Genomic DNA, 54,156 nt, shown 5'->3' with positions numbered 1-54,156 from the left:
CGGACGTTCGCGCGCCGTTTCGCCGCCGATCTGGGGGTCAGTCCTGGTCAGTGGCTGCTCGCCCAGCGGGTGGACGCCGCCCGCGAACTGCTGGAGCGGACCCCCTTGCCCGTCGAGACGATCGCCGCCCGCGTCGGGCTGTCGTCGGCGGTGAACCTGCGGCGCCACTTCCACGCCCGCCTCGGCACCACCCCGGCCGCGTACCGACGGACCTTCGGCGGATAGGAGTGGCCCAGGAGCGTGGACACGCGTGCCAGAGTGGAGGGCATGGACTACGTCGCTCATTTTCATCGCGAGGTCCAGGCGTTCGAGGCCGCGTGCCGGCGGGTGGCGGGGCGGGAGGCGCCGCCGGTTCCGTCCTGTGCGGGGTGGACGATGTCCGACCTGGTGATGCACCTGTCGGGCGTGCACCGGGTGGTGACGGCGGTCATCGAGGAACGGCTCGCGCAGCCGCCGGATCCCAGCGGGCTGGCGCACCTGCTGCCCGCCGACACCGAGGGGTGGCCGCTGTCGGGGCGGACGCCGAGCCTCGGGGTGTTGCCGGTCGGCTTGGTCGACTGGTTCGCGGAGGGCGCCGCCGTACTGGAGGACGTGTTCGCCGGGACCGGCCCGGACGAGCGGGTGTGGACGTGGTCGGCGGATCAGACGGCCGGGTTCTGGTCGCGGATGCAGACGATCGAGGCGGCCATCCATCGGTGGGACGCGGAGAACGCCGTCGGCGAGCCGGGGGACATGGACGCCGAGATGGCCGCGGACGCCGTGACGCAGACGTTCGAGGTCATGGTTCCGGCTCGGCGGGCGTTGAAGAAGGCCCCGCCGGGGGCGGGGGAGACCTTCCGGTTCGTGTGCGACGAAGGGGCGTGGACGGTGCGCTTCGAGGGGGATGAGCTGCTTGATGAGGGTTCTCCCGACCTTGAGGTCGCGGGTACGGCCTCGCAGCTGATGCTGTTCCTGTGGCAGCGGATCCCCGCCGACCGGCTGGCCGTCTCCGGTGATCCCAAGCTGCTGGATCGCTACTTCGAGCTGGCGCCGCCCATCTGACCGCAGCAGATGTGGAGGTGTTGTGCAGATCTAGGGGATTCCCCCGAGGTTTCCCTGGGTTTGTGCGGGGAAGCCGCCAGATCGGTGATTAGCCACATAGGGTCGGAGGCATGGTGAAGCGTAGGTTTTCTCTCGCTGCCGCCGCGGCTGCTGCCGCGATGGTGGTGGCCGGGGTAGCAGGTTGTGGATCGACGGCGCAGCCCATCCAGGTCAACCTGGCCGCCTCGGAGGTGCTCACGCAGGCTGCGCAGAAGACCGAGCAGGTTTCCAGCTACACCGTTGACGCGGTGGTCAACGCGACGGACCCCAACGGGCAGAACGGGAAGCTCCAGGGCCGGATGCTCTACCAGGGCAAGCCGACGCTGGCGATCGATCTCACCGTGGACACGGCGGGATTCGGCGATCGCGAGCTGCCGGGCGGGGCCAGGGCGGTCCTGCAGGGCGACGTCGTCTACGTCAAGGTCGACGCCCTCAACAAGCTCGTCGGAGCCACCAAGCCGTGGATCAAGGTTTCGCTCAGCGAGGCCGACAGCCGCGGTGAGGTGCAGCAGTATCTGGCGCAGGTCCAGCAGTTCGACCTGGCGGCGGTCACGAAGATGGTCACCGCCTCGAAGGATGTCAAGCAGGTCGGCACCGAGAGTGTGAACGGCGTCGACACGACCCACTTCAGCGGTACGTTCCCGGTCGAGGCGGCGGTGCAGCTGCTGCCGGCCGACGAGCAGCAGCGGGCCAAGGAGAACATGGCCGAGCTGAAGGACGTCAAGTTCGACATCTGGGTCGACGGCCAGGGCCTTCCGGCGAAGCTCCAGCTCAACGGGGAGAAGCAGGGCGGCAAGCTCGACGCCACCCTGTTCTTCAAGGGCTTCAACGAGCCCGTCAACATCCAGACTCCGCCCGCGGACCAGGTCGGCGAGATGCCGTCGAACGTCCCGCAGCCGACCCCGTCGAACTCGTAGCGACAACCCACAAGAGAACATCGATTTGGAAACTCGGCGACCAGCCCGTAGTCTGGTCGTTGCCGAAGACCGCCGGTTGTCACCTTGGCCAGTCCTGGTGACCGAAGGATCCGCTTCTTGCGGACGGCCCGCGCAGGTGTGATACGAGTTTCCCCACACGATGAGTGTGTGTGAAGCCCCGTGCGCCCTGCGCCCGGGGCTGTTCTCATTTCTGGGCCTTCTCCGGCGGAACATCCTGGAAGGAGGCCCATGGCGAGGCCGGATAAGGCGAGCGCGGTCGCCGAGCTCAAGAACGAGTTCGTAGGAAGCAGCGCAGCCGTTCTGACCGAGTACCGCGGTCTCACCGTCGCTCAGCTCAAGGAGCTGCGCGTTGCACTCGGTGGGAATGCGAAGTTCGCCGTGGCGAAGAACACCCTCACCAAGATCGCTGCCAACGAGGCCGGTCTGACGGGCCTCGACGGCCTGCTCAGCGGCCCGACCGCGATCGCCTTCGTCAGCGGCGACGTCGTCGAGGCTGCCAAGGGTCTGCGTGACTTCGCCAAGGCCAATCCCCTCCTGGTGATCAAGGGCGGTGTCCTCGACGGCAAGACGCTGGACGCCACGGAGATCACCAAGCTCGCCGACCTGGAGTCGCGCGAGGTTCTCCTCGCGAAGCTGGCCGGCGCGATGAAGGCGAAGCAGTCCGCTGCTGCCGCCATGTTCGCCGCGCTGCCCACCAACATGGCTCAGCTGGCCGAAGCCCTGCGCGCCAAGCGCGCGGAGGCCGGCGAGTAGCTGGGGGTTGCCGCACTTAACCGCGGTCCCGATCCACCTTTAAAGCACATCCCATACGGAGGAAAACATGGCGAAGCTCAGCACCGACGAGCTGCTCGGCGCGTTCAAGGAGATGACCCTTCTCGAGCTCTCCGAGTTCGTGAAGGTCTTCGAGGAGACGTTCGACGTCAAGGCTGCCGCCCCGGTCGCCGTCGCCGCCGCTGCCGCCCCGGCCGCCGGTGGTGGCGAGGCCGCCGCTGAGGAGCAGGACGAGTTCGACGTCATCCTCGAGGCCGCCGGCGACAAGAAGATCCAGGTCATCAAGGAGATCCGCGCGCTGACCTCCCTCGGCCTCAAGGAGGCCAAGGACCTGGTCGACGGCGCTCCGAAGTCGGTCTTCGAGAGCAAGGTCAACAAGGAGCAGGCGGAGAAGGCCAAGGCTGCCCTCGAGGGCGCCGGCGCCAGCGTCACCGTGAAGTAACGTTCACGCTTCCGAAAGAGGCGGCCACACCCAGGTGCCGGGTGTGCCGCCTCTTTCGCTTTCCCGCCCAACCCACCCTTCCGTTACGGCTCCCGCCACCCCACCCGCCCCGCCGCAGTCAGCGGGCCCCCGTCGAGCGATGGCCGTGAGGGCACTCCGCTCTTGGGGCGTTGCCGCTGCTGCCGTGCCTGGCGGCGTACTGCCTGGTGGGGCGCGGCCACGCGGTGGATGGTTCGACCTGACCAGACCCCGATAACCGGCCAGTAACAAGTTATTAGAATCTGTTCCAATTCCACGGAACACGGCTAACGTGATGGGAACTTGAAAGTAAAGTGTGCGTCACGTTACCCCATGCTCGCGGAAGGTGACCGGTGGGCGTCGAAGTCGTGGTCGAGGGGCTGACCAAATCGTTCGGTCGGCAGGTCATCTGGCAGGACGTCTCGCTGACGCTGCCCGCGGGCGAGATCTCGGTGCTGCTCGGCCCGTCCGGCACCGGCAAGTCCGTCTTCCTCAAGACGCTCGTCGGCCTGCTGCGTCCCGACCGCGGCCACATCTGGATCGACGGCTACGACCTGGCCAACTGCAGCGAGGACAAGCTCTACGAGCTGCGCCGGCTGTTCGGGGTGCTCTTCCAGGACGGCGCGTTGTTCGGCTCGCTGAGCCTGTTCGACAACATCGCCTTCCCCTTGCGCGAGCACACCAAGAAGAGCGAGACCCAGATCCGCCAGATCGTCATGGAGAAGATGGAGCTCGTCGGCCTGCTCGGCGCGGAGTCCAAGCTGCCCGGTGAGATCTCCGGCGGCATGCGCAAGCGCGCGGGCCTGGCCAGGGCGCTGGTGCTCGATCCGGAGATCATCCTCGTCGACGAGCCGGACTCCGGGCTCGACCCGGTGCGCACCGCGTACCTCAACCAGCTCTTCGTCGATCTCAACACCGACTTCGAGGCCACGTTCCTCATCGTCACCCACGACATCAACACCGCCCGTACCGTGCCTGACGACATCGGGCTGCTGTTCCGCCGGGAGCTGGTGATGTTCGGCCCGCGCGAGATGCTGCTGTCGAGCGACGAGCCGGTCGTGCGCCAGTTCCTCAACGCGCGCCGCCACGGCCCGATCGGCATGTCGGAGGAGAAGGACGTCTCCGAGCTGGAGGCCGAGGCCCAGATGGGCCACGACCCCGGCGCGCTGCCGCCGATCCCGCCACAGCTCATGCCCACGGGCAACCGGGTGCGCCGCAGCCAGCAGCCGCCCGGTTCCTGGCTGGCAGCCCACGGGGTGATCCCGCCGCAGGGCTCGTTCATCGACGACCGCGGGCGCAACTGGCTGGAGGAGTACCCTCGGCTGGTCAGCGCCCATCTCAACGGCGTCAGGTAGCCCCCGCGCATGGACGGACCGGCCTTTTTCGCGGCCCAGGACAACTACTCTCCGCACTCGAAAGGAAGCGACACGTGATCAGGGCGAGCGGCGCGTTCGTGGCGCTTACGCTCGACACCCTGCGTGCCGTGCCCAAGCGGCCCCTCCACTGGCGGGAGTTCCTGCAGCAGGCCTGGTTCATCGTCGGCGTCAGCGCCCTGCCCACGGCACTGGTGTCCATCCCGTTCGGCGCCGTGCTCGCGCTCCAGGCGGGCAACCTGATCCGCCAGTTCGGCGCCCAGTCGTTCACCGGCGCCACCGCCGTGCTCGGCATCGTGCGCGAGGCCGGCCCGGTCGTGACCGCGCTCATGATCTCGGGCGCGGCGGGCAGCGCCATCTGCGCCGACCTGGGCGCGCGCAGGATCCGCGAGGAGATCGACGCGCTGGAGGTGCTCGGCATCGACCCGCTCCACCGCCTCGTGGTGCCCAGGGTGGCCGCGTGCGCGGTCGTCGCGCCCCTGCTCAACGGCCTGGTGACCACCGTCGGCCTGATCGCCAGCTACCTGTTCAACGTGATCGCCCAAGGCGGCTCGCCCGGCTCGTACCTGCAGTCGTTCAACGCCCTGGCGGAGTTGTCGGACCTGTGGATCTCCGAGGTCAAGGCGCTCGTCTTCGGCGCCACGGCCGGGATGATCGCCTGCTTCAAGGGGCTGACCGCGGCCGGCGGGCCCAAGGGCGTCGGCGACGCCGTCAACCAGACGGTGGTCTTCGCGGCCATGGTCCTGTTCGCCGAGAACTTCCTCATCAGCGCGGCGGTGTGGTGATGTCACTCGACAAGCAGGGCGAGTTCTACACCAAGGCCTTCCTCCAGCTGCCGCGCGCGCTCCGCTACCGCGCCGAGATCCTGCGGCTGCTGTCGGAGGTGAGCCTCGGCACCGGTGGCCTGGCCGTCATCGGCGGCACGATGGCGATCGTCGCGTTCATGACCTTCTTCGCCGGCACCGAGGTCGGCCTGCAGGGCTACACCGCACTCGACCAGATCGGCACCTCCGCCTTCGCCGGATTCCTCTCCAGCTACATCAACACCCGCGAGATCGCCCCCATCGTGGCCGCCATCGGCCTGTCGGCCACCGTCGGGGCGGGCTTCACCGCCCAGCTCGGCGCGATGCGGATCAGCGACGAGATCGACGCGCTGGAGGTCATGGCGATCCCCTCGGTGCCGTTCCTGGTGGGCACCCGGCTGATCGCCGGGTTCGCCGCCATGCTGCCTCTGTACGTCCTCGGCCTGCTCGCCTCCTACGTCGCCACCCGCCTGATCACCACCGTCCTCTACGGCCAGTCGACCGGCACCTACGACCACTACTTCGACCTCTTCCTCGTGCCCTACGACGTGCTCTGGTCGCTGGGCAAGGTGGTGCTGTTCGCCGTGCTGGTGATCCTCGTGCACTGCTACTACGGCTTCCACGCCTCCGGCGGCCCCGCGGGCGTCGGCGTCGCGGTCGGGCGGGCGGTGCGCGCGGTGCTGGTCGCGGTGAACGTGGCCAACGTCCTGCTCGGCCTGGCCATCTGGGGCACCACGACCACGGTACGGCTGGCCGGATGAAGTACGGCGCCGCCCTGCTGGCCCTGATCGCCGCCTTCACAGCGGTGACCGCCGCCGCGTACTTCAAGGTGTTCTCCGGCGCGACCGTCGTGACCCTGTCGGCCCCCAGAGCCGGTCTCCAGCTCGGCCCGCGCGCCGACGTCAAGGTACGCGGCGTCATCGTCGGCGAGGTCACCGCCCTGAAGGCCACCACCGGAGGCGCGGAGCTCACCCTCGCCCTCGACCACCCCGTCGACCGCGCCGCCACGGCCAGGCTCCTGCCGAAGACCGTCTTCGGCGAGAAGTACGTGGACCTCGTCCCGCCCGCGACCCCGACCTCCGAGCTGCGCGACGGCGACCGCCTGATCGCCCCGGCCGCCGCCGTCGAGGTGGCGCAGGTGCTCGACCGGCTGCTGCCGCTGCTGCGGAGCATCCACCCGGAACGGCTGGCCACCACCCTGACCGCGCTCGCCACCGCCCTGGAGGGCAGGGGCGCCAGGACCGGCGCCACCCTGGACAAGGCCGAGGACTACCTCACCCGGCTCACCCCCCACCTCCCGGCGATCCGCCGCGACCTCTCCGCCCTCGCCGACGTCACCGACCTGTACGGCCAGGCCGCCCCCGACCTCCTGCGCACCCTGGCCGGCTCCGCCGCGCTGAGCAGAACGCTCACCGGCCGAGAGGCCGAGATCGACCGGCTCGCCCGCGCGGTCACCAGGAGCGCGGGCAAGGCCGACACCTTGCTGACGGTCAACGAGACCGGCCTGGTGGGGCTCCAGCATGTGTCCCGGCCCGCCCTCGACCTCGCCGCCCGCTACGCGCCGACCGTGCCGTGCGTGTTCCAGGGGCTTGACCGCCTCCGGCCGCTGCTGGACGAGGCGTTCGGCGACGGGCGGGTGAAGGCGGTGCTGGAGCTGGTCAGGCCGGCGCCGCCGTACAGGGAAGGGGCCGACGCGCCCGCCTACCGCGACACCAGGGGCCCGCGCTGCTACGGCCTGCCCCGGCCGAGGGTGCCCTTCCCGGGGGTGCGGTTCGCCGACGGCACCGAGGACCTGGCGGGGCTGATGTTGCGATGACCACGCTCAAGGCGGCGATCAAGCTCGGGCTGTTCGGACTGGCCACGACCCTGTGCGTGGCCATGCTGGCGATCACGATCTCCGGCACGCAGTTCGCCGCGGCGAGCGTCTACCGCGCGGTGTTCACCGACGCCACCGGGTTGCGGCTGGGCGACGATGTGCGGGCGGCGGGCGTACGCGTGGGCCGCGTGCAGGAGATCGCGCTGACCGGGACGCGCGCCGAGGTCTCCTTCACCGTCCTCGAACGCACCCGGCTGCCCCGCGGCGTCATCGCCGCGATCCGCTGGCGAAACCTGGTGGGCGACCGCTACCTCGCGCTGTCCACCGGCCGCGGCGGACCCGGCGCGCTGCGGCCCGGCGAGCTGATCACCGACACCCGCCCGGCGCTCGACGTCACCGCGCTCTTCAACGGCTTCCGCCCGCTGCTCAAGGCCATCCGCCCGGAAGACGTCAACAAGCTGAGCTGGCAGATCGTCCAGGTGCTCCAGGGGGAGGGCGGCACCGTCGACAGCCTCCTCGGCCATGTCGCCTCGCTCACCGGCACGCTCGCCGACCGCGACGCCGTCATCGGCCGGGTGATCGACAACCTCACCGCGGTGCTCGCCGAGATCGCCGGCCGCGAGGACGCCTACAGCGAGCTCGTCGCCGACCTGCGGTCGCTGGTCAGCGGCCTGGCCGAGGACCGCAAGGCCATCGGCGACTCCCTCACCGCACTCGATCGGCTCGCCGGCGTCACCGCGGGCTTCACCGAGCGCGCCAGGCCCGACCTCAAGGCCGGAATCCGCCACGCCGACGGCTTCCTCGCCGCGCTCAACGAGGAGCGCGCGCTGATCGACAAGACCATCAAGGACGTGCCGATCCGGCTCAACCAGCTCACCCGGGCCGTCTCCTACGGTTCGTGGTTCAACTTCTACCTCTGCTCCCTGGAGGTCCGGGCGGGCGCGACCACCACGCCGAAGATCGTCAACGAGAGCCGCCGATGCCGCTGACCCCCTTCCGCCACCGCGACCCACTCCCGCTCGGCATCGCCGGCCTGGCCGCCGCCGCGGCGCTGGTGGCCGGTGTGCTGGCCGTACCCCAGCTGAAGACCGGCACCGTGTACACGGCCGCCTTCGCCGAGTCGGCGGGGCTGCGGCCGGGCGAGGACGTCGTCGTGGCCGGGGTGAAGGTCGGCGAGGTGAGCGAGGTCGAACTGGAGGGCGCGCACGTCCGCGTCGGCCTGCGCCTGGAGCGGGAGGTGCCGCTGGGCTCGTGGACCCGCGCGCACATCCGGCTGGCGACGCTGCTCGGCTCCCATCACGTCCAGCTCGAACCCCACGGCCCCGGCCGCCTCGACCGCGCCATCCCGGTCGAGCGGACCAGCGTGCCGTACGAGATCATGCCCGCCCTCGGCGACCTCGCCGGCAGCGCCGCCCGCATCGACGCGGGCGCGCTCAAGAGCGCGCTCGACACGCTCGCCCAGACCCTCGACGGCTCCTCGGAGGAGATCCGCGCCTCCGTGCGCGGCCTCGGCCGCCTCTCGCGGACCGTCGCCTCCCGCGACGACAAACTCCACGATCTGGTACGGCACGCCGAAACGGTCACCGACCTCGTGGCCGGCCGCAACCAGGAGCTCCGCGCCCTGATCAAGGACGGAGACCTCCTGCTGCGCGAGATCTCCGCCCGCCGCGCCGTCATCCACAGCCTGTTGACGAACACCCTGGAGCTGACCGCGGAGATCGACGGCCTGATCGCCGACAACCGGACCACGCTCAAGCCCGCTCTGCGGCAGTTGCGGGAGTTCGCCGGACTGCTGCGGCGCAACGAGGAGAGCCTCGACCGCTCCCTGCGGCTGCTGGCGCCCTTCACCCGGCAGTTCACCGACGCGGTCGGCAACGGCCGCTGGTTCGACGCGATCGTCCAGAACCTCGTGCCGCTGCCCGCTTCCGTCCAGATGCCCGACCGCACCCTCGGAGGGCTGGCTCCGTGAAGACACCCGTCGCGATCACGGCCCTGCTGCTGGCCGCCGGCTGCGGTTTCGAGGGCGTCCAGTCGCTCCCGCTGCCCGGCGGAGCCGACCTCGGGCCGAACCCGCGCGCGGTGACGATCGAGTTCGCCGATGCCCTCGACCTCGTCCCGCACTCGCTGTGCAAACTCAACGACGTCACCGTCGGCAAGGTCACCGCGATCGAACTGGCCGCCGGCTGGCGGGCCGAGGTCACCTGCACGGTCAGAGCCGACGCCGCGCTGCCCGCCGGGACCGGCGCCGCCATCTCCCAGACGAGCCTGCTCGGCGAGAAGTTCGTCAAGCTGGTCCCCTCCGGCACCGGCCGTCTGGGCGGACGCATCCCGCTGAGCCGCACCACCCGGACCGCCGAGGTCGAGCAGGTGCTCGCCGCCGCCTCGCTGCTGGTCAACGGCGGCGGCCTGGAACAACTGGCCACCATCAACACCGAACTCGGCGCCGTGCTCGACGGCCGCACCGGCACCGTCAGGAACCTGCTGCGCCGCCTGGACGCGTTCGCCGCCGCGCTCGACGGCTCCAAGGGCGACATCGTCCGCCTCATCGGCAACCTCGACCGGCTCACCGCCACCCTGGCCGCCCAGCGCCAGACCCTGCGCGCCGTCGCCACCGACATCGGCCCCGCGGTCAAGCAGCTGCGCCGCCAGCGCGCCGACCTCACCCGCATGCTCACCGCCCTGGCCCGCCTCGGCCGCACCGCCACCCGCGTCGTCACCCGCTCCCAGGACGACACCCTCGCCAACCTCGCCCACCTGCGCGCGCTGCTGGCCGAGCTCGACCGCGCCCGCCGCGAGATCGCCGCCAACCTGGGCACCGCGCTCACCTTCCCCTTCCCCGGCTCGGCCACCGGCCTGCTGCGCGGCGACTACGGCAACGTCGACGTCACCGTGGACCTCACCCCTTCCACCACCCTGGACAACCTCATCGGCGGGAGTCCGCGATGAGCCTGCGGATCAAGCTGGCCGCCTTCCTCGCCATCAGCCTCGCCGCCACCGCGTACACGCTGGTCCGCTACGCGCGGGTCGGCGCCGACCTGTTCGAGCCCGCCTACCGGGTCGGCGTCGAGCTGGCCGAGGCCGGCGGCCTGTTCGAACACGCCGAGGTCACCTACCGCGGCGTGCGGGTCGGCCGCGTCGAGTCGCTCTCCCTCACCGCCGACGGGGTGCGCGCCGTGCTCCGCCTGCGGCGCGAGCCGCCGGTGCCCGCCACGGGGCTGCTCGCCGTCGTCGCCAACCGCTCGGGTGTGGGCGAGCAGTATCTCGACCTCCAGCCTTCAGGTACGGCGCGGCCGTACCTGAAGGAAGGCGACACGATCGCCAGAGGGCGCACCGCGCTGCCGATCACCACCGCCCAGTTGCTCGGCGACGCCGAGCGGCTGCTGACGTCGGTGGACCCGCGCGACGCCGAGACCGTCGTGACCGAGATGGAACAGGCCTTCGGCGGCAACGCCGCGCACCTGCGGCGGCTGCTGACAGCGGGCGAGGAGCTGACGGCGGCGGCCGTGGAGGTCCTGCCCGAGACGGTCACGCTGATCGAGCGGGGGGAGACGGTGCTGCGCACGCAGCGGGCCGAGGGCGGCCACCTGAAGGCGTTCGCGCGCGACCTCGCCTCGCTGACCGGTTCGCTGCGCGAGGGTTCCGCGGACCTGGAGCGCACGATCGACGCCACAACGCCCGCGGCGCGCTCGGCGGAGAAGCTCGTGGACGGGCTCGAACCGCACCTGCGGCCGCTGCTGGGCAACCTCATCGTCGGCGGGCGCACCGTCTCGGCCCGGGTGGCGGCGCTGCGCCAGCTGCTCATCGGCTACCCGGCGGGCGTGGCCGGGGCCTTCACCGTGGTCGGCCGCGACGGGCTGCACTTCGGGCTCAACCTCAACCTCAACGTGCCGCCGCCGTGCACGCGCGGCTACGAGGACGTGCGCCGCCGCCATCCCCAGGACACCCGGGTGAAGGCGGTCGACCCGCGCGCGACCTGCACCGAGCCGGAAGGCTCGCCGACCGGTGTGCGCGGGGGCGCGGATGTGCCGCCGCCGGGCGTACCGCCGTCGATCCCCGGTCTGGAAGAGTGGCTCGCGGGTAATGATCCGGCGATCAGGAAGGAGCGGACATGACAGGCACCGCCTCTCGGTCCGCCGCTTGGCTGACGATCATCGTGCTCGGGGTGCTGGCGGTGGTGCTCGGCGGGTTCGCGCTGTGGGTCAGCGGCGAGCTCCGCGGCGAGCAGGCCACGGACGACGACCGGGCCGCCGCGCTCGACGCGGCGGGCACCCACGCGGTCAACCTGCTCTCGCTCAACTACAAGACCGTCGACGCCGACCTCGGGCGCATCCTGGCGACCTCGACCGGGGCCGCGCGGGCCGAGTACACCGCCAACGCCGCCCGGCTCAAGGAGACCACGATCACCAACAAGGTCGTCCAGCACGGCGTGCTGCGCGCCCGCGGGCTGGAGTCCATGACGGGCGGCGTCGCCAAGGTCCTGGTGGTGGCGGACGTCGAGATCCGCTGGGAGGGCTCCAAGAACGCCCCTCAGGAGCGCTTCTACCGCTGGTCGATGGATGTGACCAAGGTCGGCGGGGTCTGGCTGGTGTCGAAGGCGGTGCAGGTGCTGTGAAGGCCGTGGCGATCGGGGTGCTGGCGGCGCTCGTCCTGGGGCTGTCGGTGGCCCTGTGGGTGATGTGGACGGATCTGCGGCACCTGCGCGACGGGCGGTCCGCGGGCGTCGAGGCCATGGCCGCCGCCAAGGCCGTGGCGCCGGACCTGCTGTCGTACAACCACCGCACGATCGAGCAGGACCTGGCGCGGGCCGGCGAGCACACCACGGGCCAGCTGACCATCCATTACAAGGAGCTGGCCACCACCCTCGTGCCGACCGCCAAGGCCCAGAAGACCGTCCAGACGACCGCGGTCGCCGGGGCGGCCGTCGAGCGCGCGGAACCCGACCGGGTAGAGGTTCTCCTGTTCGTCAACACGGGTACGGTCAAGGAGCTGCCGGGCGAGGCCGAGCCCCAGCAACAGATCACCCAGAACCGCGCCAGGTTCGTCATGATCAGGACAGCGGGCCGGTGGCTGGTCGCCGACCTGTCGACGCTGCTGGGCACCGCCTGAGGCCCCGGGCGCGGCGCGTCCTTCAATTGTTATCAAAATTCAGGTTTAGCGAGTCCTTGCCCAGGGGTATCCCAGTCACTGCTACACCGGTTGTCGGCATGGGTTCGACCCTCGGTGTGACGGAGCGTTAGCCGTCCCCGTTCGCGGGTATCGTCTTGGGCCTGACGGTAGGCGCCCGATCACGCAGGGGAGAAATCCCAGCGTCGCGGCCTCGACCCGGCGGAAAGTCGGGGTTGTGGGCTTGACGTTTGCGTCCGAACGGGCGATGCTGCGACCAACGTGGAGCATGCAGCGAGAGCGAAGTGGACAGGCGTGTGCCGTTCGGCTACACTGCCCCTTTGCGCTGCCCTTTGACGACCCGCGATGCTTGCTCACGTTGCGAGGTTGTCTGGCGTGCGTGTAGTCAGTCCGCCGCGAGCCCTCGGAAGGACATCTGTTGGCAGCCTCGCGCAACGCCTCCGCCGTACCCGCTGGTCCCAATCGCGTTTCGTTTTCGCGTATCCAGGAGCCCCTCGAAGTTCCTGATCTTCTCGCCCTGCAAACCGAGTCCTTTGACTGGCTGCTGGGCAACGAGAAGTGGAAGGCCCGGGTTGAGGCGGCTCGTCAGGCCGGGCGCAAGGACGTCCCGACCCAGTCGGGCCTCGAAGAGATCTTCGAAGAGATCAGTCCCATTGAGGACTTCTCGGGGACCATGTCCTTGTCGTTCCGCGACCACCGGTTCGAGCCGCCCAAGTACTCAGTAGATGAGTGCAAAGACAAGGACATGACCTTCTCCGCCCCGATGTTCGTCACGGCGGAGTTCATCAATAACACCACTGGCGAGATCAAGAGCCAGACGGTGTTCATGGGCGATTTCCCGCTCATGACGCCGAAGGGCACTTTCATCATCAACGGCACCGAGCGTGTCGTCGTCTCCCAGCTGGTCCGGTCCCCGGGTGTCTACTTCGGCCGCAGTGTCGACAAGACCTCGGACAAGGACCTGTTCGACTGCCGTGTCATCCCCTCGCGGGGTGCCTGGCTGGAGTTCGAGATCGACAAGCGCGACAGCGTCGGTGTGCGCATCGACCGCAAGCGCAAGCAGGCCGTCACCGTGCTTCTCAAGGCACTGGGATGGACCACCGAACAGATCCTCGAGCGCTTCGGCCAGTACGAGTCGATGCGGGCCACCCTGGAGAAGGACCACACGGCCGGCCAGGATGACGCCCTGCTCGACATCTACCGCAAGCTCCGTCCGGGCGAGCCGCCGACCAAGGAGTCGGCGCAGACCCTGCTGGAGAACCTGTACTTCAACCCCAAGCGCTACGACCTCGCCAAGGTCGGCCGCTACAAGATCAACAAGAAGCTCGGGGTCGACAGCGACATCACGCAGGGCACCCTCACCGAGGACGACATCGTCTCCACGATCGAGTACATCGTCCGCCTACACGCGGGCGAGGAGTCGATGCCGAGCGCCCAGGGCGACCGGATCGTCGAGACCGACGACATCGACCACTTCGGCAACCGTCGTCTGCGCAGTGTCGGCGAGCTCATCCAGAACCAGGTCCGCCTGGGCCTGGCCCGCATGGAGCGCGTCGTCCGTGAGCGGATGACCACGCAGGACGTCGAGGCGATCACGCCGCAGACCCTGATCAACATCCGCCCGGTCGTCGCCTCGATCCGGGAGTTCTTCGGCACCTCGCAGCTGTCGCAGTTCATGGACCAGACCAACCCGCTGGCCGGCCTGACGCACAAGCGGCGTCTGTCCGCGCTGGGCCCCGGTGGTCTGTCCCGTGAGCGGGCCGGCTTCGAGGTCCGAGACGTGCACCCGTCCCACTACGGCCGGATGTGCCCGATCGAGACTCCCGAAGGCCCGAACATCGGCCTGATCGGCTCGCTGGCCTCCTACGGCCGGATCAACGCCTTCGGCTTCGTCGAGACGCCCTACCGCAAGGTCGTCGACGGCAAGGTGATCGAGCAGGTCGACTACCTGACCGCCGACGAGGAGGACCGCTTCGTCAAGGCGCAGGCCAACACGGTGCTCAACGCCGACGGCACCTTCGCCGAGTCGCGCGTCCTGGTCCGCACCAAGGGTGGCGAGACCGAACTCGCGCGTGCCGAGGAAGTCGACTACATCGACGTGTCGCCGCGCCAGATGGTGTCGGTCGCCACGGCGATGATCCCCTTCCTGGAGCACGACGACGCCAACCGCGCGCTCATGGGCTCCAACATGCAGAGGCAGTCGGTGCCGCTGCTGAAGAGCGAGGCGCCGCTGGTCGGAACCGGCATGGAGTACCGTGCCGCGACCGACGCCGGCGACGTCATCAGCGCCGAGAAGGCCGGTGTGGTGGAGGAGGTCTCCGCCGACTACGTCACCGTGATGAACGACGACGGCACCCGCACGACTTACCGTGTCGCCAAGTTCAAGCGTTCCAACCAGGGCACCTCGTTCAACCAGAAGCCCATCGTCGTCGAAGGCGACCGGGTCGAGGTCAACCAGGTGATCGCCGACGGCCCCTGCACCGACCAGGGCGAGATGGCCCTGGGCAAGAACCTGCTCGTGGCGTTCATGCCGTGGGAGGGCCACAACTACGAAGACGCGATCATCCTGTCGCAGCGGCTGGTGCAGGACGACGTCCTGTCCTCGATCCACATCGAGGAGCACGAGGTCGACGCCCGTGACACCAAGCTGGGCCCCGAGGAGATCACCCGGGACATCCCGAACGTCTCCGAAGAGGTCCTGGCCGACCTCGACGAGCGCGGCATCATCCGCATCGGCGCCGAGGTCGTACCCGGCGACATCCTCGTCGGCAAGGTCACGCCCAAGGGTGAGACCGAGCTGACCCCCGAGGAGCGGCTGCTGCGCGCGATCTTCGGTGAGAAGGCCCGCGAAGTGCGCGACACCTCGCTGAAGGTGCCGCACGGCGAGCAGGGCAAGGTCATCGGCGTCCGCGTGTTCTCCCGTGACGAGGGCGACGAGCTTCCCCCCGGTGTCAACGAGCTGGTCCGCGTGTACGTGGCCCAGAAGCGTAAGATCACCGACGGTGACAAGCTCGCCGGCCGCCACGGCAACAAGGGCGTCATCTCCAAGATCCTGCCCGTCGAGGACATGCCGTTCCTCGAGGACGGCACGCCGGTCGACATCATCCTCAACCCGCTGGGCGTGCCCGGCCGGATGAACATCGGGCAGGTGCTCGAAGCTCACCTCGGCTGGATCGCGGCCCGCGGCTGGGACATCTCGGGCCTGACCGAGCAGTGGGCGGAGCGCCTGCGCGAGAAGGGCTTCGAGCAGGTCGCGCCGCGTACCAACGTGGCCACGCCGGTCTTCGACGGCGCCCACGAGGAGGAGATCGTCGGTCTGCTCAGCAACACCCTGCCCAACCGCGACGGCGATCGCATGGTGCAGGAGAGCGGAAAGGCGCTGCTGTTCGACGGCCGCTCCGGCGAGCCGTTCCCCTACCCGATCGCGGTGGGTTACAGCTACATCCTGAAGCTGCTGCACCTGGTGGACGACAAGATCCACGCTCGGTCCACCGGCCCGTACTCCATGATCACCCAGCAGCCGCTCGGCGGTAAGGCCCAGTTCGGTGGCCAGCGCTTCGGTGAGATGGAGGTGTGGGCGCTGGAGGCCTACGGCGCGGCCTACGCCCTGCAGGAGCTCCTGACCATCAAGTCCGACGACGTCCTCGGCCGGGTCAAGGTCTACGAGGCCATCGTCAAGGGCGAGAACATCCCCGAGCCCGGCATCCCCGAATCCTTCAAGGTCCTCATCAAGGAAATGCAATCGCTGTGCCTGAACGTCGAGGTGCTCTCCAGCGACGGCATGTCCATCGAGATGCGCGACACCGACGAGGACGTCTTCAGGGCCGCCGAAGAGCTCGGTATCGATCTGTCCCGGCGTGAGCCGAGCAGCGTGGAAGAAGTCTGAGGGGGAGATCGCACATGCTAGACGTCAACTTCTTCGACGAGCTCCGGATCGGGCTGGCGACGGCCGACGACATCCGCCAGTGGTCACACGGCGAGGTCAAGAAGCCGGAGACGATCAACTACCGGACGCTCAAGCCGGAAAAGGACGGACTCTTCTGCGAGAAGATCTTCGGCCCGACCCGCGACTGGGAGTGCTACTGCGGTAAGTACAAGCGCGTCCGCTTCAAGGGCATCATCTGTGAGCGCTGCGGCGTCGAGGTCACTCGCGCCAAGGTGCGTCGTGAGCGGATGGGCCACATCGAGCTGGCCGCGCCCGTCACGCACATCTGGTACTTCAAGGGCGTTCCCTCGCGTCTCGGCTACCTGCTCGACCTGGCCCCGAAGGACCTCGAGAAGGTCATCTACTTCGCGGCCTACATGATCACGCAGGTCGACGCCGAGATGCGCGACCGTGACCTGCCCTCGCTCGAGGCGAAGATCTCGGTCGAGCGGCAGCACATCGAGCAGCGTCGTGACGCCGACATCGAGACCAGGCAGAAGAAGCTCGAAGGCGACCTGGCCGAGCTTGAGGCCGCCGGCGCCAAGGGCGACCAGCGCCGCAAGGTCCGTGAGGGCGCCGAGCGCGAGATGCGCCAGCTGCGCGACCGCGCACAGCGCGAGCTCGACCGCCTGGACGAGGTGTGGAGCCGGTTCAAGAACCTCAAGGTCCAGGACCTCGAGGGCGACGAACTGCTCTACCGCGAGATGCGCGACCGCTTCGGCCGCTACTTCAAGGGCGGCATGGGCGCGCAGGCGATCCAGGACCGTCTGACCAGCTTCGACCTCGACGCCGAGGCCGAGAACCTGCGCGAGACGATCCGCAGCGGCAAGGGCCAGAAGAAGGCCCGCGCACTCAAGCGGCTCAAGGTCGTCTCGGCGTTCCTCAACACCACCAACTCGCCCCGCGGGATGGTGCTCGACTGCATCCCGGTCATCCCGCCGGACCTGCGCCCGATGGTGCAGCTCGACGGTGGCCGGTTCGCGACCTCCGACCTCAACGACCTCTACCGTCGTGTGATCAACCGGAACAACCGCCTCAAGCGTCTCCTTGACCTCGGCGCCCCCGAGATCATCGTGAACAACGAGAAGCGGATGCTCCAGGAGGCCGTCGACTCGCTGTTCGACAACGGCCGCCGCGGCCGCCCGGTCACGGGCCCCGGCAACCGTCCGCTCAAGTCCCTCAGCGACATGCTGAAGGGCAAGCAGGGCCGCTTCCGCCAGAACCTGCTGGGCAAGCGCGTCGACTACTCCGGCCGCTCGGTCATCGTCGTCGGCCCGCAGCTGAAGCTGCACCAGTGCGGTCTGCCCAAGCAGATGGCGCTGGAGCTGTTCAAGCCGTTCGTGATGAAGAGGCTCGTGGACCTCAACCACGCGCAGAACATCAAGTCGGCCAAGCGGATGGTCGAGCGCGCCCGCCCGGTCGTGTGGGACGTACTCGAAGAGGTCATCACCGAGCACCCCGTGCTGCTCAACCGCGCTCCGACGCTGCACCGCCTGGGCATCCAGGCGTTCGAGCCGCAGCTGGTCGAGGGCAAGGCCATCCAGATCCACCCGCTCGTCTGCACCGCGTTCAACGCGGACTTCGACGGCGACCAGATGGCCGTGCACCTGCCGCTGTCGGCTGAGGCCCAGGCCGAGGCACGCATCCTGATGCTCTCGACCAACAACATCCTCAAGCCGGCCGACGGCAAGCCCGTGACGATGCCCACCCAGGACATGGTCATCGGCCTCTACTGGCTGACCACGCAGAAGGAGGGCGCCCTCGGCGAGGGCCGCGTCTTCGGCTCCGTGGCCGAGGCCCAGATGGCGTTCGACCGCCGCGAGCTGGACATCCAGGCGAAGATCCAGATCCGGCTCAAGGACGTCTTCCCCGCGCGCGACTGGGTCGCGCCGGAGGGCTGGGAGCAGGGCGACCCGATCCGCCTGGAGACGACGTTCGGCCGGTGCCTGTTCAACCAGACGCTGCCGCCGAACTACCCGTTCGTCAACTTCCAGGTCGGCAAGAAGCAGCTGTCCACGATCGTGAACGAGCTGGCCGAGACCTACCCCAAGGTCGAGGTCGCGGCTTCGCTCGACGCGCTCAAGGACGCAGGCTTCCGCTGGGCGACCCGCTCCGGTGTCACGATCTCGATCGATGACGTCGTCGCGCCGCCCAACAAGGCCGAGATCATGGAGAACTACGAGCGCCGGGCCGACAAGGTCCAGCGTGAGTACGAGCGCGGCCTGATCACCGACGAGGAGCGCCGCCAGGAGCTCATCGAGATCTGGACCCACGCCACCGCGGACGTCGAGACCGACATGGTCAACGCGTTCCCGGCGACGAACCCGGTCTGGATGATGCTCAACTCCGGCGCCCGCGGCAACAAGATGCAGGTGCGTCAGATCGCCGGTATCCGTGGCCTGGTGTCCAACACCAAGGGTGAGACGATCCCGCGTCCGATCAAGGCCTCGTTCCGCGAGGGCCTGTCGGTGCTGGAGTACTTCATCTCCACCCACGGACAGCGGAAGGGTCTGGCCGACACCGCCCTGCGTACCGCCGACTCGGGTTACCTGACCCGTCGTCTGGTGGACGTGGCGCAGGACGTCATCGTGCGCGAGATCGACTGCGGCACCGACCGCGCGGTCCCGCTGCACGTCGGCGACCGTGACGCGTCGGGCAACCTGGTCAAGGCCGACAACGCCGAGTCCAACGTGCACGGCCGCATCCTGGCCGAGGACGTCGAGGTCGACGGCAAGATCATCGCCCCGGCGGGTGTCGACATCAACGACATCCACGTGACCGACCTGGTCAACGCCGGGATCGAGACCGTGCGCACCCGCTCCGCGCTGGTGTGCGAGGCCAAGATCGGTGTCTGCGCGACCTGCTACGGCCGCTCGCTGGCCACCGGCAAGCTCGTGGACGTCGGCGAGGCGGTCGGCATCATCGCCGCCCAGTCGATCGGTGAGCCCGGTACCCAGCTGACGATGCGTACCTTCCACACCGGTGGTGTGGCCGGTGCGGACATCACCCACGGTCTGCCCCGTGTCCAGGAGCTCTTCGAGGCGCGCATCCCCAAGGGTGTCGCCCCGATCTCCGAGGCCGAGGGCCGCGCGCGGATCGACGAGACCGACAAGACCCGCAAGGTGGTCATCACCCCGGACGACGGTTCCGAGGAGATCGCCTACCCGGTGTCGATGCGGTCGCGTCTGCTCGTCTCCGAGGGCCAGCACGTCAAGGTCGGCCAGCAGCTGATCGCGGGTGCGGTCAACCCGAACGAGGTCCTGCGCATCATGGGCCCGCGCGAGGTGCAGCTGCACCTGGTCGCCGAGGTTCAGCAGGTGTACCGCTCGCAGGGTGTGTCGATCCACGACAAGCACATCGAGATCATCGTCCGCCAGATGCTCAAGCGCGTGAACGTGCTGGAGTCGGGCGACACCGACCTGCTCCCCGGCGAGCTGGTCGAGCGTCCCCGCTTCGAGAACATGAACCGCGAGACCGTGGCCGAGGGCGGCCAGCCCGCCGCCGGCCGTCCGGTCCTCATGGGCATCACGAAGGCGTCGCTGGCCACCGAGTCGTGGCTGTCGGCGGCCTCCTTCCAGGAGACGACCAGGGTCCTGACGGACGCGGCGATCCACGCCAAGTCCGACTCGCTCCTGGGCCTGAAGGAGAACGTCATCATCGGTAAGCTCATCCCGGCCGGTACGGGCATGCCCCAGTACCGCAACATCCGGGTGGAGCCGACCGAGGAGGCCAAGGCCGCGATGTACACGGTCGGCGGCTACGACGGCTCCGCGGCGGACTACACGTTCGGCACGGGGTCGGGCGAGGCTGTGCCGCTGGAGGAGTACGACTTCGGCCAGTACAACCGATGAGCCTGTCGCGCTGGACGGTTAGCTAGGAGAAGCGCCCGAGATCTACGGATCTCGGGCGCTTCCGCGTTCGCCCGGCCCTGTGGGGGTATCCGCGTGGTCTGGGTGCATCCGCCCGGTGTCCGGCTCCCGGGCGCGCAGGGCCTCGCTGGGAGCTCCTCACGCACTCGTGCGCGGGAAGGGTTGCCGGGGCTTGCCGTACCCGCGGAGAAGGTTGGTGTAACAAGGGCAGAACAGTGGCCCGGAGCGGGTAAACTTGGCGCGGAGTCTGCTACTGACCACGGCGCGAAACATATCGACGCGCAGCCGTTTTGACGTGCTGCGCGGGGCTAGGTAGTCTTGCCCTTCGTGCCCGTGTATTCATGGGCTCTCACGCGTGCGCTCGCAATGGCGCAGCGTGGCCTCCCCCTGGCGTTCTTCTGCGCGGGAGTGTGGCTCTGTAAGAGCGCGACACGCCCGACCGCGTGGGTCGAAGCAGGGGAGAAAACCGCAGGTCATGACACCGGCAGTACCTGCGAAATGCACAACCTGACGTATCACCGGCTTAGGCATGAACGGAGTGGCAGTGCCCACTATTCAGCAGTTGGTCCGCAAGGGCCGGCAGGACAAGGTCTCCAAGACCAAGACTCCTGCCCTAAAGGGGAGTCCGCAGCGACGCGGCGTCTGCCAGCGCGTCTACACCACGACCCCCAAGAAGCCGAACTCGGCACTGCGCAAGGTGGCCCGTGTCCGCCTCACCAACGGCATCGAGGTCACGGCCTACATCCCGGGTGTGGGTCACAACCTGCAGGAGCACTCCATCGTGCTCGTGCGTGGCGGTCGTGTGAAGGACCTGCCGGGTGTTCGCTACAAGATCATCCGTGGCTCGCTCGACACCCAGGGCGTCCGTAACCGCAAGCAGGCCCGCAGCCGCTACGGCGCGAAGAAGGAGAAGAGCTAACTATGCCTCGCAAGGGTTCTCCTGGCCGTCGTCAGCTCATGTCTGACCCGGTTTACAGCTCGCCGCTGGTTACGGCCCTGATCAACAAGGTGCTGCTGGACGGCAAGCGCTCCATCGCGCAGTCGATCGTCTACGGCGCCCTCGAGGGTTGCAAGGACAAGACCGGCAACGACCCGGTCATCACGCTCAAGCGTGCCCTCGACAACGTCAAGCCCACTCTTGAGGTCCGCAGCCGCCGTGTCGGTGGCGCGACCTACCAGGTCCCGGTCGAGGTGCGCGCCTCGCGCAGCACCACCCTGGCCCTGCGCTGGCTGGTGCAGTACTCCCGCGCCCGCCGTGAGAAGACCATGACCGAGCGCCTCATGAACGAGCTCCTCGACGCCAGCAACGGCCTGGGGGCGAGTGTCAAGAAGCGCGAGGACACCCACAAGATGGCCGAGTCCAACAAGGCCTTCGCCCACTACCGCTGGTAACAGCGGGTTCGACGAGACGACGAGGACGCGAGAGAAGTGGCCGCAACGACCGCTCTTGACCTGGCCAAGGTCCGCAACATTGGGATCATCGCCCATATCGATGCGGGCAAGACCACGACGACCGAGCGCATCCTGTTCTACACCGGTATCAACTACAAGATCGGTGAGGTCCACGATGGCGCTGCCACCATGGACTGGATGGAGCAGGAGCAGGAGCGCGGCATCACGATCACGTCCGCCGCGACGACTGCCGAGTGGGACGGTCACACGATCAACCTGATCGACACGCCGGGCCACGTCGACTTCACCATCGAGGTTGAGCGCAACCTGCGCGTCCTCGACGGCGCGGTCACCGTGTTCGACGGTGTCGCGGGTGTCGAGCCGCAGTCCGAGACGGTGTGGCGGCAGGCTGACCGCTACGGCGTTCCGCGCATCTGCTTCGTGAACAAGATGGACCGCGTCGGCGCGGAGTTCCACCGCTGCGTCGACATGATGGTCAGCCGGCTGGCGGCGACGCCGGCGGTTGTCCAGCTTCCGTGGGGCGTCGAGGCCGGCTTCAAGGGCGTCATCGACCTCATCCGGATGAAGGGCCTGCTCTGGAGCGAGGAGGCGGCCAAGGGCGAGATGTACGACGTCGTCGACATCCCGGCCGACCACGCCGAGATCGCTCGCGAGTGGCGCGACCGTCTGGTCGAGACCGTCGCCGAGAACGACGACGAGCTGATGGAGCTCTACCTCGACGCGGTCGAGCCCACCGAGGAGCAGCTGGTCGCCGCCATCCGGCGCGCGACCCTCGCCAGCGCCATCAACCCGGTCCTCACCGGCACCGCGTTCAAGAACAAGGGCGTGCAGCCCCTGCTCGACGCCATCGTCGCCTTCCTCCCCGCGCCGACCGACATCCCGGCCTTCAAGGGCCACGCGGTCGGCAACGAAGAGGAGATCATCGAACGGCACGCGGACCCCGACGAGCCCTTCTCGGCTCTGGCCTTCAAGATCATGAGCGACCCGCACCTGGGCAAGCTCACCTACCTCCGCATCTACTCGGGTTCGCTCGAGACCGGCTCGCAGGTGCTCAATCCTGTGAAGGGCCGTAAGGAGCGGATCGGCAAGATCTACCAGATGCACGCCAACAAGCGCGAAGAGCGCCCGGCGGCCTACGCTGGTCAGATCGTCGCCGTCATGGGTCTGAAGGACACCACGACCGGTCACACGCTCTGCGACGTGAACAAGCCCGTGGTTCTGGAGTCGATGACGTTCCCGGCCCCGGTCATCCAGGTCGCGATCGAGCCCAAGACCAAGGGCGACCAGGAGAAGCTGTCCACCGCCATTCAGCGTCTGGCCGAGGAGGACCCGTCCTTCCGCGTCCAGCGTGACGAGGAGACCGGTCAGACGATCATCTCCGGCATGGGCGAGCTCCACCTGGAGATCATCGTCGACCGCATGCGCCGCGAGTTCAAGGTCGAGGCCAACGTCGGTCGTCCGCAGGTCGCCTACCGCGAGACCATCCGCCGCAAGGTGGAGAAGGTCGACTACACCCACAAGAAGCAGACCGGTGGTTCCGGTCAGTTCGCGCGGGTCATCATCAACCTCGAGCCGCTCGGCGAAGGCAACGACGGGTACGAGTTCGAGAACAAGGTCTCGGGTGGCCGCGTCCCGAGGGAGTACATCCCCTCGGTCGACGCCGGTGCCCAGGAAGCCGCCGAGTTCGGCGTGCTGGCCGGTTACCCGATGGTCGGCGTGAAGGTGACGCTGACCGACGGTGCCGCGCACGACGTCGACTCCTCGGAAATGGCCTTCAAGATCGCTGGCTCGATGGCCTTCAAGGAGGCCGCGCGCAAGGCGGACGCTGTGCTTCTCGAGCCGATGATGGCCGTCGAGGTCACCACGCCCGAGGACTACATGGGTGACGTCATCGGTGACCTCAACGGCCGCCGCGGGCAGATCCAGTCGATGGACGAGCGCTCCGGCGCCCGCGTCATCACCGCCCTGGTTCCGCTGTCCGAGATGTTCGGCTACGTGGGTGACCTTCGTAGCAAGACGCAGGGCCGCGCGAGCTACAGCATGCAGTTCGACTCCTACGCGGAGGTGCCGCCCGGCATCGCCAAGGAGATCGTCGCGAAGGCCCGGGGCGAGTAGTACGAACCCCGGAGTCCCTGGTGGGGCGGCGCGAGCCGCCTCACCGCCCAGGGGCCGGGTAACTTCCCGGGCCCGAGTGTGAAGTAAGTCAGTCAGATTCTCTAAGGAGAGAACCAGTGGCTAAGGCCAAGTTCGAGCGGACTAAGCCGCACGTGAACATCGGCACCATTGGGCACATCGACCACGGCAAGACCACTCTGACCGCGGCGATCACCCAGGTGCTGCACAAGCGCTTCCCCGAGATCAACGAGGCGACCCCGTTCGACAAGATCGACAAGGCGCCCGAGGAGAAGGCTCGCGGCATCACGATCTCGATCGCGCACGTCGAGTACCAGACCGAGAAGCGCCACTATGCCCACGTGGACTGCCCCGGTCACGCCGACTACGTGAAGAACATGATCACCGGTGCTGCCCAGATGGACGGCGCGATTCTGGTGGTCGCGGCGACCGACGGTCCGATGCCCCAGACGAAGGAGCACGTCCTCCTGGCTCGCCAGGTCGGCGTTCCCTACATCGTCGTGGCGCTCAACAAGTCCGACATGGTGGACGACGAGGAGATCCTGGAGCTCGTCGAGCTCGAGGTTCGTGAGCTCCTGTCCGCTCAGGAGTTCCCCGGCGACGACCTCCCCGTGGTCCGCGTCTCCGCGCTCAAGGCGCTGGAGGGCGACACCAAGTGGGAGGACAGCATCATCGAGCTGATGACCGCTGTCGACGAGAACGTCCCCGAGCCGGTCCGTGAGACCGACAAGCCGTTCCTGATGCCGGTCGAGGACGTTTTCTCGATCACGGGTCGCGGCACCGTCGTCACCGGTCGTATCGAGCGCGGTATCGTCAAGGTCAACGAGACCGTCGACATCATCGGCATCAAGACCGACAAGACCACCACCACGGTCACCGGTGTCGAGATGTTCCGCAAGCTGCTCGACGAGGGCCAGGCCGGTGACAACGTCGGTCTGCTCCTGCGTGGCATCAAGCGCGAGGACGTCGAGCGCGGTCAGTGTGTCATCAAGCCGGGCACCACGACCCCGCACACCGACTTCGAGGCTCAGGTCTACATCCTGGGCAAGGACGAGGGCGGCCGCCACACGCCGTTCTTCAACAACTACCGCCCGCAGTTCTACTTCCGTACGACGGACGTGACCGGTGTGGTGAACCTCCCCGAGGGCACCGAGATGGTCATGCCGGGCGACAACACCGAAATGCGCGTTGAGCTGATCCAGCCCATCGCCATGGAGGACGGTCTGAAGTTCGCGATCCGTGAGGGTGGCCGCACCGTCGGCGCCGGTCGCGTGACGAAGATCCTCAAGTAGCACGATTCGCCGGGCGGCGGTCGGCCTCATCACAGGGCCGGCCGCCGATCCGCGAAAGCTCCAGCACGGCTCCACGCAAAGCCGTGATCTCGCAGTGGCTTCGGACGACCGCAGGTTGTGACCGAAGTAACTGCCGGATCACGGAAGAAAACGGCAGATCGTATACGTCTGCTACGTGGGGTTATCGGGCGGTTTCGCCCGTATGAACAGCGGCAACAGGCCGCACGATACTTTTTCAGACGACAGCGAAGGACACCGAGGCCACTATGGCGGGACAGAAGATCCGCATCCGGCTTAAGGCCTATGACCACGAGGTCATCGATAGCTCGGCCAAGAAGATCGTCGAGACGGTGACGCGGACTGGCGCGAAGGTCGCGGGCCCGGTGCCGCTGCCGACCGAGAAGAACGTGTACTGCGTCATCCGCTCGCCGCACAAGTACAAGGACAGCCGCGAGCACTTCGAGATGCGCACGCACAAGCGGCTGATTGACATCATCGACCCCACGCCCAAGACCGTCGACTCGCTCATGCGTCTCGACCTCCCCGCGGGCGTTGACATTTCGATCAAGCTCTGAGGGAACGCACTGACATGGCTAAGACGATCAAGGGCGTCCTGGGCAAGAAGCTCGGCATGACCCAGGTCTTCGACGCGGACAACCGGATGGTTCCGGTGACCGTGGTCGAGGCCGGTCCGTGCGTGGTGACCCGCGTCCGCAGCGCTGAGAAGGACGGCTACTCCGCCATCCAGCTCGGCTTCGGGCAGGTCGACCCCCGGAAGGTCAACAAGCCGCTCGGCGACTACCTGCGTAAGCACGACATCACCCCGCGCCGTTACTTTGCGGAGATCCGCACCGACGACGCGAGCGACTACACCCTGGGCCAGGAACTGCTGGCCGACACCTTCGAGGCCGGCCAGTACGTCGACGTGACTGGCAAGTCCAAGGGCAAGGGTTTCGCCGGTGTCATGAAGCGCCACGGCTTCAAGGGCCTGGGCGCCTCGCACGGTACGCAGCGCAAGCACCGCTCGCCGGGTTCCATCGGTGGCTGCGCCACCCCGGGCCGCGTATTCAAGGGTCTTCGCATGGCCGGCCGGATGGGTAACGTCCGCACCACCGTGCAGAGCCTCAAGGTTCACGCCGTGGACGCCGAGAAGGGTCTCATCCTGATCAAGGGTGCGATCCCCGGTGCCAACGGCAGCCTGGTCCTCGTCCGTACCGCTGCCAAGAAGGGGGCTGCCAAGTGAGTACCACTATTGACGTCCTCGACGCCAGCGGCGCGAAGACCGGCACGGTTGACCTCCCCGAGAACATCTTCGGGGCCAAGGTCAACGTTCCGCTGATCCACCAGGTGGTCGTGGCCCAGCTCGCCGCTCGCCGGCAGGGCACCCACAAGGCCAAGACCCGTGGTGAGGTCCGTGGCGGCGGCAAGAAGCCGTACCGCCAGAAGGGCACCGGCCGCGCCCGTCAGGGTTCGACCCGCGCGCCCCAGTTCGCCGGCGGTGGCGTCGTCCACGGTCCGGTTCCGCGCGACTACTCGCAGCGGACCCCGAAGAAGATGAAGGCCGCCGCCCTGCGTGGCGCCCTGTCCGACCGGGCGTCCGGCAACCGCGTTCACGTGGTCAGCACGCTGGTCACGGGGGAGACCCCGAAGACCAAGGCCGCCCTGGAGGCGCTGCGTAAGATCACCCAGGCTCCGCGCGTTCTCGTCGTCGTCGACGAGGCCGACGAGCTGACCTGGATGAGCCTGCGCAACGCTCCGGAGGTCCACCTGCTGGACGCCGGGCAGCTGAACACCTACGACGTGCTCGTCCACGACGACGTGGTCTTCACGCAGGAGGCCTACGACCAGGTCGTCGCGCGGCTTTCGGTCGAGTCGAGCAAGAAGGAAGACGCCTGATGGAGAAGATCGCCGACCCGCGCGACGTCATCATCAAGCCGGTCGTCTCCGAGAAGAGCTACGGCCTGATCGATGAGCACAACAAGTACACGTTCCTGGTCCGTAAGACCGCGAACAAGACTCAGGTGAAGATTGCCGTTGAGCAGATCTTCGGGGTCAAGGTCAGCAGCGTGAACACCATCAACCGGCAGGGCAAGCGCAAGCGCACCCGCACCGGTTTCGGCAAGCGTCCCGACACCAAGCGCGCGATTGTGAGCCTGGTCGAGGGCGATCGGATCGACATCTTCGGTCAGATCGGCTAGTGCTCGCCGTACATAGCTAGAAAAGGGCGAACCGCCGCACGTTCGTGCGGCGGGCTCTCCCATGTAACCGACAAAGGATGAACGAAAAAGATGGGCATCCGTAAGTACAAGCCGACGACCCCGGGTCGCCGCGGCTCGAGTGTCTCGGACTTCTCCGAGATCACCCGCAGCACGCCCGAGAAGTCGCTGCTTGCGCCCCTTCACAGCAAGGGCGGCCGCAACGTACACGGCCGGGTCACCGCTCGCCACCAAGGCGGCGGTCACAAGCGCGCCTACAGGATTATCGACTTCCGCAGGCATGACAAGGACGGCATTCCGGCCAAGGTCGCTCACATCGAGTACGACCCCAACCGGACCGCCAACATCGCTCTGCTGCACTACGCCGATGGTGAGAAGCGCTACATCATCGCTCCTACCGGCCTCAAGCAGGGCGACCGGATCGAGAACGGCCCTTCGGCCGACATCAAGCCGGGCAACTGCCTGCCGCTGCGCAACATCCCGACCGGTACCTTCATCCACGCGGTGGAGCTCCGTCCGGGCGGTGGCGCCAAGCTGGGTCGTTCCGCCGGTGCGCAGATCCAGCTGCTCGCCAAGGAGGGCCAGTACGCCACGCTGCGTATGCCTTCCGGCGAAATGCGCATGGTCGACGTGCGTTGCCGCGCGACTGTCGGTCAGGTGGGCAACGCCGAGCAGGCCAACATCAACTGGGGCAAGGCCGGACGTATGCGGTGGAAGGGCAAGCGCCCGACCGTCCGCGGTGTCGCGATGAACCCCGTCGACCACCCCCACGGTGGTGGTGAGGGTAAGACCTCCGGTGGTCGCCACCCGGTCAACCCCAAGGGCAAGCCCGAGGGCCGTACCCGTCAGGCGAACAAGGCCAGTGACAGGCTGATCATCCGCCGTCGGTCCAAGAGGAAGAAGCGGTAGGAGCAGCCACAATGCCACGTAGCCTTAAGAAGGGCCCCTTCGTGGACGACCACCTTCAGAAGAAGGTCGAAGTCCAGAACGAAAAGGGCTCCAAGAACGTCATCAAGACGTGGTCGCGCCGGTCGATGATCGTGCCCGACATGCTCGGTCACACGATCGCCGTGCACGACGGCCGCAAGCACGTCCCGGTGTTCGTCACCGAGTCGATGATCGGCCACAAGCTCGGCGAGTTCGCGCCTACGCGGACGTTCCGCAGCCACGTCAAGGAAGACCGCCGCAGCCGGCGATAAACAGCCTTCAGAAGTAAGAGGAGTAAGCGATGGAAGCCAGGGCTCAGGCGCGGTTCGTCCGTGTCACGCCCCTCAAGGCCCGCCGCGTGGTGGACCTTATTCGCGGGCTGCCCGCTTCGGAGGCGCAGGCCGTGCTGCAGTTCGCTCCCCAGGCGGCGAGCGAGCCGATCTACAAGGTGCTCTCGAGCGCGATGGCGAACGCGGAGCACAACTTCAAGCTCGACCCCGAGTCGCTCGTCGTGAGCCGTGCGTGGGTCGACGAGGGCCCGACGCTGAAGCGGTTCCGACCGCGTGCCCAGGGTCGCGCCTATCGGATCAACAAGCGGACGAGCCACATCACCGTGATCGTGGAGTCCCGCGAGCCGAAGGGAAGGACCCGATAGTGGGCCAGAAGGTTAACCCGCACGGGTTCCGCCTCGGCATCACGACCGACTTCAAGAGCCGGTGGTACGCCGACAAGCTGTACAAGTCGTACGTCGCCGAGGACGTGTCGATCCGCCGCATGCTGCAGAAGGGCATGGAGCGGGCCGGCATCTCCAAGGTCGAGATCGAGCGCACGACGGACCGCGTCCAGGTGGACATCCACACCGCGCGTCCCGGCATCGTCATCGGCCGCCGCGGCGCCGAGGCGGACCGCATCCGTGGCGACCTGGAGAAGCTGACCAAGAAGCAGGTTCAGCTCAACATCCTCGAGGTCAAGAACCCGGAGATCGACGCTCAGCTGGTGGCTCAGGCCGTCGCCGAGCAGCTGTCCAGCCGTGTCTCGTTCCGCCGCGCCATGCGCAAGGCGATGCAGTCGGCCATGAAGTCCGGCGCCAAGGGCATCCGTGTCCAGTGCTCCGGTCGTCTGGGCGGCGCCGAGATGTCCCGGTCGGAGTTCTACCGCGAGGGTCGCGTGCCGCTGCACACCCTTCGCGCGGACATCGACTACGGCTTCTACGAGGCCCGCACGACCTTCGGCCGTATCGGCGTGAAGGTCTGGATCTACAAGGGCGAGGCTCCGACCAGCCGCGCCGAGCGTGAGGCGGCTGCCGCCGGTGCTCGCGCCGGCCAGCGTCGTGAGCGCGACGACCGTCGTGGTGGTGGCGGCGGCGACCGTCCGCGTCGTGGTGGTGGCGCCGGTGGCGCTCGCCGCGGCGGCGGTGGCGGTGGCCGTGGCGACCGCGCCCCCCGCACCGAGGCGGCCGCACAGGCTGCCCCCGAGACCGGCCCGGCTGCGCAGCCGGGTGCTGAAGGGAGCTGACCATGCTGATCCCGCGCAGGGTCAAGCACCGCAAGCAGCACCGGCCCGACCGCAGTGGCGCCGCCAAGGGTGGCACCAGGGTCACGTTCGGCGAGTTCGGCATTCAGGCGATTGAGCACTCCTATGTGACCAACCGTCAGATCGAGTCCGCGCGTATCGCGATGACCCGCCACATCAAGCGTGGTGGCAAGGTGTGGATCAACATCTACCCCGACCGTCCCCTCACCAAGAAGCCCGCCGAGACCCGTATGGGTTCCGGTAAGGGTTCGCCGGAGTGGTGGATCGCCAACGTCAAGCCCGGACGCGTGATGTTCGAGCTGTCGGGTGTCGCGGAGCCGGTGGCTCGTGAAGCGCTGAAGCGCGCGATCCACAAGCTGCCGATGAAGTGCAAGATCGTCAAGCGTGAAGTGGGTGAGGCGTGATGGCCAAGAGCCTGACCGCCGGCGAGCTGCGGGTGGAGGACCAGGACACCCTGGTCCAGAAGCTCAAGGAAGCCAAGGAGGAGCTGTTCAACCTCCGCTTCCAGTCAGCGACCGGTCAGTTGGAGAGCCACGGGCGGCTGCGCGCCGTTCGCCGCGAGATCGCCCGCATCTACACCGTGATGCGCGAGCGCGAGCTCGGCATTGTCACGGTGGTTGAGAAGGAGTCGAGCGATGGCTGAGACCGAGACCACTGAGACGACGCAGCGGACCTTCCGCAAGGTCCGCGAGGGCCTGGTCGTCAGCGACAAGATGGACAAGACCGTCGTCGTCGCTGTCGAGGACCGCGTCAAGCACCGTCTGTACGGCAAGGTCATCCGCCGTACGACCAAGTACAAGGCACACGACGAGGCCAACGCCTGTGGCGTCGGCGACCGCGTGCTGCTCATGGAGACCCGCCCGCTCTCCGCCACCAAGCGGTGGCGCGTGGTGGAGATCCTCGAGAAGGCCAAGTAAGGCCTGCTCGGATATATGCGCGCCTCGTGGGGGCTGTCTCGACAGCCCCCATGACGGCGTCCAAGGACGTGGCCGTCGTACGGCTGCCGCGTCGCCTGCGGTGCGGTCTCTCTCCTTGAGAGGGGCTGTGGCCGTGGGAACAAGACAACGACAGGTTCCGCCAGGCTCAGCTCGCTGAGAACCGGCGCGACTAACAGGAGTAACAGTGATCCAGCAGGAGTCGCGACTCAAGGTCGCCGACAACACGGGTGCCAAGGAGATTCTCTGCATCCGCGTTCTCGGTGGCTCGGGTCGACGCTACGCGGGTATCGGCGACGTCATCGTCGCCACGGTTAAGGACGCCCTCCCCGGCAGCACGGGCGTCAAGAAGGGTGACGTGGTCAAGGCCGTCGTCGTCCGCACGGTCAAGGAGCGCCGCCGGCCTGACGGCTCCTACATCCGCTTCGACGAGAACGCCGCCGTCATCATCAAGGACAGCGGTGACCCTCGTGGCACTCGTATCTTCGGCCCGGTCGGCCGCGAGCTGCGCGACAAGAAGTTCATGCGCATCATCTCGCTCGCTCCGGAGGTGTTGTAATGCCGAAGTTCCTGCACGTGAAGAAGGGTGACCTGGTTCAGGTCATCGCCGGCAAGGACAAGGGTGCCAAGGGCCGGGTCATCGCCTCCCTCCCGCACGAGGACCGTGTGGTGGTCGAGGGCGTCAACCTGATCAAGAAGCACTCGAAGGAGACCAACCAGGGTCCGCGTGGCGCCAAGCAGGGCGGCGTGCAGACCATGGAGGCCCCCATCCACGTGAGCAACGTGAAGAAGCTCAAGGACGACAAGCCCGCGGAGAAGAAGGCCGACGAGAAGAAGGCCGACGCTTCGGAGGGTGAGGACAGCTGATGACTGCCACGACCACCGAGACCGAGCGTCCGACGCCGCGCCTCAAGACGAAGTACCGCGAGGAGATCATCGCGAAGCTTCGTGAGGAGTTCGGCTTCGAGAACGTCATGCTGGTGCCCGGCCTGACCAAGATCAAGGTCAACATGGGTGTCGGCGAGGCCGCTCGCGACTCCAAGCTGATCGAGGGCGCTGTCCGCGACCTCACGGTGATCACCGGCCAGAAGCCGGCCGTCGTCCGCGCCCGCAAGTCCATCGCGCAGTTCAAGTTGCGTGAGGGCATGCCGATCGGCGCGCACGTGACCCTTCGCGGCGACCGGATGTGGGAGTTCCTCGACAGGCTGCTGTCGCTGGCGCTGCCCCGTATCCGTGACTTCCGCGGTCTGTCGCCGAAGCAGTTCGACGGCAACGGCAACTACACCTTCGGTCTGACCGAGCAGGTCATGTTCCACGAGGTCGACCAGGACAAGGTCGACCGGCCGCGGGGCATGGACATCACGGTCGTGACCACCGCGAAGAACGACGACGAGGGCCGGGCGCTGCTGAAGCTCCTCGGCTTCCCTTTCAAGGAGGCCTAAACGATGGCGAAGAAGTCGCTGATCGCCAAGGCGGGGCGTAAGCAGAAGTTCGAGGTCCGGGCCTACACCCGTTGCTCTCGCTGTGGCCGTCCCCGCGCCGTCTACAGGAAGTTCGGCCTGTGCCGTGTCTGCTTCCGTGAGATGGCGCACCGGGGCGAGCTGCCCGGCATCACCAAGTCCAGCTGGTAGGTACTCTAAGGGGCGGCCGTTCTCCGGCCGTCCCTGGAGTGCGCCAGCCGTACTTTCCAGATATATCCAAACTGGGTGCTCCGTCGGAGCGCCCGTGACCACGCCGAAGGTCCACCGGTAGAGCGCGGAGAGGTAGCCGAAGCGGACACTGAGGGAGGCATTCGCCCACCCCGAGGTGCGAGCTGAGGCGGACTCGACCATCAGAAGCGCTTCACCGACTGGAAACCGCGGCGAGGAAGGCCGTTGGCCATGACGATGACCGACCCGATCGCAGACATGTTGACGCGTCTGCGCAATGCGAATTCGGCATATCACGACAGCGTGACCATGCCGTATTCCAAGATCAAGGCGCACATCGCCGAGATCCTCCAGCAGGAGGGTTACATCCAGGCCTGGACCGTTGAGGACGCCAAGGTCGGGAAGAACCTCGTGGTGGAGCTCAAGTTCGGGCCGAGCCGTGAGCGTTCGCTCGCGGGGCTGCGCCGGGTTTCCAAGCCCGGGCTGCGTGTATATGCGAAGAAGGACAACCTGCCTCGAGTTCTGGGTGGGCTGGGCGTCGCGATCATCTCGACGTCTGGCGGGCTCATGACCGACAAGCAGGCCGGCAAGCGTGGCGTGGGCGGCGAAGTCCTCGCCTACGTCTGGTAGAGGGGAGGAACACAGCATGTCGCGAATCGGACGGCTGCCCATCCCTGTGCCCAGTGGCGTAGACATCACGATCACCGGCCAGGACGTCCAGGTCAAGGGCCCGAAGGGCACGCTTTCTCACACGGTGGCCGAGCCCATTTCGGTGGCTCGCGCCGAAGACGGGACCATCGCGGTCTCCCGTCCCAATGACGAGAACAAGGTCCGTGCGCTGCACGGCCTGTCTCGCACGCTCATCGCCAACATGGTGCAGGGTGTCACTCAGGGCTACTCCAAGAGCCTTGAAATCGTCGGTGTCGGCTACCGCGTTCAGGCCAAGGGCCCGTCGCAGCTCGAGTTCGCGCTCGGCTTCAGCCACCCGGTGATCGTTGACGCTCCCGAGGGTGTCACCTTCCGCGTCGAGAAGCCGACGCTGTTCCACGTGGACGGCATCGACAAGCAGAAGGTCGGCGAGGTCGCCGCGAACATCCGCAAGCTGCGCAAGCCTGACCCGTACAAGGGCAAGGGTGTGCGGTACCAAGGCGAGCAGATCCGCCGCAAGGTCGGAAAGGCTGGTAAGTAGGCATGGCTGGCAAGACTGCGTACAGCAAGCACACGGCTGCCCGCACCGTCTCGCGGGCCCGCCGTCACGGCCGCGTCCGCAAGAAGGTCGTCGGTACGGCGGAGCGTCCGCGCCTCGTCGTCAACCGCTCGACCCGGCACCTGTTCGTCCAGATCGTGGACGACTCCAAGGGTCACACGCTGGTCAGCGCCTCGACCATGGACGCCACGCTGCGTTCGGCCGAGGGCGACAAGACCGCGAAGGCCAAGAAGGTCGGCGAGCTCCTCGCTCAGCGGGCCAAGGATGCCGGTATCACCGCTGTCGTGTTCGACCGTGGTGGTAACCGCTACGCGGGCCGTATCGCCGCTCTGGCGGACAGCGCCCGTGAAGGCGGGCTCGAGTTCTGATGAGGAACCGAGGATCGCAACTGATGGCAACAGCTGAGAAGAGGAACCACTGATGGCTGCAGCTCCGCGTCGCGGTGGCGGCACCGGTGGCGAGCGGCGGGACCGTCGCGACGACCGCCGCGGTGGCGCCGCCGACAAGGGCGTTTCGTACATCGAGCGCGTAGTGAAGATCAACCGAGTGGCCAAGGTCGTGAAGGGTGGTCGTCGCTTCAGCTTCACCGCCCTGGTAGTCGTCGGTGACGGCAACGGCCTGGTCGGCGTCGGCTACGGCAAGGCCAAGGAAGTCCCCGCGGCCATCGCCAAGGGTGTCGAAGAGGCGAAGAAGCACTTCTTCCGCGTTCCTCGCATCCAGGGCACCATTCCGCACACCGTGCAGGGCGAGGAGGCGGCCGGCGTCGTCTTCCTGCGTCCGGCCTCGGCCGGTACCGGCGTCATCGCCGGTGGCCCGGTGCGCGCGGTTCTGGAGTGCGCGGGCATCCACGACGTGCTGTCCAAGTCGCTCGGCTCGGACAACCCGATCAACATCGTGCACGCCACGGTCGCGGCGCTGCGGGGTCTTTCGACTCCCGAGGCGATCGCGGCCCGTCGTGGCCTGCCGATCGAGGACGTCGCTCCCAAGGCGATGCTCAAGGCGCGCGCCGAGGGTATTGCCGAGGCTGCCGCGGCGGCTAAGGCGGTGAGCTAGTCATGGCACGCCTGAAGATCACTCAGGTTCGCTCGAAGATCGGTGGCAAGCAGAACCAGCGTGACTCGCTGCGTTCGCTTGGCCTGAAGCGAATCGGCGACGTCGTCGTCAAGGAGGACCGTCCCGAGATCCGTGGGATGGTCTCCGTGGTGACGCACCTCGTCGTGGTGGAAGAGGTCGACTAGTCATGACTGACAAGGCTCCGCTCAAGATTCACGACCTGCGTCCTGCTCCTGGATCCAACAAGTCGAAGGTCCGCAAGGGCCGCGGCGAGGCGTCCAAGGGCAAGACCGCTGGTCGCGGCACCAAGGGCTCGCGGGCCCGCACGACGGTTCCCCTCGGTTTCGAGGGTGGCCAGGTGCCGCTGCAGCGCCGTCTGCCGAAGCTGAAGGGCTTCTCCAACGCGCTGTTCAAGACGACGTACCAGGTTGTCAACCTGGACAAGCTCGGCGAGCTGTTCCCCGACGGTGGCGAGGTCACCGTCGAGACGCTGGTCGCCAAGGGCGCCGTCCGCAAGAACCAGCTGGTGAAGGTCCTCGGCACCGGTGAGATCTCCGTCGCGGTGAACGTGCAGGCTCACGCCTTCTCGGGTTCCGCGAAGGAGAAGATCACCGCTGCTGGTGGGTCCGTTACCGAGCTGTAAGACCGCTATGACGAGGCGTGGGGGCCCTGACCATGGGCCCTCACGCCCGTAGTGCGTTAGAGTTCGCGAGACGGCAGGCATCTGTCCGGCTCGAATTGACTTGACACTTCAAATGGCAGATCCCCGCACCATCGCATACTCACACCGCCACCATGGCGCGCAGGAGGGACCGTGCTGACCGCGTTTACCCGGGCGTTCCGGACGCCGGACCTGCGCAAGAAGTTGCTCTTCACTCTGGGCATCATCGCGCTGTTCCGACTCGGCTCGGTTCTTCCGACTCCGGGCGTTCACGTCCAGAATCTCGCGACCTGTCTCGAACAAGCACGAGACAGTTCCGCCGGCAACATCTATGGAATGGTGCAGCTGTTCAGCGGCGGCGCCCTTCTGAAGTTGTCGGTTTTCGCGCTGGGCATCATGCCGTACATCACCGCGAGCATCATTCTGCAGCTGCTCGTCGTCGTGATCCCCCGACTAGAAGCCCTGAAGAAGGAGGGGCAGGCCGGGCAGACGAAGATCACGCAGTACACGCGTTATCTGACCATCGGCCTCGGCATTCTCCAGTCGACCGCCTTCATCGCGCTGGCCCGTACCGGTCAGTTGTTCCCGCAGTGCCAGCAGGAGATCCTGCTCGACCCGGACAACATCTTCGGGATCGTCACGATGGTCATCATCATGACGGCGGGCACCTCGGTGATCATGTGGCTCGGTGAGCTCATCACCGACCGCGGCGTCGGCAATGGTATGTCGATCCTCATCTTCACGCAGGTCGTCGCGGTCTTCCCGTCCGAGCTGGCCAACATCTTCCAGGCGAACAAGTTCACCTTCGCCGCCGTTCTGGTGGTCGGCATCTTCATGATCGCCGCGGTCGTCTTCGTCGAGCAGGCTCAGCGCCGGATCCCCGTGCAGTACGCCAAGCGGATGGTCGGGCGCCGGATGTATGGCGGCACTTCCACCTACATCCCGCTGAAGGTGAACCAGGCGGGCATCATCCCGGTCATCTTCGCCTCGTCCCTGCTCTATCTGCCGCAGCTGCTCACCTCGCTGTTCGCCAACGCGGAGAGCCCGAACGCGGTCGTGCAGTGGATCTCGCAGAACTTCGTGACGGGCGACACCCCGATCTACATGATCACGTTCTTCCTGCTGATCGTGTTCTTCACCTACTTCTACGTGTCGATCACCTTCAACCCCGCTGAGATCGCCGACAACATGAAGAAGTACGGTGGGTTCATTCCGGGTATCCGCCCGGGACGGCCCACGGCCGAATACCTGAACTTCGTGCTCACCCGGTTGACCGCGCCCGGTTCGCTGTATCTGGGTCTGATCGCCATGGTCCCGATCGTCGCCCTGGCCATCGCCGGTGCGAGCCAGAACTTCCCGTTCGGAGGGACGAGCATTCTCATCATGGTTGGTGTCGGCCTGGACACGGTGAAGCAGATCGAAAGCCAGCTCCAGCAGCGTAACTACGAAGGTTTCCTGCGCTAGTGAGGCTGGTTCTGGTCGGGCCCCCCGGAGCGGGTAAGGGGACACAGGCCCAGTACATCGCATCAAACCTGTCCATCCCGAAGATCTCGACAGGTGACATCTTCCGTGCCAATGTCTCGGGCGGCACGGAGCTCGGCACGCTCGCCAAGACGTACATGGACCGCGGCGACCTCGTGCCCGACGAGGTCACGATCGCCATGGTCCGCGACCGGCTCCGTGAGGACGACGCGCAGGACGGTTTCCTGCTCGACGGCTTCCCCCGCAACGTGTCGCAGGCCGAGGTGCTGCGCGACATGCTGAAGGACTGGGAGCAGGGTCTCGACCTCGTGCTGGAGCTCGTGGTCGACGACGAGGAGGTGGTACGCCGGCTGGCCGGCCGGCGTACCTGCAGTCAGTGCGGGCGCATCTGGCACGTCGAGTTCGACGACAAGAAGGACGACGTCTGCGACGCGTGCGGAGGCAAGCTCTTCCAGCGCGACGACGACAAGGAGGAGACCGTCAGGCACCGCCTGGAGGTCTACCAGGAGCAGACGGCGCCGTTGGTCTCCTTCTATGCCAAGGACGACCTTCTCGTGGGCGTCGACGCCACTGGGCCGGTGGAAGAGGTCACGCAGCGGGCCATGGAGGCGATTCGCCCTTTCATGGGATAGCGATCTAAGTATGCGAGGTGGCGCGGGATTCCGTGCCACCTCGCGGCTATTGTGGGGGAATTGACCTCCCGCGTCCGCCCGTTGAAACACCCTGGGGGGTGCCACACGTGTTCAAGAAGAACCGGCATGGAATTCAGATCAAGTCGCCCGAGCAGCTCGAGAAGATGCGGGCGGCCGGTCTGGTCGTCGGGCGTACGCTCGATCTGCTGAAGCGCTCGGTGCGGCCCGGCATGACGCCGCTGGACCTCGACGTGATCGCGGAGAAGGCGATTCGCGAGGAGGGCGCCGTTCCGTCGTTCAAGGGCTATCAGGGCTTTCCCGCGACGATCTGCGCCTCGGTCAACGACGAGGTCGTCCACGGAATCCCGACCAATGCCCGCCAGTTGCGCGAGGGCGACATCATCTCGATCGACTGCGGCGCGATCCTGGACGGCTGGCACGGCGACTCGGCGGTGACCGTCGCGGTCGGCGAGGTGGCACCAGAGCTCGTCGAGCTCATGCGGGTGACGGAGGAGTCGATGTGGCGGGGGATCGCGGCACTCAAGGTGGGCGCGAACCTGTCCAACATCGGCTTCCAGGTGGAGAAGTACGTCAAGTCCCAGGGCCGCTACGGCATCCCCCAGGAGTACGGCGGGCACGGCATCGGCACCGAGATGCACATGGACCCCTGGATCGCCAACCACGGCAAGCCGGGCCGCGGGCCGGTTCTGGAAGAGGGCATGTGCCTGGCGATCGAGCCCATGGTGAACCTGGGCGGAGCGCGTACGCGCGTGCTGGCCGACGAGTGGACCGTCGTGACGATGGACGGCAAGCCCTCCGCGCACTTCGAGCACAGCGTCGCGGTGACACATAATGGTCCTTGGGTGCTAACCGCCCTCGATGGGGGCAAAGAGCGACTAGCACAGCTGAACTAGCGGGCCAGGAGTTGAGGGTGATGGCGCAAAGCCCCGAGATGAGGGCGTCCGACGTCGATCGCGACCGGGTGGCCGCAGTCCTGCGTGAGCACACGGCACAGGGCCGCATCACCATGGACGAGTTCAACGATCGGCTTGAGCAGCTGTACCAGAGCAAGACCTACGGCGAGCTGGCCAGGCTGACCGCCGACCTGCCCGACGTGGACCTGCGGGCACGGCCCGCGAAGGCGGTCGGAGCTGGAGTGCCCGCGCCCAAGCAGGGCATGCATCCCGGGATGCGCGGCGCGTGGGGCGCGTGGGCGGCGGCCAGCGGTATCAACTGGGTGATCTGGCTGATCGTCAGCGTGACCTCGGGCGACTTCATCTATCCGTGGCCGCTGTGGGTGATGGGGCCGTGGGGTGTGATCCTTCTGCTGAGCACGGTCTTCGGTAGCGGGCTGCGGCGTACGTAAAAGTGGTATGTGTGCATTCCTGCGCAGATCGGGCGGGTTCTGCTTCCTAACGTGAGCGGTGTCGGCAACAGCCGGCCCAACTCCCGGAGGAAGACAGATGCGTAAGTTCCTCGTAGCAGCAGCGATCGCCGGATCCGTCGCCGGCGGCCTCGCCCTCGCACCCGCCGCCCAGGCGAGCACCGACACGTCGAGCTCGGCCGACTTCTGGGGGCCGTACTTCTCCAGCAACGGTGGCAAGGCCTACGCGAAGGGCCGCACCCACAAGTCCGGCGGATACGTCCACACGATCTGGTCCGGCAAGGAGAAGTTCGGCGGCGACAAGAAGTACGGCTACGTCTGGTTCGAGTACTACAAGGGCGGCAGCTGGCACAAGTTCTACCGCCACTGGAACGGCTCGGGCGGCGACAGCTGGAAGGCCAAGGGCATCAAGAAGATGTACACCTACACCTGCTGGGGCAAGAAGCCGAACCACAACTGCGGCTCGAAGCACCGCATCTACTAGGCGATTCGCGCACAGAGCCCGTCCGTGACCTGGTCACGGGCGGGCTTTGCCCTATATCCGGAGTGAAAGACGCACTCTTTACCGCTGGTGCCAGTTGGCGGCGATCACGAGGGGTAGATGATCTTTGACCAGCGAACCGGCGCTTTAGGGGGACAGATTGAGACGTGTCCTGCTCGGGGTGCTGGTGACCGCGTTCTCCACTACGGGGGCTTCGTCTGCTGAGCCCGGGGTGAGTGTTTCGCCCACCAGTGCCGGGCCTGGGCAGCGGGTGACCGTTCATGTGCACGCGTGCGGCGCCACGGACCAGGTGGTCGCCTCGTCGATGGCGTTCGCGGGGCAGCACGTCCGGCTGGCGCGCGGCGGGAGTCCCGGCGGGTGGGCGGGGAGCGTGGAGGTGCAGGACAACGCGGTCAGCTCGGTGCACGAGGTGACCGCTCGGTGCTCCGATCGGCTGGTCAGGACCTACCTCACCGTGCGTGGCCATCCCCGGCGCGGGCCGGAGACCGGAGGGGGCGGGCTGGCGCTTGGCGCCGGGTCCGAACTCGCCGGCTCTTCGCGGGCCGGCTCTTCGCTCGCGCGTTCTGAGCTCGCGGGTTCTGAGCTTGCGGGTTCAGAGGTCGCGCGTTCTGAGCTTGCGGGTTCAGAGGTCGCGGGTTCTGAGGTTGCGGGGGAGGACGGGCGGGCGCCGTGGCTGGCGGGTGCGCTGGGCGTGCTCGTGCTGGCTGCCGGGGGCGGTGCGCTGGCCGGCTGGAAGCGGTGGCGCGGCTCGCGTGACGCCGCGCCCTAGAGACTCGTGCCCGCCTGGCGCCGCGTGTCGGCGGTCGTCGGCGCCGGGCGGGCACGTGATCGTCGCTGTGGGGCTCGTTCTGGGCCTTTCCTCCTGTACGGCGCCGCCCGCCGCGCCCTGGGAGGTGGCCGTCGGGCCGCCTGCCGTACCGGGGAAGGGGTGGCCGCGGCCGCTCGCGGGAGAGCTGAGCCGGGCCGAGCCCACGCGGGTGCTGATCCCGCGCCTTCATGTGAGCGCGCCGCTCGTGGTGCTCGGGGTGGGTGACGACGGGGCGCTGGCGGTGCCACCTCTGGATCACGGGAATGTGGCCGGATGGTACGGCGGCGGCGTGACGCCGGGGGAGCGTGGCTCGGCGGTGATCGCGGGGCATCTCGACACCAGGCGGGGACCGGCGGTCTTCGCCCGGCTGGCCGAACTGCGGGCGGGAGACGTGGTGGGCGTGGTGCGCGCCGACACGAGCGTGGCGGTGTTCGTGGTGGAACGGCTGTCGCGCGCGCCCAAGGACCGCTTCCCCGCGGAGGAGGTCTACGGGCCGGCGGACACGCGCTGGCTGCGCCTGGTGACCTGTGGCGGAAGCTTCGACCGGGTCCGGCGTACCTACAGTGACAACGTGATCGTGCACGCGCGCTTCCGAGCGGCGTACGCGAGCGCGGACTTGCGCTAAACTGGCGCATGGTTGTGTCAGGACACCTGGCACGCGTTTCGCGTTTTTAGCTCAGGTGTCGTACACTCCTTAGTCGGCTCACTTTGACTCTCACGCGTCGGCGATCCTTGCCGATCGCCGCTCTCTTCGAAGCGTGATGTCGCGGCTGCAGTGAACCGAAACCTCAGACGACCGATCAGTGAAACGCGAGGGATTTTGGCCAAGAAAGACGGCGCCATCGAGATCGAGGGCACTGTGGTTGAGTCGCTCCCGAACGCCATGTTCCGGGTGCAGCTCGACAACGGCCATAAGGTCCTGGCCCACATCAGCGGCCGGATGCGGATGCACTACATCCGAATCCTGCCTGACGACCGGGTAGTCGTTGAACTGAGCCCCTACGACCTCAGTCGTGGGCGGATCGTCTACCGATACAAGTAGCGACGGAACCCGCAGCTCCGCGGGGAAGTTCCGGCGTTAGGCGCGGGCTCCGGCCCGCGAGGAAACACGTCTGAGGATACGAAGGACAATGAAGGTTAAGCCGAGCGTCAAGAAGATCTGCGACAAGTGCAAGGTGATTCGCCGGCACGGTCGCGTCATGGTGATCTGCGACAACCTGCGCCACAAGCAGCGTCAGGGCTAGTCGCGGTAAGGCTTCTCCGAGTCCGACACCCGTCAAGGGGTGGCGGGCTCGACGCATGAGCAGCCTGAAGTAATCGCGTGCCACACCCACATCAGTGGGACACCCTCGGTCGGAGGCCGAGGCCCTCACCCCGGGCATGGGGAGGGGCAGTGGAGCGCAAGACCTCCGCCACAGAGAAGGAGAATGCCCGACCATGGCTCGCCTGGTTGGCGTCGATCTCCCCCGCGAAAAGCGGCTGGAGATCGCTCTCACCTACATTTTCGGAATCGGCCGCACCCGGGCCCTTGAGATCCTCAAGGCCACCGGCGTCAGCGGCGACCTTCGCGTGCACCAGCTCTCCGACGCTGAGCTCGTCCCGATGCGTGACTACATCGAGTCGAACTACAAGATCGAGGGTGACCTGCGCCGCGAGGTCCAGGCCGACATCCGTCGCAAGATCGAGATCGGTTGCTACCAGGGCATCCGTCACCGCAAGGGTCTTCCCGTCCACGGCCAGCGCACGCAGACCAACGCGCGCACCCGTAAGGGCAAGAAGAAGACCGTCGCCGGTAAGAAGAAGCCCGGTAAGAAGTAGTTCGCGCAGCCGCGGACCGAAGACCTCAGGAGTAATGGCTAACAATGCCTCCTAAGAGCCGTCAGGGCGCACCGAAGAAGGTGCGCCGCAAGGAAAAGAAGAACGTCGCTCACGGGCACGCCCACATCAAGAGCACGTTCAACAACACGATCGTCTCGATCACCGACCCCAACGGGAACGTGATCTCCTGGGCCAGCGCCGGCCACGTGGGTTTCAAGGGCTCCCGTAAGTCCACCCCGTTCGCCGCCCAGATGGCCGCCGAGAATGCCGCCCGCCGCGCCATGGAGCACGGTATGCGCAAGGTCGACGTCTTCGTGAAGGGCCCCGGCTCCGGCCGTGAGACCGCGATCCGTTCGCTGCAGGCGACCGGGCTCGAGGTCGGGTCCATCCAGGACGTGACCCCGGTTCCGCACAACGGCTGCCGTCCGCCGAAGCGCCGCCGCGTCTGACACCCAGGAGATATTGAGAAATGGCTCGTTACACGGGCGCGGACTGCAAGCTCTGCCGTCGGGAGAAGACCAAGCTCTTCCTCAAGGGCAGCAAGTGCGAATCCGCCAAGTGCCCCATCGAGATCCGTCCTTACCCGCCGGGTGAGCACGGTCGCGGTCGTCCGAAGGAGTCTGAGTACCAGCTCCAGCTTCGTGAGAAGCAGAAGACCCGCCGCATCTACGGCGTCCTCGAGAAGCAGTTCCGCAACTACTACGAGGAAGCCAGCGCCAAGACCGGCAAGTCCGGTGAGGTGCTTCTCCAGATTCTGGAGAGCCGTCTCGACAACGTCGTCTTCCGCGCCGGGTTCGCCCAGTCGCGTGACGCCGCCCGCCAGCAGGTGCGCCACGGCCACATCCTGGTGAACGGCAAGAAGGTCGACATCCCGTCGTACCGTGTTCGCGAGCACGACATCGTCGAGGTCCGCGAGAACAAGCGCAACCTGATGCCGTACGAGGTGGCCCGCGCCACCGCCGGCGAGCGCACCGTTCCGCCGTGGCTCGGCGTCGTGCCGGAGAAGCTCCGCGTCCTGGTTCACCAGCTGCCCGTCCGCGGTCAGATTGACACCCAGGTCCAGGAGCAGCTGATCGTCGAGTACTACTCCAAGTAGTCACTCGTCTCTAAGTGGAGTACGGCACGCCGTACTCCACTTAAGCTGTTATGGAGAGCGGCGTCATATAGCGGTCGCCGCACTACAAGGGGAGATCCCACATGCTGATCGCTCAGCGTCCGACTCTTCTCGAAGAGTCGCTCGACGAGACCCGGTCCCGATTCGTCATCGAGCCGCTGGAGCCGGGCTTCGGCTACACCATCGGCAACGCGGTGCGGCGTACGCTGCTGTCGTCCATTCCGGGCGCGGCCGTCACCAGCATCCGCATCGAGGGCGTGCTCCACGAGTTCTCGACCGTGCCGGGGGTCAAGGAGGATGTCACCGACATCATCCTGAACCTCAAGGAACTGGTCGTCTCCTCCGAGCACGACGAGCCGGTCGTCATGTACCTGCGCAAGCAGGGCCCGGGTGAGGTCACCGCCGCCGACATCGCGCCCCCGGCCGGTGTCGAGGTGCACAACCCCGAGCTGCGCATCGCCACCCTCAACGGCAAGGCGAAGCTGGAGATGGAGCTGACCGTCGAGCGCGGTCGCGGCTACGTCTCCGCCGCGCAGAACAAGCAGCCCGGCCAGGAGATCGGCCGCATTCCGATCGACTCGATCTACTCGCCGGTCCTCAAGGTCACCTACAAGGTCGAGGCGACCCGAGTCGAGCAGCGTACCGACTTCGACCGTCTGATCCTGGACGTCGAGACCAAGGCCGCGATGAAGCCCCGCGACGCGGTGGCCTCCGCCGGCAAGACGCTGGTCGAGCTGTTCGGCCTGGCCCGCGAGCTGAACGTCGAGGCCGAGGGCATCGACATCGGCCCGTCGCCGACCGACGCGGCCCTGGCCGCCGACCTCGCGCTGCCGATCGAGGAGCTGAACCTCACGGTTCGTTCCTACAACTGCCTCAAGCGCGAGGGCATCCACACTGTGGGCGAGCTAGTCGCCCGCAGCGAGCAGGACTTGCTCGATATAAGGAATTTCGGCGCCAAGTCCATCGAAGAGGTCAAGCAGAAGCTCCACGAGATGACGCTTGCTCTCAAGGACTCGCCGCCCGGGTTCGACCCGAGCGCGGTGGCCGGCGGCGGCTACGACGACGACGACTCCGCGTACGTCGAGACCGAGCAGTACTGAGCACGTCCCCGGTGCCCCTCTCGGGTGACGGGTTCGCACCACGCATCTGGTTTATCGCGGGCGCCCCTGCGGGGGCGCCTGGCGGCCCGACTCCGGTACCTCGTACGGCCGGGGCGGGTTCATTCTCAAGGAGAACGCAATGCCCAAGCCCACCAAGGGTGCACGTCTTGGCGGCAGCCCGGCTCACGAGCGGCTGATCCTGGCGAACCTCGCCACCGATCTGTTCCGCTACGGCCGGCTCACCACCACCGTGACCAAGGCCAAGCGCGTCCGCCCGCTGGCGGAGCGACTGATCACCAAGGCCAAGAAGGGCGACATTCACAACCGTCGCCAGGTGCTGACCGTCGTCAAGGACAAGGGCGTCGTCCACCACCTGTTCACCGAGATCGCCGTGACTTTCGCGGAGCGTCCCGGTGGCTACACCCGGATCACCAAGATCGGTAACCGTAAGGGCGACAACGCGCCCATGGCGGTCATCGAGCTGGTCACCGAGCAGCTGAACCCGGTCACCGTCTCGCGCACCACCCCGGCCGCCGAGGCTGCCGCCGCTCCCGCGGCCGCCGCCGAGGTCGTCGAGGAGGTCGCTGAGGAGACCACCGAGGCTGAGACCACTGAGGCCGAGGCCCCCGAGGCCGTCGCCGACGAGGCTCCCGCCACGGAGACCGAGGCGAAGAAGGACGAGGCCTGATCTTTCAGGCCGTCAACGGGCCCGGACCCCTCTTGCGGGGGTGCGGGCCCGTTTCGCATTCAGGAGGATGACATCGTGGTACGGCTCCGCCTCGACCTCGGCTACGACGGCACGGACTTCTCCGGATGGGCGCGTCAGCCGGGGCGGCGCACGGTGCAGGGCGAGATCGAGGAAGCGCTGACGCGGATCCTGCGGCTGCCGGAGCCTGCCTCGCTGACGGTCGCCGGGCGGACGGATGCCGGGGTGCACGCCCGGGGGCAGGTGGCGCACGTCGACCTGGACGAGGAGTCGCTGGGGCAGCTGGATCCCCGGGCCGGCGCGCCTGCGGGGCGAGCTGAGAGGCTTGCTGCGCTGGTGCGGAGGTTGGCGGGAGTCCTGGCGGCAGATGTACGGATATTTCGCGTCTCGGTGGCTCCTGAGGGCTTTGACGCGCGATTCTCGGCTATGTCCCGGCGGTATGCGTACCGGGTGTGCGACGCGCCCGGTGGGGTGGACCCGTTGGTGCGGCGGGAGGTGGTCTGGCATGCCAGGCCGCTGGACGTCGAAGCCATGAACGCCGCGGCCGTGCGGTTGCTGGGCGAGCACGACTTCGCGGCGTTCTGCAAGAAGCGCGAAGGCGCCACGACGATTCGGGAACTGCAGCGGCTCGAATGGCTGCGAGATGGGCGCGGGCTGCTGGTCGCCACCGTGGTCGCGGACGCGTTCTGCCATTCCATGGTCCGGGCGCTGGTCGGGTCGTTGATGGCGGCTGGTGATGGGCGCCGGCCGGTGGAGTGGCCGGGGGAGGTGCTGGCGGCAGCCGTACGGGATTCGGGGGTGCATGTGGCGCCCGCCCACGGGCTGTGCCTGGAGGAGGTCGTCTACCCGGCGCCCGCCGAACTCGCCACCAGAGCAGCCGCCACCCGCCGCGTCCGCACCCTCTGACCACCTTCGCCGCACTCCCCGGCCTCCCACATCTGGCGGTACGGCCGGCGCCCGCCCATGCCACGCGACGCCCCGCCTCGGGACCAGCCGGGTCTTGCCCGCACCCGCAACTCCGGGAAGCGCCAAGTCGGCCGTACCCGCACTCCGGCTGAGCGTCACGCCCAGGAGCCCCCTGCGCGCGCTCGCCGCTGCTCTCCTGCCTGCAGCCACCCCCACCCCTGCGTCCCTGGCATGGGTGTTCGCTCGCGGCGACGAACGTCCCACGCGGGCGTGTCTGTGCGGGGGTCAGCTGGCGGCTATGCGGCGTTCCAGGACCTTGGCGGTCTGGTCGCGGAAGCCGCCGCTGATCTTGCCCAGGCCGGTTTCCTTTTCCGTCGGGGTGTGGCCGTCGGCGTAGGTGGCGTAGCTGAAGACGATGTAGCGGCCCCAGACCAGGCCGGCCGCGTAGCCTCCGGCGATGTGGATGCGGTCGCCGCCGCTGCCCGCCGAGCCGGGCAGGGCGCGGAACCAGAGGTTGCGGCTCAGGTTCTTGGCCTGGTCGGCTTCCACGGCCGCCTCCTTCGTGGGCAGGACCGCGAGGCCGGTGGTGACGGCGTAGCGGCGCTTGCTGTCGACGTAGGTGGCGCGCAGGACGCGGCTGCAGTCCTGCTTGCGCAGCGCGTCGGCGAACGGGCCCGCGGCGACCTTCTCGCAGTTCTCGGCCATGCTGGTCTTGACCCTGGTGAACGACCTGCCGCCGATCTTGATCTTCTTGGCGGGGAAGGCCTCGGTGAGGGCGAGCTTCTTGGGGTCGGTCTGCTCGGAGTTCAGGACCGAGGCGCCTGCGGTGTCGTCCGGTGGGTCGGTGGGCGCCGTGGCGGAGGGCTGCGAGGTGGCCGGGGGTTGTGAGGCCGCGGCGTCGGCGGGTTTGGAGCTGTTGATCGACCGGTAGGCGAAGAACGCGCCGGTCGCCACGCCTGCCAGAACCAGGACGCCCAGCGCGGCCAGGAGGACCTTCCTGCCCTTGGCCGGTGGTTGCGGGGGGCCGGGTCGCGGGGGCGCGGTGGGGCCGCCCGGGGTGAACAGGCTGCCCGGCTGGGTGTGCGCCTGCTGACCGGCGAAGGGCTGGTTGCCGAAGGCCTGGCGGGACGGGGGCTGGAAGCTGCTGGGCGGGCCGACCGGTACCGGTGCCTGCGGGCGCGCGGGGTCCGGGTGGGGGCTGTCCGTCGCCGGAGGGCGGGGGCCGGGGAAGGCGGGGATGCCGTGGGGCGGGGTGTCCGAGTCGGCCGGCGGCAGTGCCATGGGCTGCCTCGGTGCGGGCAGCGCGGGCTTCGGACCCCAGACCTCCGGCGGGAACGGGAGCTCGGGCATCTGGTGTGGTCCGGTGTCGTCGGACTGCTTCATCGGCCACACCGGGATGTCGCCGCGATCGGCCTGGCGGGCCACCGGGAGGGTGAGGCCCGGGTCGAACGGCTGGTTCGGTCCGGTGTTCTGTGGTCCGGGCGGTTGGTTCGGTGCGGTGCTCTGGTGCGCGGGTGGCTGGAGCGGGCTGCCGGGGGGCTGAGGTGGGTTGCCCATGGGGGCTGTGGCGGGGGGCTGGACGTCCTGGGGGTTCGCGGGTACGGCTGGCGCGCCCGGCCATGGAGCCGGGGATTCCAGGGCGTCGTAGTCGGCGCCGGGGATGGGTTCGCCGGTCGCCGCGGGCCACGGGGGTGCCGCCGGGTCGGTCACCGGAGACGGCCAGACCTGCATGCCTGCCGCCGCGGCGGTGAAGCCGGGCGGGGGTTCCCAGGTGGGCTCGCCGGGAGGCGGCGGGGTGTCGGACGGGAGGTCCGGCTTGGGCCAGGAGGTGCGGGTGAGCTGGGGGTCGTCGGGCTCGGGGTCGGCGAACCAGTCGTACTCGGCTTCCTCGCCGGGGACCTCCCACGGCTTCGCGCCGGGGAAGGCGGGCAGCTCGGGCAGGTCGGCGGTGGGTTCGGGCTCGGGTGCCGGTGCCGGAGTGGGGGCCGCAGTCGGGGCCGGGGCCGGGGTCGGGGCCGCGACGTTCCACGGCTGGACGTCGGCATGAGGCGCCCCGGGCACGGGGTTGGCCGGGTTGGTGTCCGCGGAGGGGCCGGGCGGCGGTGGGTACCCGAGCGCGTCCGTCGGCGCGGGCTGGGGGCCGCTGGCGCCGGGAGGTCCGGACATGGCCTGGGGCCCGTTGTCGCCGAACCGTTCGGCCATGGGCTGGGGGCCGCTGTCGAGCGGGTGTCCGGCTATCGGCCTGGTGGGGTCATGGCGGGGCTCCGGGGTGGTGGCGCGGGGGGCCTCGGGCCAGAACGGGGGCTGGGGCAGGGAAGGCTGACCCGGCAGAGGTGGCCGGCCGTCCAGGGGTGGCTGACCGGGCGGGGGCGGTTGACCTGGCAGCCCTCCATGGCCGGGCAGGGGCGGTTCGGGGGCCGGGAGGTTGGGGGGTGGGCCCGGGTAGACGGGGATGGCGGCGCCGCCGGCACTTGGCCAGGGCAGGCGCTCCGCCGTCTCCTGCTGGTCGCCCTCGCCACCCTCCGGTACGGCCTCGCCGTACAGGATGGGTGGGGTGGTTGGGTCGGCGGCGGGTGAGAGGAGCTGGCCGAAGCTCGGCGGCGGTGTCGTCGCCGGAGCGACCGAGCTGTCGGTCTCGGCGCGCTCGTGCTCGGACCCGGGTTCCTGGCCACGCATAAGGGGGAGCCTAGCGAGAAGGTCGAGATCGTCATGCCGGTATGGGCGTTCCCGGCCGGATCGACCGCCCTGTTTGTCCGCTTATGGGGGGCTGTGGGTGGTTCAGGTCCCGGGGTAGCCGCTGAGGGAGCGGGCGTCCAGGGCCTTGAAGGCGGTCGCCTTCGCGATGTCGTCGGCCGCCTGGGCGAGAACCTTCGAGGTCTTCTTGGTCGGCTCGGAGCCGTCCTTGTTCTGGAACCAGACCATGATCGCGTAGTGGCCGTGGACCCAGATCTCGGCGGCGCCGGAGCCCGATCCGATGTACTTGGTGACCGCGTCCTTGCCGGGCAGCGCCTTCACGTACACCGAACGCTTGTCCTTGCCGCCCGCGGAGGCGACCTTCTTGGCGGAGCCGGTGGTGTTGAGGTTCGCGACGCCGACGGTGCCGATGACCTTGCCGGCCTTGTCGCGGAAGCTGGCGCGTACCACCTGGGTGCACTTGCCGGACTTCAAGGCCTTCACCAGCTTTTCGCCGTTGGCGGCGTCACCGCACTTCTTGTCGCTCTTGGTGATGGTCATCTCGTAGGAGCGCCCGTCCACCGTGAACTTCTTCTGGGCGAAGAGCTCCTTGACCGTCAGTGGTTCCGGGTCGGTCTTGCGTTCGCCGGCGAAGCCGAACTCGCCGGGCGGCGCCGACGGCAGCGGCGCGGAGGTACGGCGCGCCGTCTCGGCCTGGCCGGGAGTCTTGGTGTTCCACATGATGACGAGGCCGCCGGCGAGCAGCCCGAGCACGGCCAGCCCGCCCAGGGCGAACCACAGCGGCCCCCGGGAGCGCGGTCCCTCGTCATAGGGGCTCCACATGGTGCTCTGCCGTGTGGTCTCGGTCGTGGCCGAGGCCTCGTCTTCGCCGCCGGTCGATCGCTTCTTGGGGAAACCCATGCCGGGAGATTACCGCGTCAGCGGTAGCCGAAGTCCTGGGTCCACCACAGGCCGGTCGGCCCGTTGGCGACTCCTACGCCGATGGCGACGATGTCGCAGTTGAGAATGTTGCCGCGGTGGGAGCGGTTGGTCAGCCACCCGCTGACCGCCTCGTCGGGGGTGGTGTAGCCGCTGCCGATGTTCTCCGCGGCGCCCTGGCGGTAGCCCGCGCGCTCCATCCGCTCCCACGGCGAGGAACCGTCGGGCGAGACGTGGTCGAGCTTGCCCTCGGTGGCCATCTCTTTGGAGTGGGCGCGGGCCGATCGGGTCAGGCGCGTGTCGACGCGCAGCGGCCGGCAGCCCTTCTTGACCCTGGCGATGTTGGTGAGGACGACGACGCGCCGGGCGAACTCGGGCTCCAGCCGTACCACCGGATCGCCGAGGATCTGCGTGGGGTGGTCCTGCGGGAAGAATCCGGAGATCTCGCTCGACGGCGAGGGCAGCGGCTTGGCGGTCGCGCGGCCGTGCGGCTGCGACGGGGTGGTCTCGCGCGGGATCGGGGCCGCGAAAGGCTGCTTCTTCGGCGTCGGTACGGCTGTCGCCGCCGCGGGCGGCACGCTGTCGTTGAGGTAGAGCTGCTCGGCCTGCGGCTCGGCGTCGGTCAGGCGGCCGATCAGCACACCGGCGAAGACCGCGGCAGAGAGGCACGCCAGCACCCCCAGGTGGTTCCGGCGCCGGAATGTCCGCTGGGTCAGCCGGGTGTGAATGCTCTGCCACATACCGGAGCCAACGATAGGGATGAGCGGTGGTGGTAAAGAAGGGATTGCCGGGAAACGAAATAGAACCGTTCTGTGTCGGGTAGACTCGGCGCTGGTTACCGGTAGCTCTTGAAGTGAGGTAGCCTAGTCAATCGTTGTGTGCATAGGTCCAGAGCGACCGATGCGCGGCGCGTCCGGCGTCATCTCCCATGAAGCCTGTTGAGGCAGGGAGACGGAAGGTCCGGGCTGTCGTGCGCCCGCACCGACCGACAAAGGCGCTGACCGATTCCGGCAGCGGTAAGAAGACGCCGAGCAAGATAAGGCTAACGACCGTGCGCACGTACTCACCGAAGCCCGCTGACGTCGAACGTCAGTGGTACGTCATCGACGCGACCGATGTCGTGCTGGGCCGGCTGGCCAGCCACGTCGCGACCCTGCTCCGCGGCAAGCACAAGCCGATCTTCGCCAACCACGTCGACACCGGTGACTTCGTCATCGTCATCAACGCGGAGAAGATCGCGCTGAGCGGTAACAAGCTTGAGCAGAAGAAGGCTTACCGCCACTCGGGCTACCCGGGCGGTCTGCGTTCCGTGACCTACGGCGAGCTCATGGAGAAGCGCCCCGACAGGGCGGTCGAGAAGGCCGTCAAGGGCATGCTCCCCAAGAACTCCCTCGGCCGGAAGATGGCGAAGAAGCTCAAGGTCTACGCGGGTTCCGAGCACCCGCACCAGGCCCAGCAGCCCGTGCCGTTCGAGATCACCCAGATCGCCCAGTAGTAGTTCGAAAGATTTAGAGGAGAACCGTGGCTGAGCCCACCGGTGTCGAGACGGCCGTCGTCGAGGCCGAGCAGGAGGACTTCTCCACCGAGGAGTTCCCGTCCGAGTACACCACCGAATCCGCCGCCAGCGCCGACGCCCCCGTGCGTAAGCCCGTCACCACGGGCAACTCGTACGGCACCGGCCGCCGCAAGGAGGCGATCGCCCGCGTGCGCATCGTCCCCGGCACCGGCAAGTGGACGATCAACGGTCGTTCGCTGGATGCCTACTTCCCCAACAAGGTCCACCAGCAGATCGTCAACGAGCCCTTCGTGGTGCTCGGTGCCGAGGAGGCCTTCGACGTCATCGCCCGCATCGACGGCGGCGGCGTGACCGGCCAGGCCGGTGCCCTGCGCATGGGCCTGTCCCGCGCGCTGGCGGTCCTGGACGTCGAGAACAACCGCCCGCCGCTGAAGAAGGCCGGCTTCCTCACCCGTGACGCCCGCGCCACGGAGCGGAAGAAGTACGGCCTCAAGAAGGCCCGCAAGGCTCCGCAGTACAGCAAGCGCTAAGTGGGGCGCCTTTTCGGCACCGACGGGGTACGTGGGGTCGCGGGTCGCGACCTCACGGCCGAGCTCGCCATGGACCTTTCGGTCGCGGCGGCTCACGTCCTCGGCGATGCAGGCGCGTTCACCGCGACAGGCCACAAGAGGCCTGTCGCGGTCGTAGGCCGGGACCCCCGGGCTTCAGGTGAATTCCTGGAGGCCGCGGTGGTCGCCGGCCTCGCGTCGTCCGGAGTGGATGTGCTGCGCCTCGGCGTGCTGCCCACCCCGGCCGTCGCCCACCTCACGGCCGCGCTCGGCGCCGACATCGGCGTCATGTTGTCGGCCTCGCACAACCCGGCGCCGGACAACGGCATCAAGTTCCTGGCCAGGGGCGGCTTCAAGCTGTCCGACGCGGTCGAGGACGAGATCCAGCGGCGGCTCGGTGAGGCGTGGAACCGGCCCGTCGGCTCGGCCGTCGGCCGGGTCAGAGACGCCTACGGCGAGGCCGACCGCTACATCTCCCACCTGCTGACCACCGTCCAGGGCAGCCTTGACGGGCTGAACGTGGTGGTCGACTGCGCGCACGGCGCGGCGCACATGGTGGCGCCGGAAGCGCTCGTCCGCGCGGGCGCCCGGGTGGAGGCGATCGGCGCCAGGCCCGACGGGCTCAACATCAACAACGGCTACGGCTCGACCCACCTGGACAAGCTCCAGCAGGTGGTCATCTCGCGCGGCGCCGACCTCGGGGTCGCCTACGACGGCGACGCCGACCGTTGCCTCGCGGTCGACCACACCGGTGCGGTCGTCGACGGCGACCGCATCATGGCGGTGCTGGCCAGGGCGATGCACGACGAGGGTACGCTGGCCAACGACACCGTGGTAGCGACCGTGATGTCGAACCTCGGCTTCAAGCTGGCCATGCGCGAGGCCGGGATCAACGTGATCGAGACCGCAGTGGGCGACCGCTACGTTCTCGAACGCATGAAGGCCAACGGCTACAACCTCGGCGGTGAGCAGTCGGGCCACGTCATCATGCTCGACCACGCCACCACCGGCGACGGCCTGCTGACCTCGCTCCACCTGCTGTCGGTGGTCGCGCGGACCGGCAAGACGTTGCGTGAGCTGTCCTCGGCGATGACGGCGCTGCCGCAGATCCTCATCAACGTCAAGGACGTCGACAAGGGCAAGGCGTCGGTGCCGGAACTGGTGGCCGCCGTGGCCGCGGCGGAGGCCGAACTGGGCGAGACCGGCCGGGTGCTCATCCGGCCGAGCGGCACGGAGCCGATGATCCGGGTCATGGTCGAGGCCTCGTCGGAGGACCAGGCCTCGCAGGTCGCGGGCCGCCTGGCCGACGTGGTGCGCACGTCCTGCTCGTAGAGGTTCCAAGGGGTACGGCGGGCGCCGTGCCCCTTTCCTCATTCCACGCGCCCGTCGGGTAGACGCGCACCTGGGCCCGCCTGCTCACCTCGGCCAGTGCCTCCGTCGCCACGTCGGGGTCCCAGGCGAGGCCCGGCTCTTCGATGACCTTCAGGAGTTCGTGCACGGTCTCCACGTCCTCGCCCACGTCGCCGATCCGCTCGATCAGCCGTCTCGCGTCGTCGAAGTCGAGTACCTCCAGCGTCCTGAAGGCGGGCAGCTGGCCGCGCAGCCCGCGCGGCGGCAGGTGACGGCGATGCGGGCGCTGGGGTAGCGGGCGGCCAGGCGGTCGATCGAAGGCGGGCAGGATCTCGTCGGTGGCGGCCTTGAAGCCCAGGTAGCGCAGCATCGTGGTCTTGCCCGCGCCGGGGTCGCCCAGGTCGACCATGCGGCGGAAGCGGGTGAAGGCCTCTTCCGGGGTGAGGATCTCGGCCTGCCGGTCCTTCTTGCGGGCTCTGGTGAGCCTGCTGAGGCCGCCCGGAGCGCGGCCGCGCAGTTCCTGGAGTTCCTCGTGGTGCATGAAGCGCAGCGGCTGCCGGTCGTGGACGCGCAGCTGCACGTACAGGCTCTCGATGTTGAGGGGTTCGGGGTGGTTGAGGAGATTGATGTGGCGCATGTCGTCGGTCAGCCGGTCGAGCAGGCCATTGCGGCCGAGACCCTTCAGGCCTCGGAGCGGGAGAGTTTTCCCGGTGGTGGCGGGCCCGGGGTGGTCGCGGCCTGGTGGCCCTTGCGCCACTGGTAAAAGCCGAGGCCGGCGGTCAGCAGACCGCCGGCCAGGCCGATCAACGCGACGATGATCTCCGTCCCCATGCAGGGGAGTGTCTCACTCGTCCCCGGTGAGGGAGAAGGCGCGCAGCCGCAGCCCCGCCCAGACGACCGCGCCGACCGTGACGATCACGATCGCCGGTACGGCCCAGCCGATCGTCACCGCGGTCTGGTCGATGAACGCCGAGGTGGAGATCTGGTCGGCGATCGCCTGGGCCCACTGCTGGATGGAGAAGTTCTGGGCGCCCTTGACGAAGCTGCCCACCATGCCTTCCCAGATCAGCGCGTAGATGATGCCGATTGTGACCGCGTGGCGGGTGAGGACGCCCAGCAGCAGGAAGAGCGCCGCGTACGCGATGCCGCCGAGCAGGGAGCCCAGGGCGAACCCGAAGGCGATGCCGTCCTCGTTGCGCACCAGCAGCCAGGCGGCGACGTAGGTGGGGACGGCGGCGAAGACGGCCAGCATGGAGGCGGCCACCAGGAACTTCGTCTGGGCGATCACCGGCCGGGAGATCGGCTTGGACATCAGGTGGATGATGGTGCCGTCGTCGATCTCGGGCGCGATGACGCCGGTGCCGGCGATCAGGCCGAGCAGCGGCAGCATGGTGGCGATCGCGAAGTTCTGCATGAGCAGGATGGCCGAGCGCTGGTCGGCGCCGCCGGTCAGGCGCAGCAGGACGGCCAGCCCGACGAGCGCGAGCGGCAGCAGGAGCA

At 67.9% G+C, this 54,156-nt stretch carries 66 protein-coding genes (2 of these 66 running past the window's edge); 60 read left to right on the top strand and 6 right to left on the bottom strand.

Annotation, left to right across the window (positions count from 1 at the left end; genetic code table 11):
• The 57 genes from ACIBHY_RS41640 to truA form a co-directional block, all read left to right on the top strand.
• On the top strand, positions 1-225 hold the 3' portion of the coding sequence (locus ACIBHY_RS41640; protein ID WP_397309605.1) for a helix-turn-helix domain-containing protein. The gene continues 711 nt to the left of window position 1, outside the view; 225 of the gene's 936 nt are visible here — the last part of the coding sequence; the start codon falls outside the window, past its left edge; its stop codon occupies positions 223-225.
• Positions 226-267: 42 nt separating this feature from the next.
• Complete coding sequence (locus ACIBHY_RS41635; protein WP_397309604.1) at positions 268-1,041, top strand: maleylpyruvate isomerase family mycothiol-dependent enzyme; 774 nt, start codon at positions 268-270, stop codon at positions 1,039-1,041.
• A 110-nt stretch (positions 1,042-1,151) separates the two neighbouring features.
• The gene (locus tag ACIBHY_RS41630) at positions 1,152-1,997 is read left to right on the top strand and encodes a DUF1396 domain-containing protein (RefSeq protein ID WP_397258193.1); all 846 of its coding nucleotides are present in this window, start codon (positions 1,152-1,154) and stop codon (positions 1,995-1,997) included.
• A gap of 249 nt (positions 1,998-2,246) precedes the next feature.
• Complete coding sequence (gene rplJ / locus ACIBHY_RS41625; RefSeq protein ID WP_379614574.1) at positions 2,247-2,771, top strand: 50S ribosomal protein L10; 525 nt, start codon at positions 2,247-2,249, stop codon at positions 2,769-2,771.
• A gap of 67 nt (positions 2,772-2,838) precedes the next feature.
• Positions 2,839-3,231 carry a 50S ribosomal protein L7/L12 gene (gene rplL, locus ACIBHY_RS41620; protein ID WP_379614572.1) on the top strand — a complete coding sequence of 131 codons (393 nt, stop codon included), beginning with the start codon at positions 2,839-2,841 and terminating at the stop codon, positions 3,229-3,231.
• A 371-nt stretch (positions 3,232-3,602) separates the two neighbouring features.
• On the top strand, positions 3,603-4,604 hold the full coding sequence (locus tag ACIBHY_RS41615) for an ABC transporter ATP-binding protein (RefSeq protein WP_397258191.1): 1,002 nt from the start codon (positions 3,603-3,605) through the stop codon (positions 4,602-4,604).
• A gap of 74 nt (positions 4,605-4,678) precedes the next feature.
• Positions 4,679-5,407 (top strand): MlaE family ABC transporter permease, encoded by a 729-nt coding sequence (locus ACIBHY_RS41610; RefSeq protein ID WP_397309603.1) that lies wholly within the window; start codon positions 4,679-4,681, stop codon positions 5,405-5,407.
• Positions 5,407-6,186 carry an ABC transporter permease gene (locus tag ACIBHY_RS41605; RefSeq protein ID WP_397309602.1) on the top strand — a complete coding sequence of 260 codons (780 nt, stop codon included), beginning with the start codon at positions 5,407-5,409 and terminating at the stop codon, positions 6,184-6,186. Before ACIBHY_RS41610 ends, ACIBHY_RS41605 begins: the two co-directional genes overlap by 1 nt.
• The gene (locus tag ACIBHY_RS41600; RefSeq protein ID WP_397309601.1) at positions 6,183-7,241 is read left to right on the top strand and encodes an MCE family protein; all 1,059 of its coding nucleotides are present in this window, start codon (positions 6,183-6,185) and stop codon (positions 7,239-7,241) included. Before ACIBHY_RS41605 ends, ACIBHY_RS41600 begins: the two co-directional genes overlap by 4 nt.
• On the top strand, positions 7,238-8,230 hold the full coding sequence (locus ACIBHY_RS41595; RefSeq protein ID WP_397309600.1) for an MlaD family protein: 993 nt from the start codon (positions 7,238-7,240) through the stop codon (positions 8,228-8,230). Before ACIBHY_RS41600 ends, ACIBHY_RS41595 begins: the two co-directional genes overlap by 4 nt.
• Positions 8,221-9,210 carry an MCE family protein gene (locus ACIBHY_RS41590; protein WP_397309599.1) on the top strand — a complete coding sequence of 330 codons (990 nt, stop codon included), beginning with the start codon at positions 8,221-8,223 and terminating at the stop codon, positions 9,208-9,210. Before ACIBHY_RS41595 ends, ACIBHY_RS41590 begins: the two co-directional genes overlap by 10 nt.
• Positions 9,207-10,187, top strand: a complete 981-nt coding sequence (locus tag ACIBHY_RS41585) for an MCE family protein (protein ID WP_397309598.1) — start codon at positions 9,207-9,209, stop codon at positions 10,185-10,187. Before ACIBHY_RS41590 ends, ACIBHY_RS41585 begins: the two co-directional genes overlap by 4 nt.
• Positions 10,184-11,353 carry an MCE family protein gene (locus tag ACIBHY_RS41580; RefSeq protein ID WP_397258179.1) on the top strand — a complete coding sequence of 390 codons (1,170 nt, stop codon included), beginning with the start codon at positions 10,184-10,186 and terminating at the stop codon, positions 11,351-11,353. The genes ACIBHY_RS41585 and ACIBHY_RS41580 overlap by 4 nt, the downstream gene beginning before the upstream one ends.
• Complete coding sequence (locus ACIBHY_RS41575) at positions 11,350-11,853, top strand: hypothetical protein (RefSeq protein ID WP_397258178.1); 504 nt, start codon at positions 11,350-11,352, stop codon at positions 11,851-11,853. Before ACIBHY_RS41580 ends, ACIBHY_RS41575 begins: the two co-directional genes overlap by 4 nt.
• Complete coding sequence (locus ACIBHY_RS41570; protein WP_397309597.1) at positions 11,850-12,347, top strand: hypothetical protein; 498 nt, start codon at positions 11,850-11,852, stop codon at positions 12,345-12,347. The genes ACIBHY_RS41575 and ACIBHY_RS41570 overlap by 4 nt, the downstream gene beginning before the upstream one ends.
• 436 nt (positions 12,348-12,783) lie before the next feature.
• Positions 12,784-16,251: a DNA-directed RNA polymerase subunit beta gene (gene rpoB, locus ACIBHY_RS41565; RefSeq protein ID WP_397309596.1), complete on the top strand. Its 3,468-nt coding sequence runs from the start codon at positions 12,784-12,786 to the stop codon at positions 16,249-16,251.
• A 14-nt stretch (positions 16,252-16,265) separates the two neighbouring features.
• Entirely contained in the window at positions 16,266-20,141 is a 3,876-nt protein-coding gene (locus ACIBHY_RS41560) for a DNA-directed RNA polymerase subunit beta' (protein ID WP_397256737.1), read from the top strand.
• A 562-nt stretch (positions 20,142-20,703) separates the two neighbouring features.
• A complete protein-coding gene (gene rpsL / locus ACIBHY_RS41555) occupies positions 20,704-21,078 on the top strand; it encodes a 30S ribosomal protein S12 (protein ID WP_020542315.1) in 375 nt (124 codons plus the stop codon).
• Positions 21,079-21,080: 2 nt separating this feature from the next.
• A complete protein-coding gene (gene rpsG, locus ACIBHY_RS41550; RefSeq protein ID WP_184958080.1) occupies positions 21,081-21,551 on the top strand; it encodes a 30S ribosomal protein S7 in 471 nt (156 codons plus the stop codon).
• 36 nt (positions 21,552-21,587) lie between these two features.
• Positions 21,588-23,687, top strand: a complete 2,100-nt coding sequence (gene fusA, locus ACIBHY_RS41545) for an elongation factor G (protein WP_397256735.1) — start codon at positions 21,588-21,590, stop codon at positions 23,685-23,687.
• 116 nt (positions 23,688-23,803) lie between these two features.
• On the top strand, positions 23,804-24,997 hold the full coding sequence (gene tuf / locus ACIBHY_RS41540) for an elongation factor Tu (protein WP_397256733.1): 1,194 nt from the start codon (positions 23,804-23,806) through the stop codon (positions 24,995-24,997).
• Positions 24,998-25,263: 266 nt separating this feature from the next.
• Positions 25,264-25,572 carry a 30S ribosomal protein S10 gene (rpsJ, locus tag ACIBHY_RS41535; RefSeq protein ID WP_012887830.1) on the top strand — a complete coding sequence of 103 codons (309 nt, stop codon included), beginning with the start codon at positions 25,264-25,266 and terminating at the stop codon, positions 25,570-25,572.
• Positions 25,573-25,586: 14 nt separating this feature from the next.
• On the top strand, positions 25,587-26,240 hold the full coding sequence (gene rplC / locus ACIBHY_RS41530) for a 50S ribosomal protein L3 (protein ID WP_184958077.1): 654 nt from the start codon (positions 25,587-25,589) through the stop codon (positions 26,238-26,240).
• On the top strand, positions 26,237-26,893 hold the full coding sequence (gene rplD / locus ACIBHY_RS41525) for a 50S ribosomal protein L4 (RefSeq protein ID WP_184958076.1): 657 nt from the start codon (positions 26,237-26,239) through the stop codon (positions 26,891-26,893). The genes rplC and rplD overlap by 4 nt, the downstream gene beginning before the upstream one ends.
• Complete coding sequence (gene rplW / locus ACIBHY_RS41520) at positions 26,893-27,195, top strand: 50S ribosomal protein L23 (protein ID WP_379614536.1); 303 nt, start codon at positions 26,893-26,895, stop codon at positions 27,193-27,195. Before rplD ends, rplW begins: the two co-directional genes overlap by 1 nt.
• Before the next feature lie 90 nt (positions 27,196-27,285).
• Positions 27,286-28,122 carry a 50S ribosomal protein L2 gene (gene rplB, locus ACIBHY_RS41515; RefSeq protein WP_379570559.1) on the top strand — a complete coding sequence of 279 codons (837 nt, stop codon included), beginning with the start codon at positions 27,286-27,288 and terminating at the stop codon, positions 28,120-28,122.
• 11 nt (positions 28,123-28,133) lie between these two features.
• Positions 28,134-28,412 carry a 30S ribosomal protein S19 gene (gene rpsS / locus ACIBHY_RS41510; protein WP_184958073.1) on the top strand — a complete coding sequence of 93 codons (279 nt, stop codon included), beginning with the start codon at positions 28,134-28,136 and terminating at the stop codon, positions 28,410-28,412.
• Positions 28,413-28,441: 29 nt separating this feature from the next.
• Positions 28,442-28,795 (top strand): 50S ribosomal protein L22, encoded by a 354-nt coding sequence (gene rplV / locus ACIBHY_RS41505; protein WP_379614534.1) that lies wholly within the window; start codon positions 28,442-28,444, stop codon positions 28,793-28,795.
• Positions 28,795-29,655 carry a 30S ribosomal protein S3 gene (rpsC, locus tag ACIBHY_RS41500; protein WP_397093431.1) on the top strand — a complete coding sequence of 287 codons (861 nt, stop codon included), beginning with the start codon at positions 28,795-28,797 and terminating at the stop codon, positions 29,653-29,655. The genes rplV and rpsC overlap by 1 nt, the downstream gene beginning before the upstream one ends.
• A 2-nt stretch (positions 29,656-29,657) precedes the next feature.
• Positions 29,658-30,077 (top strand): 50S ribosomal protein L16, encoded by a 420-nt coding sequence (gene rplP, locus ACIBHY_RS41495; protein WP_184958070.1) that lies wholly within the window; start codon positions 29,658-29,660, stop codon positions 30,075-30,077.
• On the top strand, positions 30,077-30,316 hold the full coding sequence (rpmC, locus tag ACIBHY_RS41490) for a 50S ribosomal protein L29 (RefSeq protein WP_184958069.1): 240 nt from the start codon (positions 30,077-30,079) through the stop codon (positions 30,314-30,316). Before rplP ends, rpmC begins: the two co-directional genes overlap by 1 nt.
• Positions 30,309-30,590, top strand: a complete 282-nt coding sequence (gene rpsQ / locus ACIBHY_RS41485; RefSeq protein WP_184958068.1) for a 30S ribosomal protein S17 — start codon at positions 30,309-30,311, stop codon at positions 30,588-30,590. Before rpmC ends, rpsQ begins: the two co-directional genes overlap by 8 nt.
• 205 nt (positions 30,591-30,795) lie before the next feature.
• A complete protein-coding gene (gene rplN, locus ACIBHY_RS41480) occupies positions 30,796-31,167 on the top strand; it encodes a 50S ribosomal protein L14 (protein ID WP_043623452.1) in 372 nt (123 codons plus the stop codon).
• A gap of 11 nt (positions 31,168-31,178) precedes the next feature.
• Positions 31,179-31,475: a 50S ribosomal protein L24 gene (gene rplX, locus ACIBHY_RS41475; RefSeq protein WP_379614716.1), complete on the top strand. Its 297-nt coding sequence runs from the start codon at positions 31,179-31,181 to the stop codon at positions 31,473-31,475.
• On the top strand, positions 31,475-32,050 hold the full coding sequence (rplE, locus tag ACIBHY_RS41470; RefSeq protein WP_184958066.1) for a 50S ribosomal protein L5: 576 nt from the start codon (positions 31,475-31,477) through the stop codon (positions 32,048-32,050). The genes rplX and rplE overlap by 1 nt, the downstream gene beginning before the upstream one ends.
• Before the next feature lie 3 nt (positions 32,051-32,053).
• Complete coding sequence (locus ACIBHY_RS41465; protein ID WP_020542298.1) at positions 32,054-32,239, top strand: type Z 30S ribosomal protein S14; 186 nt, start codon at positions 32,054-32,056, stop codon at positions 32,237-32,239.
• Positions 32,240-32,488: 249 nt separating this feature from the next.
• On the top strand, positions 32,489-32,887 hold the full coding sequence (gene rpsH / locus ACIBHY_RS41460; protein WP_184958065.1) for a 30S ribosomal protein S8: 399 nt from the start codon (positions 32,489-32,491) through the stop codon (positions 32,885-32,887).
• 16 nt (positions 32,888-32,903) lie between these two features.
• On the top strand, positions 32,904-33,446 hold the full coding sequence (rplF, locus tag ACIBHY_RS41455) for a 50S ribosomal protein L6 (protein WP_379614528.1): 543 nt from the start codon (positions 32,904-32,906) through the stop codon (positions 33,444-33,446).
• A 2-nt stretch (positions 33,447-33,448) separates the two neighbouring features.
• The gene (gene rplR / locus ACIBHY_RS41450) at positions 33,449-33,832 is read left to right on the top strand and encodes a 50S ribosomal protein L18 (protein ID WP_184958063.1); all 384 of its coding nucleotides are present in this window, start codon (positions 33,449-33,451) and stop codon (positions 33,830-33,832) included.
• 52 nt (positions 33,833-33,884) lie between these two features.
• Positions 33,885-34,517 (top strand): 30S ribosomal protein S5, encoded by a 633-nt coding sequence (gene rpsE, locus ACIBHY_RS41445; protein ID WP_379614526.1) that lies wholly within the window; start codon positions 33,885-33,887, stop codon positions 34,515-34,517.
• Positions 34,518-34,519: 2 nt separating this feature from the next.
• The gene (gene rpmD, locus ACIBHY_RS41440) at positions 34,520-34,702 is read left to right on the top strand and encodes a 50S ribosomal protein L30 (RefSeq protein WP_049572666.1); all 183 of its coding nucleotides are present in this window, start codon (positions 34,520-34,522) and stop codon (positions 34,700-34,702) included.
• 2 nt (positions 34,703-34,704) lie between these two features.
• Positions 34,705-35,160 (top strand): 50S ribosomal protein L15, encoded by a 456-nt coding sequence (rplO, locus tag ACIBHY_RS41435; protein WP_397256731.1) that lies wholly within the window; start codon positions 34,705-34,707, stop codon positions 35,158-35,160.
• 171 nt (positions 35,161-35,331) lie between these two features.
• Positions 35,332-36,642, top strand: coding sequence for a preprotein translocase subunit SecY (gene secY, locus ACIBHY_RS41430; RefSeq protein WP_397256729.1), 1,311 nt, complete (start codon positions 35,332-35,334; stop codon positions 36,640-36,642).
• Positions 36,642-37,292 carry an adenylate kinase gene (locus ACIBHY_RS41425; RefSeq protein ID WP_379614521.1) on the top strand — a complete coding sequence of 217 codons (651 nt, stop codon included), beginning with the start codon at positions 36,642-36,644 and terminating at the stop codon, positions 37,290-37,292. The genes secY and ACIBHY_RS41425 overlap by 1 nt, the downstream gene beginning before the upstream one ends.
• 107 nt (positions 37,293-37,399) lie before the next feature.
• Entirely contained in the window at positions 37,400-38,206 is an 807-nt protein-coding gene (gene map / locus ACIBHY_RS41420) for a type I methionyl aminopeptidase (protein WP_397093435.1), read from the top strand.
• A gap of 20 nt (positions 38,207-38,226) precedes the next feature.
• On the top strand, positions 38,227-38,658 hold the full coding sequence (locus tag ACIBHY_RS41415; RefSeq protein WP_397309643.1) for a DUF1707 domain-containing protein: 432 nt from the start codon (positions 38,227-38,229) through the stop codon (positions 38,656-38,658).
• Positions 38,659-38,755: 97 nt separating this feature from the next.
• The gene (locus tag ACIBHY_RS41410) at positions 38,756-39,160 is read left to right on the top strand and encodes a hypothetical protein (RefSeq protein ID WP_397256725.1); all 405 of its coding nucleotides are present in this window, start codon (positions 38,756-38,758) and stop codon (positions 39,158-39,160) included.
• A gap of 268 nt (positions 39,161-39,428) precedes the next feature.
• Positions 39,429-39,947 (top strand): hypothetical protein, encoded by a 519-nt coding sequence (locus ACIBHY_RS41405; protein ID WP_397309595.1) that lies wholly within the window; start codon positions 39,429-39,431, stop codon positions 39,945-39,947.
• A gap of 55 nt (positions 39,948-40,002) precedes the next feature.
• Positions 40,003-40,611: a class F sortase gene (locus ACIBHY_RS41400; RefSeq protein WP_397309594.1), complete on the top strand. Its 609-nt coding sequence runs from the start codon at positions 40,003-40,005 to the stop codon at positions 40,609-40,611.
• 195 nt (positions 40,612-40,806) lie between these two features.
• The gene (infA, locus tag ACIBHY_RS41395) at positions 40,807-41,028 is read left to right on the top strand and encodes a translation initiation factor IF-1 (protein ID WP_012887858.1); all 222 of its coding nucleotides are present in this window, start codon (positions 40,807-40,809) and stop codon (positions 41,026-41,028) included.
• 88 nt (positions 41,029-41,116) lie between these two features.
• The gene (rpmJ, locus tag ACIBHY_RS41390) at positions 41,117-41,230 is read left to right on the top strand and encodes a 50S ribosomal protein L36 (protein ID WP_003956441.1); all 114 of its coding nucleotides are present in this window, start codon (positions 41,117-41,119) and stop codon (positions 41,228-41,230) included.
• Positions 41,231-41,423: 193 nt separating this feature from the next.
• Entirely contained in the window at positions 41,424-41,804 is a 381-nt protein-coding gene (gene rpsM, locus ACIBHY_RS41385; protein ID WP_379614509.1) for a 30S ribosomal protein S13, read from the top strand.
• Between the two features lie 44 nt (positions 41,805-41,848).
• Positions 41,849-42,253, top strand: a complete 405-nt coding sequence (gene rpsK, locus ACIBHY_RS41380) for a 30S ribosomal protein S11 (RefSeq protein WP_020542285.1) — start codon at positions 41,849-41,851, stop codon at positions 42,251-42,253.
• A gap of 20 nt (positions 42,254-42,273) precedes the next feature.
• Positions 42,274-42,900 carry a 30S ribosomal protein S4 gene (rpsD, locus tag ACIBHY_RS41375; protein ID WP_379614507.1) on the top strand — a complete coding sequence of 209 codons (627 nt, stop codon included), beginning with the start codon at positions 42,274-42,276 and terminating at the stop codon, positions 42,898-42,900.
• A gap of 101 nt (positions 42,901-43,001) precedes the next feature.
• The gene (locus ACIBHY_RS41370; protein ID WP_184958053.1) at positions 43,002-44,018 is read left to right on the top strand and encodes a DNA-directed RNA polymerase subunit alpha; all 1,017 of its coding nucleotides are present in this window, start codon (positions 43,002-43,004) and stop codon (positions 44,016-44,018) included.
• A 139-nt stretch (positions 44,019-44,157) separates the two neighbouring features.
• Positions 44,158-44,706 (top strand): 50S ribosomal protein L17, encoded by a 549-nt coding sequence (gene rplQ / locus ACIBHY_RS41365; RefSeq protein WP_397256721.1) that lies wholly within the window; start codon positions 44,158-44,160, stop codon positions 44,704-44,706.
• A gap of 75 nt (positions 44,707-44,781) precedes the next feature.
• Entirely contained in the window at positions 44,782-45,630 is an 849-nt protein-coding gene (truA, locus tag ACIBHY_RS41360) for a tRNA pseudouridine(38-40) synthase TruA (protein ID WP_397256719.1), read from the top strand.
• Between the two features lie 285 nt (positions 45,631-45,915).
• Here truA and ACIBHY_RS41355 read toward each other — a convergent pair whose 3' ends face one another.
• The 3 genes from ACIBHY_RS41355 to ACIBHY_RS41345 all read right to left on the bottom strand — a co-directional run bounded on the left by ACIBHY_RS41355 (position 45,916) and on the right by ACIBHY_RS41345 (position 49,982).
• Positions 45,916-48,306 (bottom strand): hypothetical protein, encoded by a 2,391-nt coding sequence (locus tag ACIBHY_RS41355; RefSeq protein ID WP_397309593.1) that lies wholly within the window; start codon positions 48,304-48,306, stop codon positions 45,916-45,918.
• A gap of 102 nt (positions 48,307-48,408) precedes the next feature.
• A complete protein-coding gene (locus ACIBHY_RS41350) occupies positions 48,409-49,224 on the bottom strand; it encodes a hypothetical protein (protein WP_397256715.1) in 816 nt (271 codons plus the stop codon).
• Positions 49,225-49,241: 17 nt separating this feature from the next.
• The gene (locus tag ACIBHY_RS41345) at positions 49,242-49,982 is read right to left on the bottom strand and encodes a CAP domain-containing protein (protein WP_397309592.1); all 741 of its coding nucleotides are present in this window, start codon (positions 49,980-49,982) and stop codon (positions 49,242-49,244) included.
• A gap of 311 nt (positions 49,983-50,293) precedes the next feature.
• On the opposite strand from ACIBHY_RS41345, the gene rplM reads away from it, so the two are divergent.
• From rplM to glmM, 3 genes are read left to right on the top strand one after another with little or no spacing between them, the layout of a single operon-like run.
• Complete coding sequence (rplM, locus tag ACIBHY_RS41340; RefSeq protein ID WP_184958047.1) at positions 50,294-50,737, top strand: 50S ribosomal protein L13; 444 nt, start codon at positions 50,294-50,296, stop codon at positions 50,735-50,737.
• Positions 50,738-50,763: 26 nt separating this feature from the next.
• Positions 50,764-51,288, top strand: coding sequence for a 30S ribosomal protein S9 (rpsI, locus tag ACIBHY_RS41335; RefSeq protein ID WP_379614493.1), 525 nt, complete (start codon positions 50,764-50,766; stop codon positions 51,286-51,288).
• Positions 51,289-52,638, top strand: a complete 1,350-nt coding sequence (gene glmM / locus ACIBHY_RS41330; protein ID WP_397256711.1) for a phosphoglucosamine mutase — start codon at positions 51,289-51,291, stop codon at positions 52,636-52,638. It begins immediately after the preceding gene.
• Here glmM and ACIBHY_RS41325 read toward each other — a convergent pair.
• The 3 genes in view from ACIBHY_RS41325 to ACIBHY_RS41315 are tightly spaced (at most 44 nt apart) and all read right to left on the bottom strand, a layout consistent with a single transcriptional unit that may run on beyond the window.
• Complete coding sequence (locus tag ACIBHY_RS41325; protein ID WP_397309591.1) at positions 52,556-53,293, bottom strand: hypothetical protein; 738 nt, start codon at positions 53,291-53,293, stop codon at positions 52,556-52,558. The genes glmM and ACIBHY_RS41325 overlap by 83 nt on opposite strands.
• 44 nt (positions 53,294-53,337) lie before the next feature.
• Positions 53,338-53,487 carry a hypothetical protein gene (locus tag ACIBHY_RS41320; protein ID WP_397309590.1) on the bottom strand — a complete coding sequence of 50 codons (150 nt, stop codon included), beginning with the start codon at positions 53,485-53,487 and terminating at the stop codon, positions 53,338-53,340.
• A 13-nt stretch (positions 53,488-53,500) separates the two neighbouring features.
• On the bottom strand, positions 53,501-54,156 hold the 3' portion of the coding sequence (locus tag ACIBHY_RS41315) for an ABC transporter permease (RefSeq protein ID WP_397256706.1). The gene runs 64 nt beyond the window's last position; 656 of the gene's 720 nt are visible here — the last part of the coding sequence; the start codon falls outside the window, past its right edge; it ends in the stop codon at positions 53,501-53,503.

Origin of the sequence: Nonomuraea sp. NPDC050547 (assembly GCF_044457345.1) — a bacterium.
Lineage (GTDB): Bacteria > Actinomycetota > Actinomycetes > Streptosporangiales > Streptosporangiaceae > Nonomuraea.
Note: the sequence above shows the minus strand (reverse complement) of the source record. Positions and strands in the feature narration are given on the sequence as shown.

Bases quoted from the DNA above. Each gene is read 5' to 3' on its own strand.
- ACIBHY_RS41415 (WP_397309643.1), top strand. From the start codon at position 38,227: ATGGCGCAAAGCCCCGAGATGAGGGCGTCCGACGTCGATCGCGACCGG.
- rplW (WP_379614536.1), top strand. From the start codon at position 26,893: ATGGAGAAGATCGCCGACCCGCGCGACGTCATCATCAAGCCGGTCGTC.
- ACIBHY_RS41465 (WP_020542298.1), top strand. From the start codon at position 32,054: ATGGCGAAGAAGTCGCTGATCGCCAAGGCGGGGCGTAAGCAGAAGTTC.
- ACIBHY_RS41355 (WP_397309593.1), bottom strand. From the start codon at position 48,306: ATGCGTGGCCAGGAACCCGGGTCCGAGCACGAGCGCGCCGAGACCGAC.
- rplP (WP_184958070.1), top strand. From the start codon at position 29,658: ATGCTGATCCCGCGCAGGGTCAAGCACCGCAAGCAGCACCGGCCCGAC.
- rplL (WP_379614572.1), top strand. From the start codon at position 2,839: ATGGCGAAGCTCAGCACCGACGAGCTGCTCGGCGCGTTCAAGGAGATG.
- rplB (WP_379570559.1), top strand. From the start codon at position 27,286: ATGGGCATCCGTAAGTACAAGCCGACGACCCCGGGTCGCCGCGGCTCG.
- ACIBHY_RS41325 (WP_397309591.1), bottom strand. From the start codon at position 53,293: ATGCGCCACATCAATCTCCTCAACCACCCCGAACCCCTCAACATCGAG.
- rpsE (WP_379614526.1), top strand. From the start codon at position 33,885: ATGGCTGCAGCTCCGCGTCGCGGTGGCGGCACCGGTGGCGAGCGGCGG.
- rpmD (WP_049572666.1), top strand. From the start codon at position 34,520: ATGGCACGCCTGAAGATCACTCAGGTTCGCTCGAAGATCGGTGGCAAG.
- rpmJ (WP_003956441.1), top strand. From the start codon at position 41,117: ATGAAGGTTAAGCCGAGCGTCAAGAAGATCTGCGACAAGTGCAAGGTG.
- ACIBHY_RS41600 (WP_397309601.1), top strand. From the start codon at position 6,183: ATGAAGTACGGCGCCGCCCTGCTGGCCCTGATCGCCGCCTTCACAGCG.
- ACIBHY_RS41410 (WP_397256725.1), top strand. From the start codon at position 38,756: ATGCGTAAGTTCCTCGTAGCAGCAGCGATCGCCGGATCCGTCGCCGGC.
- ACIBHY_RS41580 (WP_397258179.1), top strand. From the start codon at position 10,184: ATGAGCCTGCGGATCAAGCTGGCCGCCTTCCTCGCCATCAGCCTCGCC.
- rpsJ (WP_012887830.1), top strand. From the start codon at position 25,264: ATGGCGGGACAGAAGATCCGCATCCGGCTTAAGGCCTATGACCACGAG.
- rpsM (WP_379614509.1), top strand. From the start codon at position 41,424: ATGGCTCGCCTGGTTGGCGTCGATCTCCCCCGCGAAAAGCGGCTGGAG.
- ACIBHY_RS41590 (WP_397309599.1), top strand. From the start codon at position 8,221: ATGCCGCTGACCCCCTTCCGCCACCGCGACCCACTCCCGCTCGGCATC.
- ACIBHY_RS41630 (WP_397258193.1), top strand. From the start codon at position 1,152: ATGGTGAAGCGTAGGTTTTCTCTCGCTGCCGCCGCGGCTGCTGCCGCG.
- rpsG (WP_184958080.1), top strand. From the start codon at position 21,081: ATGCCTCGCAAGGGTTCTCCTGGCCGTCGTCAGCTCATGTCTGACCCG.
- rplR (WP_184958063.1), top strand. From the start codon at position 33,449: ATGGCTGGCAAGACTGCGTACAGCAAGCACACGGCTGCCCGCACCGTC.
- ACIBHY_RS41575 (WP_397258178.1), top strand. From the start codon at position 11,350: ATGACAGGCACCGCCTCTCGGTCCGCCGCTTGGCTGACGATCATCGTG.
- ACIBHY_RS41560 (WP_397256737.1), top strand. From the start codon at position 16,266: ATGCTAGACGTCAACTTCTTCGACGAGCTCCGGATCGGGCTGGCGACG.
- rplQ (WP_397256721.1), top strand. From the start codon at position 44,158: ATGCCCAAGCCCACCAAGGGTGCACGTCTTGGCGGCAGCCCGGCTCAC.
- rplV (WP_379614534.1), top strand. From the start codon at position 28,442: ATGGAAGCCAGGGCTCAGGCGCGGTTCGTCCGTGTCACGCCCCTCAAG.
- rpmC (WP_184958069.1), top strand. From the start codon at position 30,077: ATGGCCAAGAGCCTGACCGCCGGCGAGCTGCGGGTGGAGGACCAGGAC.
- ACIBHY_RS41350 (WP_397256715.1), bottom strand. From the start codon at position 49,224: ATGGGTTTCCCCAAGAAGCGATCGACCGGCGGCGAAGACGAGGCCTCG.
- ACIBHY_RS41345 (WP_397309592.1), bottom strand. From the start codon at position 49,982: ATGTGGCAGAGCATTCACACCCGGCTGACCCAGCGGACATTCCGGCGC.
- rpsH (WP_184958065.1), top strand. From the start codon at position 32,489: ATGACGATGACCGACCCGATCGCAGACATGTTGACGCGTCTGCGCAAT.
- rpsK (WP_020542285.1), top strand. From the start codon at position 41,849: ATGCCTCCTAAGAGCCGTCAGGGCGCACCGAAGAAGGTGCGCCGCAAG.
- rplE (WP_184958066.1), top strand. From the start codon at position 31,475: ATGACTGCCACGACCACCGAGACCGAGCGTCCGACGCCGCGCCTCAAG.
- rpsQ (WP_184958068.1), top strand. From the start codon at position 30,309: ATGGCTGAGACCGAGACCACTGAGACGACGCAGCGGACCTTCCGCAAG.
- rplF (WP_379614528.1), top strand. From the start codon at position 32,904: ATGTCGCGAATCGGACGGCTGCCCATCCCTGTGCCCAGTGGCGTAGAC.
- ACIBHY_RS41370 (WP_184958053.1), top strand. From the start codon at position 43,002: ATGCTGATCGCTCAGCGTCCGACTCTTCTCGAAGAGTCGCTCGACGAG.
- rplJ (WP_379614574.1), top strand. From the start codon at position 2,247: ATGGCGAGGCCGGATAAGGCGAGCGCGGTCGCCGAGCTCAAGAACGAG.
- rpsD (WP_379614507.1), top strand. From the start codon at position 42,274: ATGGCTCGTTACACGGGCGCGGACTGCAAGCTCTGCCGTCGGGAGAAG.
- ACIBHY_RS41635 (WP_397309604.1), top strand. From the start codon at position 268: ATGGACTACGTCGCTCATTTTCATCGCGAGGTCCAGGCGTTCGAGGCC.
- rplC (WP_184958077.1), top strand. From the start codon at position 25,587: ATGGCTAAGACGATCAAGGGCGTCCTGGGCAAGAAGCTCGGCATGACC.
- ACIBHY_RS41595 (WP_397309600.1), top strand. From the start codon at position 7,238: ATGACCACGCTCAAGGCGGCGATCAAGCTCGGGCTGTTCGGACTGGCC.
- rplO (WP_397256731.1), top strand. From the start codon at position 34,705: ATGACTGACAAGGCTCCGCTCAAGATTCACGACCTGCGTCCTGCTCCT.
- ACIBHY_RS41605 (WP_397309602.1), top strand. From the start codon at position 5,407: ATGTCACTCGACAAGCAGGGCGAGTTCTACACCAAGGCCTTCCTCCAG.
- ACIBHY_RS41320 (WP_397309590.1), bottom strand. From the start codon at position 53,487: ATGGGGACGGAGATCATCGTCGCGTTGATCGGCCTGGCCGGCGGTCTG.
- rpsS (WP_184958073.1), top strand. From the start codon at position 28,134: ATGCCACGTAGCCTTAAGAAGGGCCCCTTCGTGGACGACCACCTTCAG.